Below are 57671 nucleotides of genomic sequence, written 5' to 3'. Positions count from 1 at the left end.
CTTGCATGGGTTACATCAATAGCCACGGCTAGATCTGGATTAAGCGTATAAGCACTGGTAAGCGCTCCTCGAACTCCAACTTCTTCTTGCGCAGTTGCTACTGCGATCACATCATGCGCATGGTGTAATCGAGAAAGTTCCTCTAGGCAAACCATCATTACAACGACACCAGCTCGATCGTCCAACGATTTTCCTGCCAGGACGTTATTAAGCAAAGAATGGGTTTCGCGTCGTAGGGTGATAGTATCGCCGACTTGAATGAGCTCCTTGATTTTAGTAGGAGAAAGTCCAACATCAAGAGCCATTTCTTCCATTTTAACGGCTTTTTCCGTGTCGCTAATTTGAAGAAGGTGGGGGGGCATGGTGCCAATAATACCAGGAATGGTTTGGTGTCCATGAACGAGTACTTCTTGAGACAAGAGGGTCCTCTGATCGACCCCACCAATTGAAGCTATACTTATGAAACCACGGGGATCAATCTTTTTTACGATAAGGCCGATTTCATCCATATGAGCAGCTAACATGACTTTGGCACGTCGTCCGTTGCCTTTTTTTAGGGCGTAAACATTGCCAAATGTATCGCTATGCACTTCAGCTGCTAAAGTCTTAAATCGTTCCATAACCAAAGAAGCGATAGGCGCTTCATAGCCCGAAACTCCTGAACTACTCGATAAAAGACTTAGGAATTCAGTCGCGCTTTGCATTTGCGCGTTGATCAAACGATTCACCTTCTCTCAGAAATTATTTCAGTTATAAGGCTTTATTATTATTCTCGTTTTACAAAAATAATCCTTCTCCCTCGACAAATTGAACGATTTAAACGTTATTTACCTGAAGTTTCATAATAAGATGTTTTTTGCTGGTACTATTAGCAAATTTTATTACAAAAAAGAGGTTATAAGATTTCCATGTAGAAATACAAGGTTTAAAGGGATTCGAGAGGGAAACGGAGTGACATTAAAATCATGGACAAAGAGATTGGAACAACAAAATCGGTCATTAACTATGGAATACGAATTAAATTACAGTTAGGCTTTTTGGCTGTTTTGTTACTTACTCTGCTGGTAGGGGGCGTGGGTTATTACGGTGTTTATCAGATCAATCGAGGAGCAGAGGATTTAGGTGGGCATTGGTTGAAAGGAACAAGTTCCTTGGCACAAGTGGTTGAGGATACAGAAGACACTCGGCGCACTCTTTTGTTAGGATTTACAATGCGGGCTGATGCGAGAGTTTTTCAGGACGATAAAGCTCAATTCCTAAATTTTAAAACCAAATGGGAGAATGATTTTACCACATATGAACAATACGTAACAACTTCGGAGGGGAAAGCAAGAAATCAAGCAATGCGGCAATCATTTAATGCCTATATGGCGGATGCTGACCAAATTTGGAAGTTGGTGGAGGTTGGTAAGGATGTTGAGGCCCGTCCTATACTAACGGATAAGAGCAAAGCAAGTTTTGAACTCCTCCTAAAAAATATGGAAGATCAGATGGCTTTTATGGCTACTGGAGGGGCCCAAGCTGTTGCAAATGCGGATGCCAAAAAGAGTTCTGTTATAAGACTTCTTATTATTTTCGTAGCAATTGCCTTGATCGGGGGAACGGTTTTGGCCATTATGCTGGCGCGACATATTAGTCGTCCTCTATCTGCAGTCACGAAGGTCGCACAAGCCGTGGCTGATGGAGACTTGAACGTGGAAATGCCTGAAATCAGAAATAGAGATGAAATCGGTGTTCTATCCCGAGCTGTTGGTGAGATGGTGCATTCGCTAAGAGAAGTTATTGGAGAAGTTCTAACACAGTCTGAAAGTGTGGCGGCAACTAGTCAAGAATTATCAGCTGCAGCGGAGGAAGCGACTGCTGCAAGTGAACAGGTTTCTGACACTCTAGCTCAACTCGCGTCGGGGGCGACAAACCAGGCGACATCAGTGAAGGATACTGGTGTTGTCATCGAGCAGTTGTCAGCTAGTGCCCAACAGGTAGCCGCGAATGCGGAAATCGCTAGCCAAAGTAGTGGAAAGGCAGCACAGGCTGCTGAATTAGGGGCTCTTCAGGCGGAAAATGCTGTGCAGAAAATAGAGCATATCCGAGAAGTATCGACGCAAACAGGTGAAGCAGTATTTAAGCTGGGAGATCAATCCCAGCAGATCGGACAAATCGTCGATGTCATTAAGGGAATTGCCGAACAGACTAACTTACTAGCTTTAAATGCGGCCATTGAGGCTGCACGTGCTGGTGAACAAGGGCGAGGCTTTGCTGTTGTCGCTGAAGAGGTACGGAAATTAGCGGAACAATCATCGACATCCGCAACTCAGATAGCCATATTAATTGGAAATATTCAACGAGAGACGGAACGTGCCGTCAATATGATGGAAAAAGGTAAGGGAGAAGTGGACGCGGGAGTCGAAGCGGTTAATTTAGCGGGGAATTCCTTCCGTACCATTGTTGAAGAGATCAACACAGTTGTTGAACAGATTCGGCAGGTAACAGCCGCGTCACAGCAAATGGCCAGCGGGACCACTCAAACCGTTACAGCAGTGGAAAGTATAGGCGTAATTGCTGAGCAAAGTGCAGCCAGTGCAGAAGAGGTTTCCGCCGCTTCTGAGGAACAAGCTGCTACTATGGTATCAGTAAGTCAATCCGCTGAAAGCTTAGCTAAGCTCGGGGAAAGCCTAATGAGTGCTGTTGCTAAATTTAAGATTTAGGCGTTCATAGCTATCATGCTATCAATGGACTTCGGCGTCAATACAATCTAGGGACAAGTCCTGTTTGTCGTGATTAAACGCTTCATTGCCTGAATTCGCTCAATATCGCTTATAAATCAATCAATAAAAATCAAGTAGAAAAAAGCACCTGTTTTACTAGGTGCTTTTTTCTACTATCTGTTAGTATTTTTTTCTTCAGATCCTCAAAACGTTCCAAACCCCATCTACCAGGCCCAGTGAAAGTTTCTTAGATTAGATATTGCGGAGAATTTGCGTCAATGAGCGCAGACGCCTAGGTGTTAAGAAACGCAATAACGAACATGCACGGAACAGGATGTTCCTAGTGTTGTATGCGTACTTCCTCCTCCGATGAATGCAGCATGAGAGTCCATGTGCTTCCGCGAATGCGGTGCTATGCCAAATCAAAAAGCTCTCTCAGTTCTTTTTCGGATAATTTAGAAAGCATAGTTTCTCCCGGTTGAATTACGGAATCAATTAACGTTTTTTTCTTAGTTTGTAAAGCGTTAATTTTTTCTTCGACGGTTCCCTGGGTAATAAGTTTGATCACCTGAACTGCGTTTTCTTGACCGATGCGGTGAGCCCTATCAGTTGCTTGGTCTTCCACTGCGGGGTTCCACCAGGGATCGTAGTGAATGACCATGTCGGCGCCGGTGAGATTTAAGCCAGTGCCGCCAGCTTTTAAAGAGATAAGGAAGACTTTACCTTGGCCTGAGTTGAAGGAATTGGCCATTTTTACGCGTTCTGCCGCTTTGGTCGAACCCGAAAGATAGAAGTGTTCAATGCCTTCCGAGGCTAGATGACTTTGGATGATATCGAGCATTGTCGTGAATTGGGAGAAAATAAGGATACGGTGGCCACTGCCTAGAGCATCGGCTAATAGTTCCTGTAATAACAGCATTTTGCCGCTATCTCCGCTATAATTCTCTAAAAACATAGCTGGATGACAGCAAATTTGCCTCAGCCTAGTTAAAGCTGCCAATATCTTCATTTGGCTTTTGCTAAAACCCACGGCGGCAATTTCTTGGGCTATTTGCCCTTTTGCTTCGTGTAAATAGGCTAAGTATAACTTTTTTTGTTCTTCTGTTAAAGGAGCATTAAGCTGGGTTTCGATCTTGTCGGGCAGTTCCTTGAGGACATCTTTCTTAAGCCTTCGCATAATAAAGGGGTTGGCATGACGGCTTAGTTCTTCCAGTGATTTGGAGTCCGCATCCTTGATGATTGGCAGTTCGTATTTCTTGCGGAACTCCTGGTGGGAGAGAAGATAGCCAGGCATGATGAAATTAAAGAGGGACCAAAGTTCCGAAAGTGAGTTCTCAATGGGCGTGCCCGTTAGTGCAAAATAACCTTTGGCCCGAATCTTCTGGACGGACTTGGCGTTAAGGGTTTGGGGGTTTTTGGTGTGCTGTGCCTCATCTAGAAAACAATAGGAAAAGTCAAATTCGGTGAATTTCTCAATATCTCGCCGTAATACGGGGTAAGAGGTAACCACAAGATCCCATTGGTTAATATCGATCAATAGAGCCTCCCGTTCCTGGGGAGTGCCTTCGACGACCAACACTTGCAAGGTTGGGGTGAACTTCTTCGCTTCCTCTTGCCAGTTGTAGATCAACGATGTGGGGGCGATGACCAATGCGGGGTGGGTAGCTGTCGGCTTTTCTGACAAAATGAAGGAGAGGACCTGTAATGTCTTACCAAGCCCCATGTCATCGGCTAAGATACCGCCAAGTCCATACGAGGCCAGAGTTTTTAACCATTTAAAGCCGGTTTTCTGGTAATCTCGCAAGATATGCTGAAGCTCTCCTGGAATTTCAAACTCCCCGTCCTGAGGCTCTAGGATGCTTTGAACCAATTGCTTGAACGCTTTGTTGCGTTGCACTCCTGGCAGGTTGGCCTGGCGTAAGAAACTGTCGATATACAGGGCTCTATACTTCGGCAGACTGAGGAGTTTGTTGTTGAGATCATCGGCGCTCAGGTCCAAGTTTTCAATGAGTTGAGAGACGGCATCTAACTCGGGCTGGTTCAAATCAAGAAAGGAGCCGTCTCGAAGGCGATGATATTTTTTCTTTAAATGAAGAGAATGAAAAATGTCCGTTAATTCGTCATGAGCAATCTCGGTGTATTGGAATGATATTTCTAAGATATCCAGAGTTTCATTCAGACGAACCTGGCCTGAGAATGTGGTAGAGGTTCGAATTTTAAGTTTAAATTGATCGGAATAGTATAATTCGGCAAGGTCTCGAAGTTTAGGAAGCCAGTTCACCGTGAATTCAAAGATTTTATCATCCTCTTCAAGGTGGATTTTACCCTTAGAGACAATAAAATCGGCTTGTTCAAGAATGTTCAGGATTTGTCGTTCTTGCTCTACAGATCGGATAAGGATAACTTCATTGGAAGCTGACTCATTGCTGGTTTCACGGGAAGAGGCAAACGGGTTGATGGTGGTCGCGCCATAGTGAAAAGCCACGCGAGCAGTGATACCCATATCGTCCAAATCGTGCGCACGATCAAAATAAATTTTGGCCTCTAGAGTTTCCTGGTTAAATTTCTCTCCGAGTGTGGGCTCAATAGTCACTTGTCCCAGTTTCCAGATTAGAGGCAGGGCCTCTGAGGCAAAAAACTCTTTCTGTGCGGCAGGGATCAATAGATTAGTCATAGATCCTTTGCGAAGCGCAGTTAGAATTGGAGGAAGAAGGTCTTTTTGTGTTGTAGAAGCAAGGTAGATGTTCTGCCGGTATGCGTAATAGCTTCCATCGGGGGTTAGTTGGAGGGGCACTTCTTCATTGCCTAGGGCCAAGGTTAGATCCTGACCTTGGGCTTGAAGTGAGAATTCCATAGGCATCCCTTGCCGAATAATCTGGGAGGTTTGCGGATTAGCAGAACCGATGTTCCATAGAAACGGCTTATCCCCTAAAGCGTCCAGAAACTTTTTTAAATAATAGCCACTCAAGGGTACAGACTTTTGACTTAGTAGGGTCGTGGAATAAAAAGGGCCTTGCATTTCGGTTAAGGCTGTATGTTGCTCAAACATTTCTTGCAGCATGGAGATCAGGGCTTGATCTTCCTCTTTAAAGGCCTGGCGTGACGGTTCAAGTGTGAACTGCTTGCCGAATTCTAGGGATCGCCCTGTTTTTAAAGAAGTAAGTAATTGGCCAATGTCTTTGACGACATAGAGGCGCTGTAGACCCAGTTTAAGTTGCAAGTGGGCAGAAAGACGATGTCCGGGCATGATTAGCAGCTCTACATTTAGGTTCAGCTCGTCTTGGGGGGAGTCTGTATGATGATTGGCAAAGACAGCCAGAAGGTCTTCGACAACGCGGTTCTGGACCACGGGGTTAGGCCAGGCTAATGGCAACTTTTGCTGAGCTGCTTTTAACACGGCAATGACATGTTTGCAGGCACCAGGATAGTCTGCAAAGCCCAGGCAATTGCAGCGGTATGAGCGTATAGAGGTATCTTTATCAAATGATACCTGCACGGTATAATGTAATCCGACAACCACAGAAGCGTTGACCATACTTTTCTCAGAAGAGAAAACGAAATTGCTGACCCTATTGTCCATGTAATAAGAAACGCCCTTTTTGTAGACGTGGTCATTATCAGCTAGATCTAGAATTTGTTTCTCAGTAATGTTAAAGCGAGGCATGAAGAAAGACTCCTTTGCAGGTATTAGTCTTTAGAATAGTTTGAGGTTATCAGTTAAGAATATCATAATTGTCACCCGCTAGTCTAATTAATCCCGCTAAAAACTCGAAATCATCTGAAGGTCAAAGGTGTCGGATCTTTATGCATCTAAGATTTCTATAGAGGTGTCACTCATTTAATGAGTAAACACTATCATAATTAATTTAATTACTCATTTATCTTTAGGGAATATTTTGGTATAATGCATATATCTTATCTCTAAATTAATGGATCACTAAACATGTAAATGAGGGATTATTTAATGTCTGATCAAATACCTATTTTTCAACACTTCGGGTTAGGGGGAGAACGATTGTATGGGGAATTAACAGACAAACAATGGAAAATACTAAAAGCTGCACTTACAGTATTCACAGAAAAAGGATACAGTGCATCCACTACCAGCGAGATCGCTCGTGTAGCTGGAGTTGCGGAAGGTACCATCTTTCGACACTTTAAAACAAAGAAGGAAATTTTGTTGGCAACGTTAATTCCCCTGGTGCAAAATTTTATTGGTCCAGGAGTAGATAATTCTCTGCACGATCTCCTGTTGCAATATGATCATTTACCCATGGAAGATGTGCTCCTACTCATACTTGAAGATCGTCAAAAACATGTCACGGCCTTATGGCCCTTACTTCGTATTGTAATCATTGAAGCAAATTTTCATCCTGAACTGAAGGATGCCTTGATTAATGATGTGGTAGGGCGCGTTCAGGAATCATTTTTAGCTTTTTTACAGCAGCGTCAATTCAAAGGGGAATTGAGAGACGACCTGGATGCCTGGACAATGATGCGTAGCATCGTCGGAGCAGTTGTGATTTATCTTGTATCCCGTTCGCTGTTTCCAGAACGTGAACAGGGAAAAGACAATCGGCAGGAACTTAGAGCCATTGTGGACATTTTTCTGCGGGGAACCCAAATACAGTCGTAGGTCATGAAGAGGAGAAGGGGGAGAAACATGAGAAAGAAAATCACGATTGTTGTCATTGCTCTAGTCCTCATTACCCTGTCGATCTGGGGTAACAGATATTTTAACCACTCTACGGAGACTAATACGTATTCTGGGACGATTGAAGGTACGGAACTTCCTGTGCAGCCAGAGTTGGGCGGCAGAATCGTCGAACTGCTGGTGCATGAAGGTCAGCTCATTAAAGCGGGCGATATTATTGCCAAATTGGATGACAGTCAGGCTAAAATATCTTTGGATACTGCGAAGAGCCAGCAGGCACAGGCGCAAGCTAAACTCAATGACCTCTTGGGAGGAGCGCGGGCGGAAGAAATTCGACGGCTTAAGGAAATGCTGACAGTTGCTAGTGCTAATGCAGCGGCTTTAGCCCCGAATCTTCAGTTCGAAGAGAATAATCTCACCAATGATCAAAAACTCTACGCGGCTGGTTCCATAAGTAAGCAAATTGTGGATGCTCAGCAAAACAAACTTGACACACTCAAAGCTCAGTATGAGGGTGCACAAGCAAATGTTAGTGCTGCTCAGGCTAGTCTAGACCAAGCGCAAGCTGGTAACACACAACCTGCGATTCAGGCCCAGAAAGCGGCTGTTGATATTACAGCCCAATCCGTTAAAGCTGCAGAGCTGAGTATAAACAAACTAACTATTAAGAGTCCGTCAAGCGGTCAAGTTCTTTACAAGCATGTCGAGTTAGGTCAGGTTGTCAATCCTGGTACAACGTTGGTGACGATGCTTGATCCGTTGGATTTGTGGATTAAAATATATGTCCCTGAAGCAAAGCTTAGCCAGGTAAAAGTGGGAGAAGAAGCTTCGATCGCTGTGGATTCTTACCCTGGAAAAACGTTCAAAGGACAAATTCAATATATAAGTAACCAGGCAGAATTCACTCCTAAGAACGTACAGACGAAAGAGGAACGAACAACCACCGTCTATGCCGTTAAACTTAGTATTACCGAAGGTAAAGATCAGTTGAAAGCGGGTATGCCTGCAGATGTGACCCTGCGATAGAGGAGTGAGGCAAATGGATATGGCCATTGATTGCCAGAGTTTGGTTAAACGGTTTGGTACTTATACAGCGGTTCGGGGAGTAACCTTTCAACTTCCTACCGGAGCGATTATGGGTTTTGTTGGGCCGAATGGCGCTGGAAAAACAACCATTATCCGCATGGTTTGTGGAGTCCTGGTGCCAACGGAGGGGCAGGCTACAGTGCTTGGCTACGACGTTAGAACTCAGCCTGAAGAAATCAAACAGCGTATCGGTTATATGTCTCAAAAATTTAGCCTCTATGATGATCTAACCGTAAGCGAGAATCTTGATTTCTATGCTGGGGTATACAATCTACGTGGAAAAATGGCCCGTGCTCAGAAAGAACGGGTGATTGAACGGATCGGCTTGGCCGAGCGAACGTCACAAATGGTCTCTTCTCTTTCGGGTGGTTGGAAGCAAAGAGTGGCTTTGGCGTGTGCTTTACTGCATAATCCGCAACTACTCATTTTGGATGAACCGACGGCTGGAGTGGATCCAGTCTCTCGACGGATTTTTTGGGACTTGATTCATCAACTTGCCAAAGAGGGGATGACGATTCTGGTCAGCACTCACTATATGGATGAAGCTGCCAGTTGTGATTACTTGGGTTTTGTCTTTTATGGAAGGTTGATCGCGTTTGGATCGCCGGAAGATATGAAGAAAAGAGGATCGAGAGATAATTTAGATGATCTTTTCATTTATTACGTTGAACACGAAGCCTCGGAAGACCCTCGCAACCTTGCGATTAATAAAGGAGGACGGGGGTAATGCAACGATTTTCTTGGGTGCGTTTCATAGCGGTCTTGAAGAAAGAATTCATCCATATCCTCCGAGATCGAGCCAGTTTGGTCATGGCCATTGCCATGCCGCTCGGGATGCTCCTCTTGTTCGGCTATGCGGTAAACACGGATGTGGAGCACCTTCCTACGGTGGTTTGGGACCAATCCCAAACAGCTGATAGTAGGGATCTTATTGCTTCCGTTCGTAACACTCAATACATGAATCCGGATACGTTTGTTCATGGTTATAAGGAGATAGAAGGTAACCTGGATAGTGGCAAAGCACGGGCAGCACTCATTATTCCTCCGAATTTTGGAAGGAAACTACAGGGCAAAGAACAGGCAACTATTCAGGTTTTGGTTGATGGCTCGGATCCTACCGTAGCCCGGGCAGTCATGTCCGCAGTTCAAATGCTTGGACTGAATAAATCGTTGCAGCTCCAGAGTGAACGCTTTATTGCCTCAGGCACTGCCGAAAATACGGGCCTGCCGCTCAATATGGAGACTAGAGTCTGGTACAACCCGGATATGAAATCAAAGGTCTTTAACATTCCAGCCTTAATCGGTCTCATCCTGCAAAATGTAATTGCGATGTTGACCTCATTTGCCATTGTGAGGGAAAAGGAACGCGGCACTATGGAACAATTGATCGTGACCCCGATTCGTTCCCTTGAATTACTTCTGGGTAAGCTCCTTCCTTTCGTGTTTATCGGATTTGTTTCCCTGTCCCTGATTCTGGCGACAGGAATTTTCTGGTTCGGTGTAGTGCCGATCGGTAGCATACCGCTCCTTATCTTGCTGTCTAGTATTTTCCTATTCACCATCTTGGCAATCGGTCTCTTAATCTCTAGCGTCGCCAAGACTCAGCTACAGGCGATGCAAATGACGTTCATCTTGATCTTACCCTCCATCCTTTTGTCGGGATTTATCTTTCCTCGGGAAACCATGCCTAAGTTGTTACAAATTATGGGCGGGTTATTACCTCTTACCTACTTTTTAGAAATCGTGCGAGGGATTTTCCTCAAAGGCGTGGGAATCGAGTATCTTTGGCAGGACACATTAACGTTATGCGCTTTTGCTATTATTTTGTTGGCAATCGCATCAAAGAAATTTAAGAAGAATTTGGATTAAGCGTGGGTCTAAAAGTCAAGCAATTATTAATAATTGTATAGACACAGGACGGCAGGAAATAGTGATACAGGTGTAGAAGTTTACGGCAGAAAGAACAAATTCATGAATCGTTCTTAATCGAAAAATGAAAAAGACTGTTCGAAAGCTGGAATATATGTCGACACACCTTCTTTTTGTATGGAAATAAATAGTAATTTTTGGTATGATATACCTACCTTGTTAATAAGACTGACAAGACTATTAAGCTTAGGGGGGATGTTATGTGCTTATTACCTGTGACAATAACATGCAAATGGGTTATATCTACTTAATGCCTGATGAAACAACTTCAGAGTATACCCTCGAGAAAAGTGATATTGGGCTTTATTATGATGTAGACAGCCTCAGCATCCCACGAATTAAATGGCTGGGCATGGGCCAAAGTTTGAATCAAATGCGTTTGGCGACTAAGACGTACAGAGAGGCTGTCAATAACCTGTTCCATTGTGAATATTGGAATGACCTCGATAGTGAAGGGTATATGATTGGGATCGAGCTGTATTTGACGGAAGACATCCTCTTGCCTTTAGTTGCACACCAAGCCTTTAAGCTTTATGATATACGTTGGCGTAACCTCGATTTTAGAGTGCTCACTTTGGATGCCTATCATGATGTTCTGAATAAGAACAATGTAATATATCCTTTATCCACCGAAAAGGACGCATTTGTAATAGTTGCCATCGATCCGGTATCTAACGTAGGTAAAATTATGGCATTAATCTCAGCTAGGGATGATTTATACCCGATAGACTATCTACGGAAACCACTGTTTATGCTAGCTAATTCAAGTCGCTTTTTTAATTAAAACTAAATGTTCATGAATCAACCCCATATCACGTTTTAGTGTTATGGGGTTGATTCATGAACTATTTCTCTGGTTCAATTTTGAGAGATGAAAATGTTTTCCGGGCTAGAGCAATTTCCTCTCGTAGTTCTTTGATTCTTTCTAAAACGATCGATTGCAGTTCATCTAATTCTTGAGGTGGCATTTTTTGGAGAAGGATATAAAGTTCATCAGGCTCTAGCTCTAGAAATTCTTCAATATTCAAAGATTATTCCTCCTTATTACAATTGATTTTTTGTATCCTCGTCAACTGGGTTAAACAATCAGTACGGTACCCCTGTCCACATAATCAACATATGTTCCAAATTAATCCCGGGTTCCTATCCATTGGAAATGAAGTAAACAAGAGGGCTTAAAGCAGACGTCTTTAAGCCCTCTTGTCTTTATACACGAGACAAACGTATCTGATTCTGGTACAATCAAATTACGTTTGTTATGAAGGAATTCGCTGAACTTTGCCGAATGAAGGGTGTAGGGGGAGAATTGAAAGAAGAGAGGTACAGATTGTATTATGCTTACTGTGGAAAAAATCGGTGGAACGTCAATGTCCCAATTTCAGAATGTACTTAACGACATCATAGGCCATCCAGGTTCTAAAGGGTTTCGGTATGGAAGAGTATTTGTTGTCTCTGCTTATGCTGGAGTAACTAATATGCTTCTTGAAGATAAAAAGACAAAGGCTCCGGGTATTTACCAGTGCTTCATCCAGGGTGAAGATTATGAGCCATCCATGGATGAACTGTTGAGCAAGGCACTACAGATTAACGAGTCGTTTACTGATCTTGGTCTAGATACTAAAGTGTGTCGTGAATTCTTAGAAGAACGAGTTAGGCAAACGAAAGCTTATCTAAATAGCATGGAAGACATCATTGCGTCTGGATATGTCGGACGAGACAGTATTTTCTCTGCCGCCAGGGAGCTGCTCGCATCGATTGGAGAAGCTCATTCCGCCTTTAACTCAGTCAATATATTGCGTAATAACGGTATTCTCGCCGAGTTAGTTGACTTGACGGGTTTCCGTGATTCTAAGCAACTCTCAATTAGTGATCGTATTGAGAAATCATTTAAGAACGTAAATCCTCAGGAAGCAATCATCGTGGCTACGGGCTATACGAAAGGGATCGAGGGAATCATGCGAGAATATGAAAGAGGATACTCGGAGATAACCTTTTCCAAAATCGCAACCCATCTTCAAGCAGATGAAGCAATTATACACAAAGAATATCATTTATCCTCAGCCGATCCCAAAATTGTAGGTGTCGACAAAGCGATACCCGTGGGCAGGACAAATTACGATGTAGCAGATCAACTTGCGGATATCGGAATGGAGGCTATTCATCCTAATGCATCGAAACCATTAGAAATGGCTGGAATAAATCTTCGTATAAAGAATACCTTTGAACCTAATCATCCTGGGACTGTAATCTCAAATGATTATATTGGCCCACAGGCTAAGATAGAAATAATCGCAGGCTCTGATAAAATTGCGGTTTTAGAAATTCATGACACTTCGATGGTTGGTGAACCAGGCTTTGATCTAGAAATTATGAAGAAGTTTAGAACCTATAATATTAGCTATATTATGAAAACCACCAATGCAAATAGCATATCCTTAGTAATATGGCAGTCTGACCTTAATGATCTCTTGGTGTCTGAACTTGAAACGGAATATCGAACGGTGACCGTTCAAGAGGCAGCGATCGTTTGTGTGATTGGATCCAATATAGCGATGCCAAGGATTCTAGCAAGAGCAGCGAATGCTTTGGCGAAAAACAACATCAATATCAAGTGCGTATCACAGTCACTTCGCCAGGTCAATATGCAATTTGTGATAGATCGCGAAAAATACACTAAGGCTATTATTTCTTTAAATGAAGATTTATGTCTTGTTGAAAGTCATAATTAGCAACTCTTGTATGACAAGGTATTAAACTCTTGCTACTTTGCCAGGAGAGGAGTAAATTATGTCAGTAGAAAAGGTTAAAGAGTTTTTGAAGCAAAACAACAAAGAGGTTGAGATATTAACTTTTAAGGATACAAGTACAGTAGCCAAAGCTGCAGAGTCGTTAGGAGTAACCCCTGGGGAAATTGCCAAATCCTTGTTGTTTAAAGTGAACGATCGCTTTGTCATGATCCTTACAGCTGGAGATAAGAGAATAGATAATCGGAAATTCAAGGATATCTTTAATACTAAAGCAAAGATGCCTGAAGCAGATGAAGTTGTCGCTGTTACTGGACATCCTGTGGGCGGGGTATGTCCCTTTGGATTACTACAATCCTTACCTATTTATCTGGATTATTCGTTACAAGCTCATACTCGTATTTTTCCTGCTGCTGGTGCATCCAATACTGCTATCAAGTTAAGCGTGGAGGAATTGGAAGAACTAACAGACGGACAGTGGATCGACGTAATTCAAGCATAAATGGCTGTTAACAGCTTTGGCTAAAACTATTCTACGGGAGAACCTACTGGGTTCTCCTTTAAGTTTGACCATTTCCATAATAGGCATTATTATTACACATAGTAAAGAAAGAAGCATCAACGGAAGGAACGAAACTATGCACTCCATTTCACGTAAAAGAGAACAAGGTTTAGGACATTACTTAATCAATAAATATTGGGTCATCGCTATCGCACTGTTTTGCGCGGTTCTTTGGGGAAGTGCCTTCCCAGTTTTGAAAGTAAGCTACGCTGAACTCGGCATAGCCTCGGATGATCGTTATGCGATTATTGTACTCGCAGGGATACGCTTCTTCTTGGCTTCTTTAATCATTTTTTGTTTAATTGTCGTAGGAATTCGTCAATCACCAAAAGTTAAAAGCCAAATGTTACCTCACTTGTTTCTGTTGGGGCTATTACAAATCAGTTTGCAGTATTTCTTTTTCTATAATGGTTTGGCACATACCTCTGGAATGAAGGGTGCCATCTTATCTTCGGCAGGTACCTTTTTTGTGGTTGTATTAGCACATTTTGTTTATGTCGATGATCGCTTGGATTGGCGTAAGCTCTTTGGACTTGTCGCAGGCTTTGCAGGAATTATCATGATCAATGCTGGAGCGCGTTTCACTCTTGACTTCTCTTGGCGGGGAGAAGGTTTTATGATCTTATCGGGTTTAGTGAGTGCCATAGGAACCATTTTTGCAAAACGCCTTTCTAACGTGGTTCATCCTTTTGTTCTGACGGCGTGGCAAATGCTATTGGGGTCCCTACTTCTTATTGCGGTTGGCCTTCCAGGTTTAACACCACACGCCATGGTCTTTACGAACAAAGCGTTACTTCTCCTATTTTATTCGGCGTTTCTCTCAGCAACCGCCTTTTCTCTCTGGTATGCTATTCTAAAATACAATAAGGCAGGAGAAATTAGCGTCTACAAATTTATGACACCCGTTTCTGGAGCTATGTTGTCTGCTTTGTTCATTCCAGGCGAACGATTGACACTTAATATGTTTATGGCTTTAGCGTTAGTTGCTCTTGGGGTAATCATCGTGAATTACAAAACAAGGGTCCCCAAAGAGGAGCTTTAGCCATGGGCATTTGACAAAAGGCACTTCCTGTGCCGTGGCCTGCATTCATTTTATTCAAATTTGCTAAAGTACTCTAGCAATAGTTGCGTTTGGCTGTGAAATCAAGAAAGCAAAAGATAGGAAGTATGATATGGGAAAGACATTAGTATTGACCGAAAAACCGTCGGTGGGTCGTGAAGTTGCGAAGATTCTCAATTGTCATCAAAAGGGCAATGGGTGTTTCGTTGGCTCTAACTACGTTGTGGCTTGGGCACTAGGTCATTTGGTGACGCTTGCGGACCCAGAGTTGTATGATGATAAGTATAAAACTTGGAAGCTGGAAGATTTACCGATGCTTCCTGCTCAGATGGACTTAGTAGTCATGAAAGAAACCTCGAAGCAATTTGGAGTAGTCAAAAGTCTTATGAAAAGTCCCGAGATTGTCGATCTGATTATTGCGACCGACGCTGGGCGGGAAGGCGAACTTGTCGCACGATGGATTATGAAAAAAGCGGGTTGGCGAAAACCCGTTAAGCGATTGTGGATTTCCTCATTAACAGAACGGGCAATCAAGGAAGGGTTTAACAATTTAAAGCCTGGCAGGGATTATGAAGCTTTGTATGCTGCAGCAGAATGTCGAGCAGAAGCAGACTGGTTAGTCGGGTTGAATGTGACCAGAGCCTTAACGTGCAAATATAATGCTCAACTTTCGGCGGGGAGAGTGCAAACCCCCACTCTGGCTATGGTTGTGGAACGAGAAAATGAGATTAAGCAGTTTGTTCCCAAGGACTATTGGTCAATCAACGTCTTAGCAAACGGATTGACACTCCACTGGCAAGATAAAAGTGGACAAACTAGAATTTTTGTTAAAAACAAAGCAGACGAACTGGTGGCTAAAGTGACAGGACAAACGGGGGAAGTCTTGGAAGTCGAAAAAGAATCAAAGAAAGAACTCCCACCACTGGCTTACGATTTGACCGAGCTACAACGCGATGCCAACCGAAAATATGGATTCTCCGCCAAAACGACGTCTTCGGTCATGCAACAGCTTTACGAAAATCACAAGTTGGTAACTTATCCAAGAACAGATTCACGTCATATTAGCGAAGATATCGTTCCGACCTTGCCGGAACGTTTAAAAAGTGTTGCTCTCGGACCTTATGTCGATTTGGCACGTAGTATCTTGAGGAATAAACTCATTATCACAAAACGGTTTGTTGATAGTTCCAAAGTTTCAGATCATCATGCCATTATCCCAACAGAACAACCTCCCACTTTGTCCAGGCTTAGCTCAGAGGAATTGAAAATTTATGATTTGATCGTTAAGCGGTTTCTTGCCGTCCTTTCCCCAGCATTTGAGTATGAGCAAACGATGGTTAAGGTCCTTATCAAAGGAGAAATCTTCACGGCTAAAGGTAAAGTGGTGAAGCTTAAAGGATGGCGCAAGGTCTACGAAGGACAGGGTAACCTAGGCGATGAGGCAGAGGATAGGGAAGTAGAGCAGACTCTCCCGGAACTTCGTAAGAACGAGATTCTTCGAAACCTATCTGTTAAGTTAGGCATGGGCAAAACCAAACCACCTTCAAGGCATACTGAGGCCACGTTGTTGTCCGCTATGGAACACCCCGGAAAGTTAATCGAAGACCAGAAACTTCGGGAAGCGATGGATCAAAGTCATGGACTGGGAACCCCGGCAACACGTGCGGAAATTATTGAGAAACTTTTTAATTCCTTCTATATGAATCGACAAGGCAAAGAAATCATCCCTACGTCTAAGGGGATTCAGCTCATTGGTTTAGTCCCTCCTGAACTTAAATCACCAGAACTCACCGCTAAGTGGGAGCAACAATTGACGGAGATTAGTAAAGGTCGGGCAAACAGTCAAGCGTTTTTGATGAGTATGAGACGGTACGCCACCCAACTTGTGTCTACGGTGGTTGGCAGTGCTCAAACCTTCAAACATGATAACATGACGAGAACAAAGTGTCCTGAATGTGGCAAGTTTTTGCTGCAAGTCAAAGGTAAAAAAGGAGAAATGTATGTCTGCCAGGACCGGGAATGTGGGTATCGAAAGGGTATTTCGCAAACGTCAAACGCGCGGTGTCCTGAATGCCATAAAAAGATGGAGCTTAAGGGTGATGGGGAAAATAAACTGTTCACTTGTGTCTGCGGGCATCGAGAGAAACTATCCACATTTACGAAACGCAGGGAAAGCGAAAAGGGAACTATTAATAAGAAGGAAGTAGGATCGTTTCTTAGAAATCAAAATGATGCAGTGCTGATGAATACGGCCTTGGCGGATGCGTTGGCAAAATTAAAGAAATAGGACTCTACTCTCTTCTGAAAAACTCTGAAAAATATAGGAATACTTTATACATGTAATTGTACTGGTACAGCTATTAATATTTATGTTAAAATACATTTATATGTGTAAAAAAATGAGGAGGAAGAGAGATGTTTCACAGAAAGAGTAAAGCCATTGTCGCCCTAAGTTTTCTGATGGTCGCGCTACTCGTAGTGAGCGGCTGTGCTGGAAGCAAGAGTCAAACAGGAAACAGTACAACTCCCGCGGACAGTAAAGAACCCATTAAAATTGGTTTCCTGGGCGCTAAGACTGGGGATGTTGCGATGTACGGACTCAACACTTTAAAGGGTCTGAACATGGCCATTGAGGAACTCAACAAAAATGGTGGGGTTCTTGGACGCCAGGTGAAACTAGTGGAAGAGGACAATGCAGGGCAGAAGGATCAGGCAATCAACATCACGAACAAAATGATTAGTCAAGATAAGGTTGTAGCGATTATTGGAGATCCAACCACTGGAATTACCCGTGTGGCGGGTCAAATCGCCAATAGCAAAAAGACAGTGATCCTTTCAGCAGGTGCTACAGGGACTAATGTGGTGGAAATAGGACCTTATATTTTCAGAGATACTCTGTTGGATACCATTGCAGCTCCAGCAACAATGAAGTACATTATTCAGGACAAAGGCTGGAAAAATGTTGCCCTGATTACTTCCAAGAACAATGATTACAGTGTCGCTCTGACTAAAATTTTTACCGATGCAATTAAGGCCAATGGTGGTAACATTGCAATTGAAGAATTCATCCAGGACAAAGACACAGACTTCAGCGGTCAGATTACTAAGATTAAAGCTGTAAATCCCGATGTTATCGTATTCTCTGGTTATTATACTGAGGGGGCCTTGCTCATGAAGAAAGCCCGCGAAGTGGGAATCAAGGCGATAATGGTCGGAGGAGATGGCCTACAAGGGGACGATTTAATGAAAATCGGTGGACAAGCAGTGGAAGGCTCTATCTCCTATGCTGGGTTCTCTCCTGAACAGCCAACCGCGAATACCGAGAAATTCATTAACGCTTTTAAAGCAAGCTACAAGAATGAAGTACCTGATCTATTTTCAGCCCAAGGCTATGACGCCTTGATGCTGATTGCTCAAGCGATCAAGGATGCAAATAGTGCAGATCCAGAAAAGTTTAAGGATTCTTTGGCTAAGACCAAAAATTACGAGGGTGTATCAGGCACCATCACGTTCCAGGCTTCTCGTGAACCGATTAAAAGCCCAGTGTATTTACTTGAAGTCAAAGGTGGCAAATTCTCGCTTTTGAAAAAGGTCCCTGTAGAAGTTAAGTAATCCGTCATAGAGGCTTCTGAGTTCTATTATCCTAAATCAGTAGCAGCACTGGCCTCCGTGACTAGTGCTGCTACTAAAGCATTCAAAGTAATTCTAGGTCATTACAATTTTACTTTGCTGAGTTTTAAGGAGGGGGCCAATATGAACAATTTAATGCAGCAACTGATCAACGGGCTCGCCCTTGGCAGCATTTATGCACTTATAGCCTTAGGATATACCATGGTATATGGTATTATTGGCATGATCAATTTCGCTTATGGGGAAATATATATGTTTGGCGCGTTTGCAGGCCTTGTTCTTGCATCCTATAATTCTGTCAATGTTTACATGGCATTGTTAGGCGCGATGCTTCTTACCATGGTGCTTGGAGTGATTATTGAGCGTGTTGCCTACAAACCGTTGCGTCGCTCATCCCGCCTTTCTGCACTGATTAGTGCGATTGGGGTTTCTATCTTTTTGTCTTCTTTAATGGTTCGACTTAAGGGACCCAATACGAGAGGTTTTCCCAAACTCTTCGAAAACAAAATTTTTGTAGTGGGTAGTTTTCAGATTACAATTTATCAGATTGTCATCATTGGAGTTGCCGCCCTCTTGATGCTCGGCCTACAACTTTTTGTAGCCTATACTAAAACCGGCCGGGCTATGCGCGCTACTTCTCAGGACCAGGATGCGGCAAGCCTTATGGGAGTCAATATCGACAGAGTGGTTGCTATTACCTTCGCTATAGGTTCCGGCTTAGCTGGAGCCGCTGGTGTATTATCTGGCATTTATTTTAACGCGGTTCAGCCTTACATGGGACTCATGGCCGGTCTCAAAGCGTTTGCGGCAGCAGTGCTCGGGGGAATTGGAAGTATTCCCGGTGCCATGATTGGCGGAATGGTAATTGGTTTGACTGAAATACTGGGTGTAACGGTTAATTTATCTGAGTACAAGGATGCCTTTGCCTTTGCCATCCTTATAGTAGTGCTCTTGTTCAAACCCTCGGGAATCCTTGGGCGCAAAGCAAATAAGAAGGTGTAAGGAGAGGAATAGCCATGAAGAGATTATTCAATAATTGGTTCGCTCAGGCTCTGCTGTTCCTCATGGCACTCGGCTTGACTGCGTTCATATCGGAAATTATCAATAATGTCTCATCCCCGTATCTTTTGAACATAGGTTTGTTCATAGGGATTAATCTGATCATGGCTCTAGGTTTGAACCTTATTACAGGGGTTACTGGCCAACTATCTTTAGGTCATGCAGCGTTTATGAGTATCGGAGCTTATTCCTCGGCAATTGCTACAGTAAACTATCACGTGCCCTTTTTACTAGGGGTGTTAATTGGTGGAGTTATTGCGGGTCTATTTGGACTAATCATTGGATTTCCAACTTTACGTCTTACCGGGGATTATCTGGCCATTGCCACGCTTGGTTTTGCCGAAATTGTTCGGGTCCAATTTACTAATATGAAAATAACGAATGGCGCCATAGGTTTCTTGGGGATTAATGGATCTACGACATTTCCGATCGTTATGACGATTGCGGTTCTGACAATATTTGCGATGGTATGGTTGGAAGATTCCCGGAATGGAAGGGCAATGCTTGCGGTTCGAGAAGATGAGGTTGCTTCCTCAGCAATAGGAATTAACACCACTCTTTACAAAATTCAGGCCTTTGCAATAGGTGCTTTTTGTGCTGGGGTGGGTGGAGCGCTGTTTGCGCATACCACCACCTTTATTCAACCAACGGATTTTGGCTTTCTTAAGTCGGTCGATATTTTAAGTATTGTCGTTCTCGGTGGGTTGGGGAGCATTCCAGGAACCATCATTGGCGCGATAGTCCTTACTGCAGCTCCTGAAGCCCTGCGATCCCTATCCAATTACAGGATGATGGTTTACGGTTTACTGCTTGTTGTAATCATGATCTTTCGTCCTTATGGTTTAATGGGCGGAGTAAACTTGAAGCAAGCCGTTCGACGGGCAATGATGTTGCCTAGGAAAAAACAGACCGGACGGGGGGAATAAGGGTGAGCTTATTAACACTAGACGATGTGACTATTCGCTTCGGCGGTCTAACTGCGGTGGATACCTTAAATCTGGAAATAAATCAGGGGGAAATCCTAGCGCTTATTGGACCTAATGGAGCGGGTAAAAGTACGGTCTTTAACCTGATTACGGGTATTTACAAACCAACCCAGGGTGCGATTTCGTTTGCTGGAAAACCATTAGGTAGCATTCCTACCCACAAAATTGCGGAAATGGGGATTACCAGGACGTTCCAAACCATTCGTTTGTTTAATGAACTCTCAGTCTTGGACAATGTGAAGATCGGCGCGCATTGCCTAGGGAAAGCCGGGTTACTTCAAGCCTTCACTCGCTTGCCGGGTATGAAAAAAGAAGAGGCAGATTTAACAGAAAAGTCCATGGAAGCCTTAAGATTTTTAGACTTGAAAGCAAAATGGGAAGAAAAGGCGAGAAATCTTTCTTATGGGGAACAGCGGCGTTTGGAAATCGCGAGAGCCTTAGTGTCTACGCCCAAGATACTTCTTTTAGACGAGCCTGCCGCAGGGATGAATCCTCAGGAAAAAGTGGTATTAATGCAAATGATCCGCAGGATCCGTGATACAGGAGTCACGGTATTCCTGGTGGAACACGATATGAAATTGGTTATGGGTATTTCTGAAAGAATTGCCGTGCTCGATTATGGCAAAAAGATTGCTGAAGGGACACCGATAGAGGTGCGTGGTAACAAAGCCGTTGTCGAAGCATACTTGGGCTCCGGTCAATTTAAAAGTAGAATCCGGCGCTAGGAAGGAGACCAAGACATGTTGAAGTTAGAAAATGTCGATGTAAGCTATGGCTCAATTAAGGCCTTGCACGGGATTTCCTTGGAAGTGAAGACAGGGGAGATCGTCGCCTTAATCGGTGCAAATGGAGCAGGAAAAAGCACCACCCTTCGTACAATTTCAGGGCTTTTAAAACCGTCCAACAAAGATAGTAAGGTAACGTTTAAAGATAAATATATTCACGGTATCCAAGCGGGGAGCAAAAAATTCGAAGGCATGCTCCCACACAAAATTGTCGAGATGGGTTTATCCCATGTACCAGAGGGGCGCCATGTGTTTCCTGAGATGTCTGTTTATGAGAACCTTCTAATGGGAGCGCATATCCGAAAGGGCAAACTAGGCCAGGAGGACTTCGATCGAGTGTTCCATCATTTTCCCAGACTGAAGGAGAGAATCAAGCAGATGGCAGGGACCTTGTCTGGTGGGGAACAGCAAATGTTGGCCATGGGGAGGGCTTTAATGGCTCGCCCTGACCTTCTTATTCTGGATGAACCTAGCATGGGCTTGGCTCCGATGCTCGTGGAGGAGATCTTTCACATCATTGAAGATATTAATGTGTCTGGAACGACGATTCTACTGGTAGAGCAGAATGCTCATTTAGCCTTGGAAATTTCCAACCGAGCCTATGTCTTAGAGACTGGGGCAATCGTTCTGGAAGGACTCGCACAAGAATTAGCTCAAAATGAAGCGATCCGAAAATCCTATCTCGGAGAATAGCTTTTTTAGACAATGAGTATTTGCCCCCCTGCGTTTATGCAAGGGGGTTTTTTCACAGTGCCTAGCCGTAAAAAAATCACCTATTGTAGTTACAATAGGTGAAAATATGAGGAGGTATATTGAACTCTGCCTAGGAAATTCAATATACAAGAATAAATGCTCTTGAATGTTTGGGCAATACACGTGATTCGTTGAAGGTGGACATGCGTTAAAAGGTGAAATCATATTCAGAATATTGCAATAGTTGTGCCAGAATTAGAACAGTTCTTGTTGCTGGGCTAAATTGGCATTTTTGATCAGATATTTTTGTAAACTTTGGCTCCAGTACAGGATGGAAATGGGTCAAGAAGTTATCGGTAGGGTATTTTTGTTCCAAGTGTACAGCGGATTTATATTTTTTCTCGACGAAATTGAAGCGAAAAGTGTCCATTGTGTTGCCAACTGTCCGTCATTCAGGACAATAACAAACACTAAAACTCTAATTATACTGAAATAGTTTGTCAAAGATACTTAGCGCTTTTGTAATTAAAAGACCTAAGTATCTTTCTATTATGAATAGTTTGAAAGTGAAAGGAATTAGAAGTGTATGGAGAGAATAATACCAGAGGAGCCCTTTGTTGAAGGGGAGCGCAGAAAAATTATCATTTGTATTAACAGTACGAGGGTGAGGTGAGCTTGGATGCTGATGAATGAAATGATGACCAGGGATGTTCCTTTTCTTCACGCTGAAGATCAACTTATCCAGGGAGTAGTACTTTTACGCCAGGCCAAAATGGATGCCTTGCCTGTGGTGGATGAAGATGGTTTTCTGATCGGAATCTTGACCAAAGTTAATGTATTGGATGCATTTTTGGCTGGGGCTGAAGCGTCAGAACCACTCCTGAGACATATCAATCGCCAAGTAGTAACAGTGGAAATAGATACCCACTACAGGGATGTAGAACAACGTGCGAGGCTGTGCTCGGTGGGAATGGGCGTGGTAGTAGACAAAGTTGGGAAAGTGCTTGGACTTTTTACCAAGGAAGATATGATCATGGCTTTGTTCCGCAAAGCGGAACAATTAGCGGTCGAACTCAACGCCGTATATCAGGCTATGCCGAATGGAATCATTGTTGTGGATCGAAATAACTGCATTCAGCAAATCAATCCTGCGGGTGAGAAAATTCTCGATCTAAAGCAAAAGACGATTATAGGATGCTTATTTGGAAGCGTGTTTCCAACCATAGATTTAAACGCAGTACTCAAACGGTCACAGCATATGGTTGGGGTGCAAATGCAAATGCAAATAAACCAGGTGACGGTACTCTGTAATATCAATCCAGTGGGAGAAACGAAGGGAGCCGTAATTGTCTTTCAGGCTTTGACTGATTTTCACCAGGTAGCATTGGAGCTTGATGCTACCAAACGTTTGTACGAGACATTACAAACTGTCATTAACAATGCCTATGAAGTGATCCTTGTCGTGGACGACCAGAGCAAAATTACTCTCGTCAATGAGGCAGCATGCCTGTTATTTGGCAAAAGGGAGAAGGAGCTTCTGCACCGGCCTGTGGATCAGATAATCGAGGACACTCGCCTTCCTAGGACCTTGAAGACTGGAATGGCAGAAACTAATGAAATTCAGGTCATTAACGGTAGGGTTTGCATCGTTTCCCGCTTGCCTATCGTGCGCAAGGGAAAGATTATCGGGGCGGTGAAAAAGATCGTTTATCAGAAATTGGAAGAGACGAAAGAGGTATCTGAAAGGTTGGCTCAGATGGATAGTGACTATGAATTTTACAAGGAAAAAGTAGGAACTAGCCGAATAGCGGTCACTTTCAACCAGATAGTTACAGTAAGTCCAGATATGCGACGTTTAAAGCAAGAAGCTGAGATGGCCGCACGGGGGAGTTCTTCGATCATGTTGACGGGGGAGAGTGGCACGGGCAAAGAACTTTTTGCGGAGGCTATTCATCAGGCGAGCCCTCGACGAAAAGGTCCCTATATCAAGGTTAACTGCGCAGCAGTTCCAGAAAACCTTCTGGAATCGGAATTTTTTGGATATGCAAGCGGGGCCTTTACTGGTGCACAAAAAGGAGGTAGAGCTGGTAAATTTACTGTTGCAGATGAGGGAACACTTTTTCTGGATGAAATAGGAGATATGTCCATGAATTTGCAGAGTAAGCTCCTAAGAGTGATCGAGGAGAGGAGTTTTGAGCCAGTAGGGAGTAACGAGTCTGTAAAAGTCGATGTGCGAATCATTGCCGCCACTAACAAAGAACTTATTCAAAAGGTGGAGAACGGTGAATTCCGAAGTGACCTTTATTACCGTCTAAATGTGATCAATTTACACCTTATCCCTCTGCGCGATCGATCGGAAGACATTATACCCCTCATTCAAGTCTTTCTAGAACGGCTTAATCTGGATTTTGGCAAACAGATTAGTGGCGTTTCTATTGAAGTGCAAAAGATCCTCTTCGATCACAGTTGGCCGGGGAATGTACGAGAATTAAAAAATGTGATTGAACGGGCAGTGAATTTTGCATCTGGGAAAATGCTAGAGCTGGAGGATTTGCCCTTTTACCTTAGGGAGGATAAGATGGAAGTTGCGTTATCATCGACGAAGGGATGGAACCTGGAGAATGCTCATGATCATTTGGACCGCGAAACAATGGAAAAGGCTTTGATCAAGATGAACGGCAATAAATCGGAGGTTGCCCGACTCTTAGGGATTTCTCGTTCCTGGCTCTATGAAAAAATGCGACGATATGATCTTAAGTAATTTCTAAACAGTGAGTATTGGTATTTCCTTTACTGAAATAGCACTACTTCTTAAATTGTATTTCGCAATTTGAACATAAGTGGAGGGTATCATTAAGGTGTACTGATCAAAGATGCAGGTTTAATCGGAACATTTTACGAAGGAGGAATCGCATGAAAAAGAAACTTGCCGCAGGTATGCTAAGTGCCGTTTTGTTGGTCGGGGGAGTAACGGCAGCTTTTGGCGCCACAGACTCAGCAAAGCTCGATGAGATCAAGACCTTAACCCAGCAGATGTTTTTGGAATTCACAAGCAAATTGTAGACAAGGAAGTAGAGGCTGGACTTATAACCCAACAACAGGCGGACAAGATGAAGAACGCAATTGATCAGCGCCAGCAATCCAGCGATTAAGCTCCTGCAAACGGTCAGGTTTTCGGTATGGGTAAAGCCAAAGCTAAAGAGATGTTTGGTGGTTCAGAGATTGAAAAAGGTCAGCTCATGACTGACGAACAGATCAAGACTTGGAGCGATGCAGCCCAAGCTCAGTTAAAAGTTCAGCAAGAAGCGATGAAGGCGGGTACCTTTGTACCGGGTATGGGCGGCATGCGTGGTGGCCACGGAGGCCATGTTTGGCGTGGATCTGCAGCACCGTCGACCTCGACCACACCTACAGCAAGTAACTCCACAGTAAATTAATCATCCCCGAAGAATCTAGTATACTTAAACAAGGTCAGGCAAAGGGCCCAAGAAAGAATTTTCTTGGGCCCTTTGCCTGACCTCGGATTCGAACGCGAAGTTCTTGGTATTCTATAAGAATACCAAGATAAAGAAGAAACCTCCATTGACCATTAGGCCAATGGAGGTTTCTGTGATTAACGATTTACCAATTGTTGCGTGAACGTGGTTGGTAGCACTCGCGACAATAAACAGGCTTGTCACCCGATGGTTGGAAAGGAACGGTTGTTTCTTTCCCGCAAGTAGCGCAGATTGCAGGGAACATTTCACGTTGTTGACGCGAATATCCGCCACCATCATTGTTTCTGTTTTGTGCTTTCTTTGCTGCACGGCACTCTGGGCAACGACCAGGCTCATTGGTGAATCCTTTTTCTGCGTAGAACTCTTGTTCAGAAGCAGAAAATTCGAAATCTCGGCCACAGTCTTTGCAATTTAAAATCTTGTCATTGAACATTTAAAAAAAACCTCCACTATTGTTTGTATTACCCGCTACATGGTAAGTTCATCAGCCTCTTCCCAGAGCCGTAGGCAATAGAGAAGGTTTGCGTAAATCCATTAATATTAACGAGCTTCCATTAGTATAACCAAAAAATAGATATATGTCAAATATTTATCATCAAATACAAAATTTCTTTTCATAGTAGGCGTATATTTTTCAAATGAAACACAATGATTCTCACAGTCCGGTAAATTAATTTAACTATACATCGTTTCTAACAATGCTTTTACATCCTCATTTTCTAAATATTCATCGAATGTCATTCGCCGATCGAGTAATCCTTTGGGGGTGAATTCAATGATTCGGTTAGCAATGGTTTGGACAAACTGGTGGTCCTGGGATACAAACAAAATATTTCCATCAAGGTTTGTCAGAGAATTATTGAGAGCGGTGATTGATTCCATATCAAGGTGATTAGTGGGTTCATCTAACAATTGTACGTTTGCACCGCTGAGCATCATCCTGGAAAGCATGCAGCGCACCTTTTCTCCCCCAGATAGAACGCTTGCTTGTTTCAAGGATTCGTCCCCAGAGAAAAGCATTCTTCCTAGAAATCCTCGAACGAAGGATTCATCAGGGTCTTTAGAAAATTGTCGTAGCCAGTCCACAAGATTTAGATCAGTTTCGAAGTAGGAGGAGTTATCTAAGGGGAGATAGGCTTGTGTGGTAGTAATTCCCCAGTTAAATTCTCCGCTATCGGGAACAATTTCCCCCATGAGAACTTTAAATAAGGTTGTCTTAGCATTACCATTTGGACCAACAAACGCAATTTTATCTCCTTTATTAACGATAAACGAAATGTTATCGAGCACCTTTTCACCTGAAACAGTGACGGTTAAGTCCTTTACACTCAGAATATTGTTGCCAGCTTCTCTATCTGGAGTGAAAGCAATATAAGGATACTTACGAGAGGATGGTTTTATATCTTCTAGGGTCAACTTATCGAGTTGTTTCTTGCGGGAAGTCGCTTGCTTGGCTTTAGACGCGTTAGAGCTGAACCGTTGGATGAACTTCTGTAGTTCCTCGATTTTATCTTCTTTTTTCTTATTAGATTCTCTCATTAACCTTAGAGCCAGTTGACTCGATTCATACCAAAAATCATAATTACCGACGTAAAGTTGGATCTTACCAAAATCGATATCAGCAATATGGGTGCACACTTTGTTTAAAAAATGCCGGTCATGGGAGACGACAATGACGGTATTTTCATAATTATATAGGAAGTTTTCCAACCAAGCGATCGAATGTAAATCTAGATGATTGGTTGGTTCGTCGAGTAGCAGGATATTTGGATTACCAAATAGGGCTTGAGCGAGTAACACGCGTACTTTTTCGTTTCCACTTAGGTCCTTCATTCTGCTACTCTGAAGATCTTTGCCAATCCCTAAACCCATTAATAATTCAGAAGCTTCAGCCTCAGCTTGCCAACCGTTGAGTTCAGCAAAATCGCCTTCTAAGATGGACGCCTTGATTCCGTCCTCTTCAGAAAAGTCCGGTTTTGCATAGAGTGCATCTTTTTCTTCCATTATTTCAAATAGTCTCGAGTGCCCCATCATAACTGTTTTGAGTACTTCAGACTCTTCAAATTCAAAGTGATCTTGTTTTAAAACGCCAATTCGTTCACCAGGTGTTAGGATGACATCCCCACTGGCAGAGTCTATTTCACCAGAAAGTATTTTCAAAAACGTTGATTTTCCTGCACCATTGGCCCCAATTAATCCGTAACAGTTTCCCGGAAGGAATTTCACATTGACATCTTCAAATAAGGCTCGCTTACCGAATCTTAAGGTTACCCCACTGGTACTAATCATTCAAATCGTTCCTTTATCATAAATTTATTTAAACTCAAGTATATATTATACCATTTTATTACCAGAAGGTATAGATAATTGGATGTAGGTGATGCGACAATGAAGTAATTTCTTGAAATAGGGCAGGAAAATTGGTTTCTTTCACATTTCCTACTCTCAATGAACATTAAGAAAACCTTATTTTTTATTCTACAATTTTCCTTCCTTAAGGAGATTGAACCCCGTTACCCTTATTGTTAATATTAAGTAACAAGCAGCACATATTTAACACTTTCTGTTTGTGAATTTTTTAAAAAGGAGCGGTGTCATGTTTAAAACAATCAATCCACTAATCAAACGCTTCGTCGGTATCGCACTATGTTTCGTACTTCTAACCATCAGCTCACCGGCTTCCGCTTTCGCAAGCACCACGTTTAATCTAAACCGTTCGGTCAGCGGTTGGATTCCCTATTGGGACCAAGCCCAGGCATTAAGCGTTGTGCAAAATAATCTTGATACATTTAATGAAATGACTCCTTTCTGGTATGACGTTACAAGCACAGGAACTCTTACAGCCCTAACCAATTCTGAAAATAGTACTTTGATTTCTTTTGCTCAAACTAACGGAAGAACTTTAACTCCGCTTATCAGCAACGAATATAACGGCACTACAGTATCAACCATTATCAACAGTCCCGCTGTTGTCCAATCTCATATCACTAACATTGTGAATAAAGTGGTTTCCATGGGTTACTCTGGGATTGAAATTGACTACGAAAACATCTCATCAACAGATCACTCCGCATTTACTTCATTTGTGCAGAATTTAGGAACTCAACTTCACGCTAACGGCAAAACTCTTATGCTTTGTGTTCCCGCTAAGACAATATCGACATCTTATACGGCATACGATTACGTTGCTCTGGGACAAGCCGTAGATAAAATGAGAATTATGGCTTACGATTATTCTTGGTCTGGTTCTATTGCAGGCTCAATTGCTCCTTACAGTTGGGTAAATAACGTTCTGCTCTATGCAATCACGGCTATCCCACCAAGTAAAATTGAACTCGGCGTACCTGACTACGGTTATGATTGGGTAGGTACATCTGGCAAGGGTGTGACCTACAGTCAAGCGATCAACACCGCAAACACTTACGGCGCACAAATTACAGACGACGCGCAAAATGGGCCTCATTATTCCTATACTGTAAACGGTATCAGCCACACCGTTTGGTTTGAAGACTCTACATCTGTAAATACATTATTAGACCTTGTTAATAAATATAATATTAACGGCATTTCAATTTGGCGGCTCGGTGGTGAAGACAGCAATATTTATCCCGCAATCCGCACTAAGTTCGCATTAGCCGTTACCACGCCTTCACCTGCGCCAGTTGTAGATTTGACTTCGCCAACAGTGAGCTTATCTTATACCATCGATAAAAAGGGCAGCACTATGAAGGCAAGTGCCCAAGATAATGTTGGAGTGACTAAGGTCCAATTCTATTATGATAGTAAACTTGTAGGTACAGATACCTCTTCACCCTATTCGGTGTATTATCAAGTTAAAAAAACGAACCAAACTCATACCATGAGCGCCATTGCTTATGATGCAGCAGGAAATTCATCAACTAGTCAGGTGTCAGTTAGATACTAAGCAGTTCCAAAATCGAAGGTTAAATAAAGACCAGTCAAGCTGAAAGGCTTAGACTAATAAAATGAGAATCAGATAATTCTCTGGTTCTCATTTTTAAATGAGAGTTAACTACATAATAATTCGTGACCACCGTTAAAGACCTTCTGTTTTCAGTGTGATTTCGCTCTTTGACTCCAAAAACTGAACCCTTAGTCTTTAAGGTAAGGGGTTCCATTTTGGAGTTGAAAATCAAAAATAGCATAGGTTTCAGCACGAAATCAGCAGATTTTTAACATCTGCTGATTTTGCTTTATCCCGCCTGTAGCAAGGAGGCATTTTAAAAATAGCATAAAATTAGCAGTTTTTTAGCACTTCCTTAGCAAAAGAAATAATTATTTCTTTTGCTAAAATAACGCTGAACATCTGTTATTTCGCCTGCTAATAAAGTGCTGAAATTTTACTGAAAAGAGGTTAATCCAAGAAAGTTATCAACCCTCGAATGAGGCTCGGAATCGATGATAAGGTTTATGATTGGAATGATATTCTTTATCTCAAGTAGATGAGGTATAATATGGTTATTGCGTTATTGTAGAATAGACGAACTTAAGTATATTATGTTAGAGGAGTCGATGAAATGATTGGAGCTCTTGTAGCGATTGCTATATGTGTTGCAGTTGCGTTTTACGTAGCTTTGAAGAAAAGGAATAAATGACAGAGGAACGCTTCACCCGCTTCAGCAGGCGAACATTGTTTATACTCAGATGAAAGAAGCGAGAAACCAGAGGACGGATTATAATCAAATTATTAGGCTCTGGTATCTGTCATCCTTCTGTAGATAATAAGCATAATCTACAGTAAACTTAATGCACAATATTCTTATTAAGCGACATAAGGGGTTTAACCCACTCGAAATGTAAATAGCCACGATTTGTTAACACAAAATCGTGGCTATTTTTCTGCTAAAATCTTGCGATTTTATATGCGAATAATATGCTGAAAATTTGCTATTTCCCCTGCGAATTTACGTTTTCAACTCCAAAATGGAACCCCTTAGTCTTTAAGGCAGAGGGTTCAGTTTAATGTCGCTTGCAGTATGCTGATGTTAGGGGAGTGAGTATGTTTTTAGATTTTCAAACGTCTAGAAGTTCGAGAGAGCGTGGTCGATTATAAAGGCAAATTAATGAACTGAGCTATCTTCTGCTTCCCCCAAAACACTTCTCATAATCAGAATTCCAGCCATAGTTCTGGGGAATCCTGCACTGGGAGCTACTAGAAGAATGGCGTGTTCGATTTCCTCCTGAGTACAACCACATTTTAAGGCTTTTAATATGTGCGTTCTTAAAGCTCTCGGGTATTGGCACTCAGTAGACAGTGCTACTTTGATCAACCAGCAGGTCTTTTCATCCAAAGGGCCACCATCCTTATGGACTAACTGGCCGTATTTTTCGTAGGCGTCATAAATATTCCCATGGTGTTCTGTAAAATACTTTAAGTTAATTTCAGTACTGTCAAGATTATCAAAATAATCATCCATTCGAGTAAGCTCCTTTTTACATATTGCACTTTATACATTATTCTCCAATTGATAGGCTGTTATTCAGCCCAGCTAACCAAACGTAAAAATTAAAATTAGGGAATTCATCATAAAATATTGAAATCCAGAAGTTTCAAATCTAACTAAAGTTTGGGGTATAATGATAGGAAGCGTGAACAACACAGTCATATCATTAAATGAAGGAGTAGAGATGAAAGTACTAAAAACTGAAGTTGAACTAAAAAGAGGGGGAACAAGTTGAGTAGGGTGAGTTCATTTCAACCCATTGTAGATGAACGTTCACGTGTTTTAATCCTGGGGTCAATGCCGGGGATAGAATCCCTGAGATTACAACAATATTATGCGAATCCCAGAAATCAATTCTGGAAGTTAATTTATTCCCTATTTGACTTGGAACCCTGCGAGGCATACGAAGAGCGGGTGTCATTTATCAAAGGTAAGCAAATTGCCCTATGGGATGTTATCGAAAATTGCTATAGAGAAGGTAGTCTGGATTCAAACATTCGGGAAGAGAAAGTAAATGACTTTAGTGGTCTGTTTAAGGCCTATCCCGGCATAAAAATAGTTATGTTTAATGGTGGTAAAGCGTACGAAACCTACAAAAAACGGATCGGATTTGGAGCAATACCGAATTTAACGTTTCAGAGGCTTACATCTTCTAGTCCTGCCAATACCAAAAGATATGTAGAAAAGCTCAGGGAGTGGGGTGTTATCGGAGATTTCTTAGATAGGGTCGCTGACTGTTAAACTAAATGGTCGCTGGATTACTTTGGATGAAGGATGAAGGATGAAGGATGGAGGAAAGAGATGAAAGATAAGAAAGATAAGAAAGTTAAGGGAAGCACAAAAAATACTAGGAATAAAATCTTTAAGCCCATAAATATGTTTAAATTAGTCATTGTTGTCGCGGTAGTGATCTTGTCATCGTTTGTTCTTTTTGGTAGCACCACGGGTTTACAAAAGATTCAATTAAACTTGGCTAACCAAATGTTACTAAGTATACTGCTGACTGCTAATGGCATTCAAGGCTTAAAAAATAGCCATAAGCAAAAAAGAGTTATGGCGTATTCATCTCTTGTTGTCGCCGTATTTATACTAGGGTTAACGATTATTACCTTATTGCAAATCTCGAATTTTTCGTGAAAGTAAAGTACAAGAAAACGGAAGAGGCACGCCTCTTCCGTTTGACTATTAAATTCAAATACTTAATATAGAGATACTATTGCTCGCCTGTCATTACAGGAGCCTCAACCGTAACATTTACGGTCTTGAGTGAGCGAAAGCAGCAGAATTATCTTATTGGTTTTTTAAGTGGTCATGTCCCTCGATCCAATCGACAAATTGTTTTGCGGTTCTGGCTGAACGGCCGTTATAACTGAGTGCCCATTGAAGGGCCTTTTTTTGCAGTCTTTCTTGATCAATCTTTAAATTTCTTCTAGCCGCAATCCCTTGGACTATTGCTAGATACTTCTTCTGATCCGGTGAAGAAAACACGATATTTAGGCCGAATCGATCGGCAAGTGAAAGTTTTTCCTGCATGGTGTCCCCAGCGTGCACTTCCTCATCGTGGTTGTTAGACTGCAAGCCAGCTCTCTCATTAAAATATTCCTTGACCAAGTGCCTTCGGTTTGAGGTGGCATAAATTAGAATGTTGGGTGTTTTACTTTCGAGGCCACCCTCAAGTACTGCTTTTAGCGAAGTATAGTTCTCTTCATTATCACCAAAGACTAGGTCATCAATGAAGATAACAAATTTTTGTGTCCTATCTTTCAACTGCCTAATTATCAGCGGGAAATCAGCAAGATAGGCCTTTGGTACCTCCAACATGCGCAACCCTTGCGTATGATATTCAGTGAGTATGGCCTTGACCGTCGATGATTTTCCGGTACCCCGATCTCCATAAAGAAGCACATTGTTAGCAGGAAAGCCCTTCAAAAACTGAAGCGTATTTTCAAGCACTCTTGAACGTTCGTTTTGGTAATCTATAAGTTCGTCTAAGGTGATCGGATCAGGACTATCGATTCCTTTAAGGTAGCCATGCCCATCAGACCGCTCCCAAACAAAGGCTCTATAGCGTGCAAATAGGCCGCAACCGTAGCTTTGGTGGAAATCCTTAAGCTGATCTATGCAGAAATCCCAGCGGTTAGTCAAAAAGTTTTTCTTTAATTGTTTTATATGATCTAGACCGCTAGTAGATTGGCCGTCCAAAACCCAATTAGGAAGTCCTTCGATGATGGCATCAAAGCTTGTGTCCTTAAATTTATACAACTCAGTAATCTCTGTTTTAACCATCGTTGGATTGAGTTGTGAGACGATCTGTAGACACCTAAGATCGTTTGAAACAGAGTTCTCAAAGATTGTATCAGAGTCGTTAATCTTTAAAGTTTGCATCTTGAAAGAAAAAGGATTTTCATCAAAGATTAGCTTGTCCACGATATAGTCAGTTAAAGAAATAGTACCGCTTTTTGCCAGCTCAAAGTAGAAATCATTATAGGAATTGATAACCCTTCTGAACTCGCCGTCTCTATTCTTAACACTTTTATGATCTAGACAAATAAGTAAATCTCTTAACCGACTCAACACCCGGTCCTCCAGAAGGCCTCTATAAATAGAAAGAGAATCTAGTGCCAGAAGAGTGGTCGTAAGTTGGCTATGGTTGCTATGTTTCACAATAATCCCTCCAAAAAGTATCGCCGAATCAATAATCCTCTCAGAAGTATAGCATCCGAGAAATCTTTAGGAAAGATTAAAGCCTAAGAAAACGTATGGCGCGACCTCGGTTGAGCTAGAGTTCCATGATATGGTAAACGGTGATTCGGTAGTGTATAATACGCATAGATAATATCTGTGGTCGTTTCACGTGCTCATCGGAAATAGTAAATACTCGGCCTGAGTATTTTTGGGGGACAAAACATTTGAAAGAGTCAAGAGAACAGTATGAAAAACGAAAGTCGTATTATGCGCGGCGGCTAGAGAAAATCACCAAAACGATTAACCGATTAAGTAATGTAAGACTCGTTACGTTCCTTGCTGGCTGTGGGCTGGCAGTATTTTTATACATGTCTGAAAGATCTACATTGGGTTTGGGTATGGTTATCTTTACGTTGGTTCTTTTTGCTGCCTTAGTCCTTTGGCACCAGAAATTAAGAACTAAGCAAAACTATCTTCGGGTACTTTGTGAAAACCATGATCAAGCCTTGAAGCGTTTAGCGGGAGAATGGAAATCTTTCACGGATAATGGAGAAGACTTTAAAAACCCTGCTCACCCTTATTCAGACGATCTTGACCTTTTTGGTTATGGATCACTTTTTCAATGGATAAATAGCGCCAAGACCTTTAGGGGAAGGGAGAAGTTGAAAGAAACTTTGACCGAGCCCCCAGACGGGATGGAAAGGATACAAAAAAAGCAGGAAGCTATCCAGGAACTTTCAAGAAATCTGGCTTGGCGACAGCGTCTTTTAGCAGAGGCTAGAATGACGAAGCGACCACTGAATTCTCCGAAGCACATTGTTGAGTGGGCGAAGACCTATGACCCAACCTACCTGCGATTGGGAGTGATGATCTCTGCTCGCGCGCTCCCGATCGTCACGAGTACATTTTTGCTTTTTTACCTTCTGACAGCGAGAATTTCCATAATGTTTCCACTGATGGGTCTCCTAATTCAGACGGTTATTGTTTTTGTTGGAAAGCAAAGAGGCAAAGCACTTAATGCCGTTTATACGTACAAAGAAAGTATTAGAGTCTATGAGAAAATGCTTGAACGGTTTGAAAAACGAACCTTTCAATCGGATTACCTACAAGCGCTCAAAAAAGGCTTATATGACCGTGATGGCAAAACAGCATTTGAACAGATTAGAAAGTTATCGTGTTTAGCTGAACTTATAGCCAACAGAGGGAATGCGATGTTTCTGATAATTAATATTCTCACCCTTTGGGATATCCAGTGCATGATCGCTTTGGAATCCTGGAAGGAAAAGTCGGGACGTTCTCTTGGCCGCTGGGTGGACACCATCGCCGAACTTGAAGCCTTAAGCAGTCTGGCAATTATTCACATGGATCACCCAACCTGGGGGTTTCCAGAGATCACTTCGGAAAGTTCAGGAATTGGGGCAGTCAAGATGGGGCACCCGCTCCTAGGGAATTCGGTTTGCAATGATTTAGCCATGGAGAAGGACTCCGGAATATTATTAATTACGGGTTCGAACATGTCTGGAAAAAGCACATTGTTACGGACAGTGGGAATTAATCTTGTTCTGGCGTATGTTGGGGCTCCCGTGTGTGCTCAGCGTTTTAACTGTTCGATGTTGCGAATTTATACCTGTATGCGTGTGAGTGATAACCTCGGAGAAAATATCTCTTCCTTCTATGCAGAATTACTGCGAATTAAACAGATCGTTAGCGCGTCCAAAACAGAAAGCAAGATCTTCTTCCTGCTAGATGAGATTTTTAAAGGGACGAATTCACAAGACCGTCATGCTGGGGCCAAAGTCTTGATTCGGCAACTAAGCAAGGTTGGGGCCATGGGCATGGTATCAACACATGATTTAGAACTAGGGGACCTGGAGCGTGAAAGTAACCGGAGAATCCGCAACTATCATTTCAGGGAGTTTTATAGAAATGACGAAATTCATTTTGACTATAAACTTCGGCCTGGGATTTCAACGACTCGTAATGCAATGTATCTGATCAAAATGGCGGGTATTGATGTGGATGAATGAGCAACTTCAAATGGGCTGAGGAGAGGTTAGTAGAATTGATCGATGACGAACGATGGAAATAGGATGGTGTCTTAGTTAGGCACCATCCTCCGCGTTTTAAGGGTCCTCGTAAATTGATTTGATTCAATAATTTAAGCTATTTCTTTGAAATGGCAACACGCCAGACATCCGGTCCTTCTTCAAGGTAGTCCCAAGTAAAGAGCCCGGCATGTTCTGCAGAAAAAAGATGATAGAGTGGTTTTGGGTCATGATCGTTAATGAGTTCCATTTTTTCACCAGGTTTAAGGTTATTCCACGTTCCGAAAATGGCGGGTTGCTTATCCTTGGGGGCGTACTTGCGCACATCGACTTGGGCTGTAAACTGAGTCATTTTAAGTACCTCCTTGTATTTAAAGTTTCACCAATTCAGGATAGTTTGTCACTATTTCCCTGACATTATTTTGATCATCGAAAGGATTTATTTAAATATACCGTAAAAAATGAAATGCGGCTGTGATTTTAATCATGGTTTTTTAATGAAATGTAGATGACATAATTTGTGTCATCTACATTTCATTTTAATTGCGGCATGTAGTGTAACATAGGGTAGTTATAATAAAATTCAAAGATCCGGAAAAACAAAGTTTCATAATTACATGAAAGGGGTGCTTGTTAAGGTTTCTCATTAACTTATGGGATTTAATATTGGGGTAGAAATTTAGGTCTAATTTATTGAATGTTAAGAGTTATAGAAAAGTATCGTTGGAATATATAGCTTATTGGGGTTGTGGAGGATTGCAAAATGTCTAAGCAGGCTAAACGTTCCATGTCCATTAAAACTCGAATTACACTTATTGCGGGTATGGTGATTATTGTCGTGGTAGCGGCCTTATCTGGAGCAAGCCTATGGAACGCAGAGAAATTTGTCAACACGAGTGAACTTCAAACGGAAAAACTTGTGGAACAGGGAATCAAGGATGAATTCGCTAATCGTCTTGTTCAGGCAAGGTCTTCTGTACTATCCATGACGATGAACCCGGATGTGGCTAAGGCCTTAGCAGAACGAGATCGGGCTACCGTGGCACGTCTTGTACAGCCCGTTTTTAACGAGATAAAGAAAGAAGGCTTTAGCCAACTTCAGTTTCATCTTTCACCAGCGATCTCATTTTACAGAGCTCATTCGCCTAATAAATTTGGGGATGACCTTTCAAAAATCCGGCCTACTGTGGTGACGGCGAATAAAGAAAATAAGATCGTGGAAGGACTGGAAGAAGGGGTTGAAGGATACGGATTTCGAGTTGTAGTGCCAGTCAAGTATCAAGATCAGTGGGTTGGTAGTGCAGAATATGGAATGGACTTTGGTGAAGATTTTTTAAAGGTTTTACAGAAGAAAAATCCCGGAGATTACTATATCTATCTACTTAATCCATCTGCTTCAATGATCAAAAATGTGAAAGAGAATGGTGGGTTACTAGCTGGTACTGGTAAAGATAATTTTGCCGTGCCTGAAAGCACGTTGAAAGTACTAGCCAATGGACAAGCCCAATTTACGGTGAGTGGAGATGGCAGTTCAAATGTTTTACTCATTCCCTTTAAAGACTACCGTGGTGAAGTGAAAGGCTATATTAAGACTATAATCTCGCGGGAAAGGGTAGTACAGGAGCTAAACGCCTTAAAACGTTGGGTCTTGCTTGTTGGATTATTGGTTCTTGTGTTTGGTGTCGTTGCAGGATATTTTGTTTCCTTAACTCTTACCCGCCCGCTGACTCAGTTAACCGAAGATGCGGGGGTCCTTGCGACGGGTAATTTAAAAATTAACATTAAAACGAATTGGTATGGAGAGTTAGGAACTTTAGCGCTTGCTATGAAAAAGATGCTGGAAAACACCAAGGATATTTGTTCTTCAATTAATCAAGCAGTGGGGCAGGTGGAGAGTTCTGCGAAGGAAATTTCGGCGGCTGTCGATTTAACGTCCAAAGGGACAGACCAAGTGGCCGAAAGTGTTAACCAGGTGGCTACTGGTGCTCAAACAATTGCCTATCGTACGAGTGAGATGAATTTGCAAAGTGAAGGTATCAATATAAGCGTCCAAAATTTAGCACGACATATCAAGCACATAGCTAGCAGCACCTCTGACGTTGGTGCGCGGACAGTCAATGGGGAAGAAATAATGAAGAATTTGGCGGAGAAAATGCGGATTTTTGTGGTCAAAGTAGAGGAAATTCAGACTGGAAGTCAAATTCTAAAAGATCAAACGGGACAAATCCGTGGGATTACTCAGATCATTACTGGGATTTCCGACCAGACGAATCTCCTTGCCCTTAATGCAGCGATAGAGGCGGCTCGTGCGGGGGAAGTTGGGCGAGGATTTGCTGCCGTGGCCGAAGACGTTCGCAAGTTAGCTGAAGGATCCAGGAAAAGTGCCTCGCAGATCGCGGAGTTGATCGACCAAGTGGCTTTAAATGTAGAAAACTCAGCCCAAGTTTCGGAAGAAGCGGTCGATTTGATCAAAGAACAGTCGGGCATCGGGAATCTGGCATTGGGGCAATTTATGGAGATATCTCATGGGACACAGGCTGTTGCTCATCTGCTGGCGTCGATGGAGGGAGAGGTTAGTGAAATTGTCCAAATGGGGCAGGCAATAACTAGGTCAGTCGCTGAAATTTCGGGTATGTGTCAAGAAGATGCGGCTGCCGCACAGGAAATTGCCGCCTCGACAGAGGAAATGAGTGCAACGGTCAGTACGATTCGCGAAAGTACTCAGCAACTGATTCTATTGATGGAGGAATTGAAGACTCAAAGTATGCGGTTCGTGATTTGAAGTCGTGATTCTAATCAGGTATAATTGCGATATAAACTAATCTTATACCCTCAATGGGATAGTTTGAGGAGGAAAATTATGCAATCTGTAACAGTTAGACAAATTTTCAGAGAGACAGACCGGTTTCTCAATCAAAAAGTAGAAATCTCTGGATGGGTTCGTACAGTTCGCTCATCCAAAGCGTTTGGCTTTATTGAAGTCAATGACGGTAGTTTTTTCGAAAACATTCAAATAGTTTTTGAAGAGAGTCTTGCGAATTTCTCGGAGATTGGAAAGCTCACAATCAGTTCTGGACTACGAATACAGGGCGAGCTTGTATCCACTCCTGGGGCGAAGCAACCGTTCGAATTGAAAGCGGAACATATCGAGGTTCTCTCACTATCTGCGGCCGATTATCCACTTCAGAAGAAACGACATACGTTTGAGTATTTACGAACGATTGCACATTTGCGCCCTAGAACAAATACCTTCGCAGCCGTTTTCCGAGTGCGTTCTGTAGTTGCCTATGCCATTCATAAGTTTTTTCAAGAAAAAGGGTACGTCTATGTGCATACACCAATTATCACAGGGAGTGACGCTGAGGGTGCAGGAGAGATGTTTAGGGTGACCGCCCTGGATATGGCTAAACCTCCTCATGACGAAACGGGCAGTATTGATTTTTCTAAAGACTTCTTTGGACGAGTTGCGAGCTTAACGGTCAGTGGCCAGCTCAATGTTGAAACGTACTGCATGGCTTTTCGTAATGTCTATACGTTTGGACCAACATTTCGAGCGGAAAATTCGAATACGGCGAGACATGCAGCTGAGTTTTGGATGATTGAGCCGGAGATCGCTTTTGCCGATCTTCTAGACGACATGAACTTGGCCGAAGAAATGATGAAATTCATCATTCAATATGCCCTTGACAATGCACCTGAGGAAATGGCGTTTTTTAATAGCTTTGTCGATAAGACGTTGTTTGATCGACTGGAAAATATCCTGAACTCTGATTTTGGGCATATTACTTACACTGAAGCCGTAGAAATGCTGGAGAAGGAAAATGCTAATTTTGAATATCCAGTGCATTGGGGTACAGATCTTCAAACCGAGCATGAACGCTATCTGACAGAAAAGATTTTCAAAAAACCTGTCTTCGTCTCAGATTATCCGAAAGGAATTAAGGCGTTCTATATGCGGCTTAACGAGGACAACAAGACTGTTGCTGCTATGGATCTGCTCGTTCCCGGGGTTGGAGAGATTATTGGGGGAAGCCAACGGGAAGAACGTCTTGATGTACTGCAAAGTCGTATGGAGGAATCTGGTCTGAACGCAGAAGACTACGGGTGGTATCTTGACCTTCGAAGGTATGGTGGTGTGAAACATGCCGGGTATGGACTTGGTTTTGAACGTGTTATTATGTATTTGACGGGAATGTCAAATATCCGTGATGTGATCTCTTTCCCCAGAACCGCCAATAGTTGTGAGTTTTAGTTAAAGCAGATTTCTAACTGAATCATAGGTAAGTGGTCTAATTACAGAATGTTTAGGTGAGAATCGGCGGGGTTCTTAAATGAGCAGATTTACCAGGTACATCTGCTCATTACTTATTGATGAGAAATGGAAATTACCCACATAAGATGGGGCGAAAATGGCCTTGTTTTTTGAATTTCAAAAGAATTTCTCAGGAGACTAAGACTTAAGGGTGGTCGATTAAATAAAAGCCACCGCGAAGCGGTTAGGCCAACAAAGTATTTGATAAGGTTAATGGAGAATAGGATGTCTCCATTAACCTTATTTATATTGCTTAGGCGTTATTGTTAAGGTAGATCTTGCCATTTGAGTTCCGATTTTCACTCCAACTGTCATTATTCAGGTAGTTATTACATATTTCTGTGCCTGTTTTTCTCCTTCGATTCAATTTTAGAAGAGGAGACCTAGTGTGACTCAGATTATTTATAAAAATACTGTTATAATACTTCATAATGAGGGTTGTCCTATTGCGGTCACCATGTTTAGGTATAGGTATTAATTATTGTGATATCTTAATCACAAAGGCGACCGTGTGCAAAAGTAGGACGTACTGTATGTTATAATATGTACAAGAAGTGAGGTGAAGTGGTTTAATGTATCGGTTGGACGATTTGAATCCAATACAGCGTGAGGCTGCTGAGCATAAAGAAGGGCCGCTTCTAATTCTTGCAGGTGCGGGGTCTGGGAAGACACGAGTGCTCACCTATAGAATTGCCCATTTAATTGCTCAGGGAATAGAACCCAGTGAGATTTTAGCGATCACATTTACGAATAAAGCGGCGAAAGAGATGCGGGAACGAGTGGCAACCTTACTTGGCAGTGAGGGGTATGGACTATGGGTCACTACATTTCACTCAGCCTGCGTCCGTATACTGAGGCGTGAAATTGATAATTTGCCAGGCTATACGAAGAACTTCGTCATTTATGATACAGGGGATCAACAGTCATTACTCAAAGCATGCTTAAAAGAACACAATTATGATGAAAAAAAATTCCCAGTGCGCAGTGTGGCAGCCGTCATTAGTGACGCCAAGAACAAACTTCAAGATCCTGAAGAGTTTTCCTATAAGGCATCGGATTATTTTCAGCAAAAAGTTGTTGATATTTATCGTTCTTATCAGAAACGACTTAAGAGTAACAATGCCCTTGATTTTGATGATATTATCATGCTCACAGTTCAGCTCTTTCAGCAAAGTGACCAAGTCTATCGGTACTATCAAGATAAATTCCGCTATATTATGGTGGATGAGTACCAAGATACGAACCATGCTCAGTATATGTTGGTGAAACTCCTAGCTAGTAAATATCGAAATCTCTGCGTCGTTGGAGATGATGACCAGTCAGTCTATGGATGGCGCGGGGCGGATATCCAAAATATCCTCGACTTTGAGCGGGATTATCCTGAAGCTAAGGTTATCAAACTCGAACAAAATTACCGTTCTACTCAAAAGATCCTTAATGCCGCTAATGCAGTAGTCAGAAATAACGAATCGCGTAAAGAGAAGTCGCTCTGGACAGAAAACTCGGAGGGGCAGTCAGTCATCTGTTATGTAGGGGCTGATGAGCGAGATGAGGCTGGCTATGTCGTCGAACGAATTCAACGTTTGCACGAGCTAGAAGGACGCCCCTTTAATGATTTTGCCATCCTTTATCGGACAAATGCACAGTCGAGGGCTCTCGAGGAGCGTCTCATGAAAGCAGCTACGCCGTATCGCGTTTTTTCAGGGCTGAAATTTTATCAGCGCTTGGAAATCAAAGACATCTTAGCCTATTTAAGAGTCTTATATAATCCTTCTGATCAAGTGAGCTTTGCCCGTGTGCTTAATGTGCCCAAACGCGCCCTTGGGGACAGCACCCTGGAGAAAATTTTAGAATATGCAAATGAACAAGGTATGCCGGTGTTGGACGCCATTCTTGAGGCTGAATATATTCCGGAATTGTCGACACGAGCTAAGAAACCATTAATAGGCTTTGCCCACATGATGCAGGGTTTGGTGGGTTATGCACGAGAGGCAAATGTATCTGATCTGGTGGAAGAGATTTTGAACAAAACTGGGTACAAAGCAATTCTTCAGGCGGAAAATACACCTGAAGCGGAGACTCGACTGGAAAACCTGTTGGAGTTTCTATCCGTAACTGCTGAGTACGATGCCAAAGCGGCTCAAGCTGCTCAAAATGCGTCAAACGATGGGGCTGAAGCGGATGAGATTGTCCCGGGATTAAGCGGATTCTTAGAACAGGTTTCCTTGGTCGCCGATATTGATGAATTGGACCAAGCGGAAGAAGCCGTGGCTTTAATGACGATGCATAGCGCGAAGGGCTTAGAATTCCCGGTCGTTTTTGTGGTAGGTATGGAAGATGGGATTTTTCCCAGTAGCCGTTCATTCATGGAGCCGATTGTTTTAGAGGAAGAACGCCGGCTTTGTTATGTCGCGATTACTCGGGCGAGGGAGAAGCTTTACCTGTGTAATACGGAAATGCGGATGCTTTATGGCAAGACGCAATACAATCAGCCTTCTCGCTTTTTAAAAGAGATTCCGTCGGAATTAATGACGGATATCGATCCACTTGATCCGCCAAAACGTCGTCCTAATACTTCGCCCAAACCGATCCGACAGAGGAATACCACGTCAGATCGTTCGATTCCCTTGGGTGCTGGTTCTTGGGAAAAAGGTTTTGGAAGTACTCTTGTTAGTAAAGGGGGTGAGGCACATCAACTAGGAGAAAAGGTTGAACATGCGACGTTTGGTCGAGGGGTTATTGTCTCCGTTAGAGGAGAAGGAGATCTTGCAGAACTGACGATTGTTTTTGATGGCGGAATTGGAATTAAAAAACTCCTGGCTGAATATGCCAAGCTAACGAAATTGTAATTTTATTAGTTTCACGTACAGTTTAAAAATTGAGGAAGAGAAAGGTTTAGGTGTTGATTATGTCAGATAAAATTTATGTTGTTGGTCACAAAAGCCCAGATACAGATTCAGTTTGCTCAGCGATTGCTTTAGCTCGTTTAAAAGAACTTACGGGGACGGCCAATGTAGTTCCTTGTTCCGCTGGAAAACTCAATAAAGAGACTGAGTATGTACTCAACTACTATGGAGTTGCTATTCCTGAAGTGTTGGAGTCCGTTGAAGCTAAACAAAAATTGATTCTCGTCGACCACAATGAATATGGCCAAGCAGTTGCTGGTGCAGATCAAGCTCAGCTCGTACAAATTGTAGACCACCACAAAGTGGGCGGATTTCAAACATCTGAACCCCTTTATGTTCGTATTGAGCCTGTTGGTTCCACATGTACCATTGTAGCCCAAGCTTACAAAGAAAGCGGATTAGTTCCGGAAAAAGCTATGGCCGGAATTTTACTCGCTGCGATTCTTTCCGATACAGTCATCTTCAAATCCCCAACCTGCACAGAGTTGGATAAAACGATCGCTGCTGAACTTGCAGCAATTGCTGGAGTAGATCCAAAGACCTTTGGAATCGACATGTTCAAAGCATCTTCCAACATTGCAGATCGTACTCCTCAAAGCATGATTGAAGAAGACCTCAAAGCCTTCACCATGGGACCTCATAAAATCGGTGTTGGACAAGTAAGCTTGATGGGTATGGATGGTTTTGAAGACGTTCGGGCAAACTTAACAGCAGCGATTGAGGCACATCGTGTGGACCAAGGAATGCGTTATCTTTGCTTGATGATCACCGACATTTTAACAGACACCACAGAACTGATCGTTAAAGGGGATAACCCAGAGGAAGTGGCTAAAGCCTTCGGCAAAGAAATTGTCAATGGAAGCGTTGATCTACCAGGCGTTCTTTCCCGTAAAAAGCAAGTCGTACCACAAATGACGACATATTTCCAAGCTTAATTTTTCGTACCTAGTCATGAACTACGAGTTAATAAGTAGTATCGAGGGAATCATAGTATTGATAATTCAATGACTTTGAAGTCTGAGCACTTGTTAATGGATAAATCTCATGAGCTTAGGAGAGACGGAGATCGGAGGGATTTCAGTGCAGGATGAATTAGAGCGTATTGCAACGCTCCGGAAGGAACTAGAAGACGCTAATAAGCAGTATTATGGGCTTGACCAGCCACGCATCACGGATACGGAATACGATGCTTTAATGCGTGAGCTTCTGGACTTGGAAGCCAAGCATCCAAACTGGGTTACTCCGGATTCTCCGACTCAACGCGTTGGGGGAGAGGTAGCCAAAGAGTACACGAAAGTACGGCATTTGGAACCTCTCCTTAGTTTGGATAATGCGTTTGACCCGAGCGACTTACGAGAGTTTGATCGACGTGTACGTCAGATTGCCCCCTTAGTAGATTATGTTGTTGAACTTAAAATTGATGGTTTAACAGTCGCCCTAACCTACGAGGATGGGCTTATGGTTCGTGGAGCAACCCGGGGAGATGGTGTAGTGGGAGAAGATATCACTGCCAATGTCAGAACGGTGGGGTCAATTCCTCTGCGCTTGAACAAGGCGGTTCCGAAGTTTAGTGTGCGGGGAGAAGGGTATATGCCCAAAGCTTCCTTTGCCCGTTTGAATCAAGAACGTGAAGAAGAAGGGCAATCCACGTTTGCCAATCCCCGTAATGCAGCAGCTGGGTCATTACGTCAGCTCAATTCACGAATCACGGCCGAGCGCAAACTCGACTACTTTGCCTATCAAGTTTTATCAGCGAAAGAATTGGGATTACATAACCAAACAGAAGTCCTTACTTACTTACAAAAGCAGGGGTTTGTCGTAAACCCAGAGTATAAGGTGTTTAGCGATATTGAAGAGGTTATTATTTATTGTGAAGCAATGGCCTCAGAGCGTCATCATTTTCTGTATGATATTGATGGTCTAGTGATTAAAGTGAATGAATTTGACCTTCAACAGGAACTCGGCTTTACCGCCAAAAGTCCCCGCTGGGCGATTTCTTATAAATTCCCGGCGGAGCAGGTTGAAACGGTTGTTGAAGATATTGTCATCCGAGTGGGGCGTACAGGTGTTTTGACGCCTACCGCTGTCCTGAAAGCAGTTTCCGTGGCAGGATCCACTGTAAGTCGTGCCACACTCCATAATCTGGATAACATCAGGGAGAAGGATATCCGTATCGGAGATCATGTGCTCCTACATAAGGCTGGGGATGTGATTCCGGAGGTTGTCCGAGTCTTACTCGAAAAGCGCATCGGCGAGGAAAAACTTTTTGAAATGCCGGATCTTTGTCCAGAATGCGGGAGTCCGGTTTCGCGCGAAGAAGGGGAAGCCGCCTATCGCTGTCAAAGTATCATTTGCCCTGCCCAACAACGTGAGGGGATTATCCATTTCGTCTCTCGGGACGCTATGGCGATTGACGGATTAGGACCTGCGGTTGTTCAACAACTTCTTGATGTGGGCCTAATCAACGATGCTGCCGACCTTTATTCTTTGACGTTCGATGATTTAACCCCTGTCGAACGGATGGGTAAAAAATCAGCGGAGAATTTGCTGAAGGCAATCCAAGATAGCAAAGAGCGAGGGCTGGCTCCGTTGATTTTCGCCTTAGGAATCCGTCATACTGGAGAAAAAGCGGGAAAAATTTTGGCTCAGACGTTTGGTTCAATGGAAGAACTCCAAGAGGCAAACCTTGAGGATTTGCAAGCAATTCCGGATGTTGGACCCGCGATGGCGGAAAGTCTTGTCCAATTTTTCAGGCTGGAAAGTACCGAGCGCTTCCTAGTAAAGTTGTGTGAAGCGGGTGTGAACATGACAGCGGAAAAATCTTCAAAGCCGCAAATTTTCGCAGGAAAAAGCATCGTCGTAACAGGTTCCCTAGAGCGCTGGGAGCGGCGAGAGATCGAAACACTCATCGAGGAGTATGGTGGGAAAGCGGCAAGCAGTGTCAGCAAGAAGACGGCTTTCGTAGTTGCTGGAGAGAAAGCCGGATCAAAGCTGGCGAAAGCGCAGGGTCTGGGAGTTCCTATTTTGACGGAAGAGGAATTTGAACAGTTGATTAAGTCTTAATTACTTAAAAAAGCCGGTTTCTCCATTATGTAGAGAAACCGGCTTTTCAGTAATTAAGTTCTGTTTTAAGGCTGCTGGGCTTGCAATTTGATTAGCTCATCCAACCTCTGTAATAGTCCATTATCAAGTGCAATTTTAAGCTTAAAAAAGCCGTAAAGTACTTACCCAGCCTGCACTGCTCTTTTTCGTAAAATATTGCCCCGTTCTCCCAGATTTGTTATGATAGAGGATAAAGCAACAAACTATCCAAAGGAAGGTGAATAAGTTGACAATTTCACGTGAAGACGTTGAATACGTGGCGGCCTTGGCGCGTCTTGAGTTAACCGAACAGGAAACTCAAGAGTATACAGAGCAACTTAACTCCATTTTAGGCTATGCGGCCATGTTGGAGAAATTAGACACGGACGATGTGGCGCCTACAGCTCATGCCGTTCCCCTACATAATGTATTGCGCGAGGACCAAGTTGGGCCTTCGATCAATCAGGAAAAAGCACTGCGCAATGCACCAGATGCCGATGAAGGCTTTTTCAGGGTGCCGAAAATAAGTCTGACTTAGAAAGGAGACTAATGCGACAATGGGTACAGAAAAATCGGTCAGTGAGCTACATGAACTGCTGGTTCACAAAGACTTAAGCTCCACAGAGTTGACGAGAGCTTACATAGAACGAATTCACTCAGTTGATCCGGAGTTACAAGCGTATTTAACAGTCTTAGAGGATCAGGCTTTAACCCAAGCGGCCGAGGTTGACTATAAAATTGCTCAGGGTGAAGTAGTAGGAGCCTTAGAGGGAATTCCAATGGCCTTGAAGGATAACATGTGCACCGAAGGGATCCGCACAAGCTGCGCTTCAAAGATGTTGGAAAACTTTGTTCCTCCATATAATGCCACAGTTACAGACCGTTTACGGGCTGCAGGTACGATTCTACTCGGTAAATTAAATATGGATGAGTTTGCTATGGGTTCCTCAACCGAGAATTCCTATTTTGCAAAGACTAGAAATCCTTGGGACTTGGAGTGTGTCCCAGGAGGGTCTTCCGGAGGTTCAGCTGTAGCGGTAGCAGCGGACGAAGCAGCATTTACCTTGGGCTCAGACACGGGGGGATCCATTCGTCAACCAGCCGCTTTCTGTGGAGTGGTGGGAATGAAGCCAACTTACGGCGCAGTCTCCCGGTTTGGACTTGTCGCTTTTGCGTCTTCGCTGGATCAAATTGGTCCATTGACCAAGACCGTGAGGGACAATGCCTTGGTGATGAATGCTATTGCCGGATATGATCCCTTGGACTCAACGTCAGTTCCGTCTGAGAAGTCGGATTACACTAAGTTTCTTGTCAATAACATCAAAGGCTTAAAGATTGGGATACCCCGTGAGTATTTTGGAGAAGGGATTGATCCCGACGTTGCGAGTGTGATTCAAGCGGGTATTCAGACGTTGATCGATCTAGGTGCAGAAGTAGGGGAATGTTCTTTACCCCATACGGAGTATGCTATACCTGCTTATTATCTAATTGCGACGGCTGAAGCCAGTTCGAACCTTGCTCGTTACGATGGCGTGCGCTATGGATATCGGGCAGAGGCCGCCGATGTGTTAGGTATGTTCAAAACAACTCGGGCGGAGGGATTTGGGCAAGAAGTGAAGCGAAGGATTATGCTCGGAACCTACGCCTTAAGTTCGGGGTATTATGATGCTTATTATTTAAAAGCACAAAAAGTCAGAACTCTTATTAAGCAGGATTTTGAGAAGGCATTTGAAAAGTTTGATGTTTTGCTCTCCCCGACGGCCCCGACTTCAGCGTTTAAATTTGGGGAAAAATCAGCGAACCCTCTGGCCATGTACCTATCAGATATCACGACCGTCCCAATTAATTTAGCGGGTATTCCAGCTATTTCTATTCCAGCTGGATTTGTTAAGGGTTTGCCAATCGGAATGCAGTTAATGGGTAAAGCGTTTGATGAAGGGACATTGTATCGAACAGCTTATACATTCGAGCAAAATACAAATTATCACACGTTAAAACCGAATCTTTCAGGGGAGGTGCTTGCGCGTGGTAGTCGCTGATAAATACGAAATGGTTTGTGGTTTGGAAGTTCACGTTGAACTCCAAACTAAGACGAAGATTTTCTGTGGATGTACCACAGAGTTTGGGGGAGAACAGAACACGCATGTTTGCCCGGTATGTCTAGGTATGCCTGGGACTCTCCCGGTTCTTAACCGCGAAGTTGTCAATTATGCTATAAAAGCGGGCTTAGCGTTGAACTGTGAGATTGCTGAGTTTTCCAAGTTTGACCGTAAAAATTACTTTTACCCCGACTTAACTAAAAACTACCAAACTTCTCAATTTGATTTGCCTATCTGTGGTAAGGGTGGTTTGGAGATTGAGGTGGACGGGGAGAAGAAGTGGATCGGGATCACTCGGGCTCACATGGAAGAAGATGCTGGAAAGCTCGTGCATAGTGGAGAGACCATCACAACCTCGAACGAGTCTTCTGTAGACTATAACCGCGCAGGGGTGCCATTACTAGAAATCGTTTCAGAACCTGATCTGCGTTCAATTTCCGAAGTTCTCGCTTATCTCGAGCAATTAGTTCAGATTCTAGAGTACACGGAAGTTTCAGACTGTCGGTTGGAACAAGGCTCGGTGCGATTTGATGTCAATGTTTCGCTTCGACCGATCGGAGCGACAACGCTGGGAACCCGAACAGAAACAAAAAACTTAAATTCCTTTAGCTCAGTTCGTAGGTGTATGGAGTATGAAGTAGCGCGGCAAGCACGAGTACTAAATGCAGGAGAAAGCGTAGTACAGGAGACACGCACTTGGGATGAGGGCAAGGGGATAACGCTAACTCTTCGCTCCAAAGAAGAAGCGCATGATTATCGGTATTTTCCAGAGCCAGACCTGGCCCCTTTGGTGATTGATAGAGAATGGGTGGAGAAAATTCGTAAAACTCTCCCCGAGCTTCCTTCGGCGCGTCGTGTCCGGCTACAGGCCCTTGGGCTGTCAGCATATGATGCTTCTGTTATCACGCAAGGAAAAGCCATGGCGAATTTCTTCGATGAGGCATTATCTTACTATGGAGACGCCAAGACGTTGGCAAACTGGGTCATGGGGGAAGTCACACGTCTAATTAATACAAATCAGTCTAGTATGGATGATTCTCCAATTTCGGCCAAACAATTGGCGGAGCTCCTCGATCTCATAGATAAAGGAACCATCAGTGGCAAGATTGCCAAAAGTGTGCTGGAAGAAATGTATAGCACGGGTAAAGAGGCTAAGCTCATTGTGAAGGAAAAGGGACTTTCTCAGATAAGCGATGAAGGCGCACTTCAAGGGATAATTGACGGCGTAATTTCCGCTAATTCTCAATCCGTGGAGGACTACCGAGCGGGGAAAGATCGAGCTATTGGGTTCCTTGTCGGGCAGATCATGAAAGCTACCAAGGGACAGGCGAATCCGGGTCTAGTCAATCAGTTACTAAAGGAAAAATTGTCGTAATTTTTTAAAGTCTCTCTGAAAGGGGAGGCTCCCTTTTATTCTTTGTTTACTCGAGATAACGAGGGTTTTGCCTAATAAGTATACAGTATAAGGTAATTGGCATCCTTCTAACTTAAGGTGGATTGTGCTACTATAGAAAGTAATTGTAAGTCAAATCTATATAATAAATTTCGAGTCAAAGAAGAGGGGTGTGTCTGATTGAGACATTTAACAATTGTGGATACCACGTTACGCGACGGAGAACAAACGGCGGGGGTTGTTTTCTCGAATCAAGAAAAAATGCGCATTGCTCGTTTGCTTGATGAGCTTGGCGTTCAACAAATTGAAGCTGGCGTTGCTGTCATGGGTGGAGATGAACAAAAGGCCATCAGTGATATTGTGAAATTGGATTTAAAAGCGAGTATTATGGGTTGGAATCGAGCGGTAATCTCGGATATTGAATCGTCCTTAGCTTGCGGTGTGGATGCGGTAGCAATTTCTATTTCTACTTCAGATATTCATATAGAGCATAAACTTATGACCACTCGTGAGGATGTTTTAGAGCGGATGATTAAGGCAACCGCCTTTGCAAAACGCGAAGGAATGTATATTTCCGTCAATGCAGAAGATGCTTCCCGATCCGACATGGATTTCCTTGTGCAATTTGCGAAAGAAGCTAAAAAAGCGGGTGCGGATCGTTTGCGATATTGTGATACCGTAGGCATCTTGGATCCTTTCACAACGTATGATCGTATTAAAATGCTGATTGAAAAAACGAATATAGACGTTGAAATGCATACGCATGATGATTTTGGCATGGCAACGGCCAATGCGCTAGCTGGAGTAAAGGCTGGTGCATCCCATGTGGGAGTCACGGTGAATGGCTTGGGAGAACGAGCTGGTAATGCAGCATTAGAAGAGGTCGTCATGGCCTTAAAACACTTACTTGATACAGATTTGAGCTTTGCCACGGAGCGCTTTGTTGAGGTTTCTGAATATGTTGCACGGGCCTCAGGTCGTATGCTCCCCCCCTGGAAATCGATTGTGGGAAGTAATATGTTTGCGCATGAATCCGGGATTCACGCTGATGGAGCCTTGAAAAATCCTAAAACATATGAAGCATTCAGCCCTGAGGATGTAGGGCTCGAACGCCAGATTGTGATTGGAAAACACTCGGGGACGGCCTCTATCAAAGCAAAGTTTCTCCTAGAATATGGCAAAGAGATGACAAACGAGGACGCCGAGGAAATGTTGGCACGGGTAAGAGCATTGGCTGTCGATATGAAGCGTTCACTCTTTGACAAGGAACTGGTTTACATTTATGGAGATATGTTAAAGCAACGGAGCTTGTAAAAAACCAAGAAACTTAAAAGGCGGCAATGAGCTGCCTTTTTCTATGAAAAGGAGCACAAATTCAATGTCTATTAAGATAACCTTGATTCCGGGGGATGGAATCGGCCCAGAAGTTAGTAGGGCTACCCAGAAAGTCATTACAGCTAGTCGAGCCCCGATAGAGTGGGAAGTGGTTGAAGCAGGGGAAGCCTGTATTGCTCGGGATGGAACTCCTTTGCCGGAGTATGTTCTAGAAACCATTCGTCGGAATAAGGTGGCACTTAAAGGACCCATCACGACCCCGGTTGGGAAGGGTTTTCGCAGTGTCAATGTTTCATTGCGCCAGCAATTACAACTTTATGCAAATGTACGGCATTTGCGAAACCTGCCGAACGTTGAATCCCGCTATCAAGGTGTAGATATAGTAGTTGTTCGGGAGAATACGGAGGATCTCTATGCCGGAGTCGAGCACATGGTCGGGCATGATGCAGCTGAAAGCATCAAGGTTATTACTCGCGAAGCATCGGAGCGCATAGGGCGCTATGCCTTTGATCTGGCCCGTCGGGAGGGGCGTAAGAGGGTTACGATTGTTCATAAAGCTAATATTATGAAATTGAGTGACGGTCTTTTCTTGGAAAGTGTGCGATCCGTGGCACGAGATTATCCGGAAATTAAGTGCGACGATCTGATTGTCGATGCTCTTTGTATGAATTTGGTTCAAGTCCCGGAGCAATTTGATGTATTAGTTTTACCTAATCTTTATGGGGATATTGTTTCGGACCTTGTCGCTGGCTTGGTAGGTGGCTTGGGCGTGGCCCCAGGGGCAAATATCGGGGAAATGGGTGCTGTGTTTGAGGCTGTCCATGGTAGTGCTCCGCAGATCGCAGGCAAGAATCTCGCAAATCCACTAGCGATGATTCTCTCTGGCGTAGAAATGCTTAAATATTTGGGATTTCTGGAAGAAGCCAAGCGGGTTGAGAAAGGCATCGAGCAAGTACTGGGTCAAAGAGATTATATAACCCCGGATTTGGGTGGGAAGGCCGGTACTCAAGAGATGGCTTCTGCTATCATAGAAGCGATGATCTAATAATGCGCCAACCTTATCCTCAAATAATAGTCAAAAGATTATAACCACGTATGATCTCCTAAAATAGAGGGGTGTGCTTTAAGCACACCCCTCTATTTTAGCTGATATTTTCTCACTTAAAGTTCCTATGGATTAAAATAAATACAATGAAGGTTAGAAATATTCATAGAATTACCGTCATAGATCGTTTGAGGTATTTAGCGTGTCTACATTTTGGGACATGTATCCGTTTGTCGACACCTACGAAAGCTGGATATTGCAAGTGGTTTTGAGTTATCTAGTTCCGAATGTAGACTTTTGTAGACAGTGATAGAAGCGGCATTGTTTAGGAATTTGATGAGGCAAGAGTCCTTGAACCCTAATATATAAGCAATCTGAAGATTGAAAACTAGGAAAAGATCCATTGGCACATAAATTGCAAGACAATTCAGTCAGATTAGTTGGCGGCTAATTATTAGGTAAGTTATCTCTGAACAGCAAAAGGGGGGTTGAAGCTTAACGACAAAATAGATCAGAAAGGGTTGGAGAAGAAAGAACTCTTCATTTTGAATAATATAAATAATTTTAAAAATAAATTTCAGTTTTATTTAATAAAACATAGTTTTAAATTTTAAAAATTTAATTGTATCTGCTTTAGATACAATTATGGAGAAGTAACAAGGGGGATGTATAAATGTTGAAGGATGAGTATCTTAAAAAGTGTGTTACTGCCGATGAAGCTGTAAAAGTTGTTCGTAGTGATGATTGGGTTGAGTTTGCTTGGGCCGCAAGTATGCCCGCTTTATTAGATCAAGCTTTGGCACGGCGTAAAGACGAACTTCATAATGTGAATTTGCGCGGAGGCGTGATTTTGACACCTATAGCTTGCATGGAAGCTGATACAACTGGAGAACATTTTATTTGGAATAGCTGGCATATGGGCGGACGTGAAAGAAAAATGGCCCAAGCCGGTTTGGCTTATTATATTCCCCTTAAATATTCTGAACTACCTCGTTACTTACGTGAGGACCTACAAACAGATGTTGTGGCTATTCAGGTTGCCCCTATGGACGAACATGGATTTTTTAGCTTTGGGGCTACGGTTTCTCACTATGCAGCAGCAATCGAGAAGGCGCGTGCCGTCATAGTTGAGGTTAATGACGATATGCCGAGAGTCCACGGGGGCTATGACCATACAGTCCATATTTCAAAAGTAGATTATGTTGTTGAAGCAGGGCACAAAGGTCTTCCACAATTACCTTCGGCATCTGCTTCTGAAATCGACAAACAAATTGCCTCCTATGTCTTACCTGAAATTAAGGATGGGGCATGTATTCAGTTGGGAATTGGCGGAATGCCAAATGCCCTAGGACAGATGATTGCTACATCGGATCTAAAGGATCTGGGGATTCATACCGAGATGCTGGTTGACGGATTTGTGGATATGGTAGAAGCAGGTAAAGTAACTGGGATGAACAAACAATTAGATAGGGGTAGGATCGTTTTTGCCTTTGCAGCAGGAACCCAAAAGTTGTATGATTTCATGCGGGATAACCCGTCATTGGCAGGGTACCCAGTGGATTACACCAATCATCCGTTTATTGCTTCTCAAAATAACCAATTGATTTCCATCAACAGTGCTTTGGAAATTGATTTGACAGGTCAGGTATGTTCTGAGTCGGCAGGAACGAGTATGATTAGTGGTGCAGGAGGGCAGCTTGACTTTGTGGAAGCCTCTTATAATTCAAAGGGTGGAAAAAGCTTTATCTGCTTACCCTCCACCTATAAGGATAAACAAGGGCAACTTCATTCCCGCATTAAAGGTATTATGACGCATGGCGCAGCAATTACAGACACACGACCAACCGTTCAGTTTGTAGTTACTGAGTTTGGTAAGGTTAATCTTAAAGGCTTGTCTACTTGGCAACGTGCAGAAGCCTTGATTTCAATTGCTCACCCTGATTTCAGGGAAGAATTAATCGAAGAGGCCAAGAAACAGAAGATTTGGCGTCGTAAGGCATAATAGATTCATGACTAGATAGGTTTGATCTCAATACTTACTCCAGTACGAGTGAGGTAAGAAGGGTGTCTCTAAATTTAGAGCCCCTTCTTTTGCATTTTGTAGACAATGGTTGATTTAACGGTTAGAATTGGAAACGGAAGGAAATTAAATAAATACTGAGGATGTATGAGATGGCTAAGAAAAAGGTTGGTCTTCTTATTCCGCCAAGACGACCTGTTTGGAACATTTGGCAAGGCCTGTTATTGATTGCACTAGTGACGTTAATCGAATTTCCGCTCGGATGGTTGGAAACTCCGAAAGACTTGGATTCTGTGCGTGGGATTCTCTATTTTTTCGGAGTTGGATTAGGGGATGCACTGATCTACTTTGGTTTAATATGGATATTTCTACGCCTTATTCATCGACCATTTTCCGACCTGGGATTTGTCAAGCCGCCTAAGCGCTATGTTATGTTGGGGTTTGTAACAGGAGTCTTATTATTTGTGGGTGTTGGCTTTTTAGGAAATTTATTAACTCGTTTACTAGGAACTCCTGCCCCACAGAGTTTTGCGCTAGCAGTAAAAGGGGTAAACTATACTTGGGAATTTGGTTTTCTTACGGTATTAGGGGGAGTCATTGCCCCGATTAAGGAAGAGATGCTTTTTCGTGGTTTAATTTACCCTCCTCTTCGTCAAGCCTTTGGCAGGGGAAGAGGAATGTTGCTGACAGGTGTTTTTTTTGCAACGCTTCATTTTGATATAGTTCGCTTCTTACCATTATTTATTGGGGGAGTCATACTTTCGTGGCTGTATGAGCGTTCGTCAACGATTTGGCCAGCAATTATTGCCCATGGAACTTGGAATGGTTTAATGGCCATTGCGTTATGGATACAGCGGTACTAAAAATGAGTAAAAGGTAATTGGTGCTAATGAAGGAGTTTTATTATGAACGATAAAAAGTTAGAACTTGAATGTCTTCGGCTTATCTCAGATGGTTCAGGGATAGGGTATATAAATGGCATCGCGACGTTTGTCACGGGTCTTTTGCCAGGAGAAACAGGTGTAGTTGCTGTCTATGAAGCAAAAAAGAAGTGGCAACGGGCGCGACTTCAGAGTATTATCAAGAGTTCCCCAGAACGTATTATCCCCCCTTGCACCGTTTTTTCAGGGTGTGGAGGTTGCCAATTACAACATATGACTTATGAAGAAACTCTTATTTGGAAGCAACGCTGGGTTGAAGATGCCCTCTCGAGAATCGGAAAGCTAAAGGTAACTGTCAAACCAACGATTGGAATGGAGCATCCTTGGCGCTATCGCAATAAGGCACGGTTGCATCGCGAGTCGACAGGGAAATTAGGGTATTTCAAAGAAAGATCTAAGACTCTTATCCACTTTGAAGATTGCCTTCTCATAAGTGAACGCATGAATCGCTGGATTCGATTAACTGAGGAGTTTTTAACGAAGGGTTACCCCGAGATACACACTTTGACCTTTCGTGAAAACGATAAGGGCGAAGGGCTCTTATTGCTCGAGGGGGTTCCGACCAAGGCTCTTTCCGAAGAGGAGAATCCAGATCTTTTTGAGGCTCTCTCCAGAGAAGGACTACGATCAGTTTGGGGAAGTGATTCTGAAGGAAATTTAGTCCTAATATGGGGAGAAGAAATGTTTAATCAAACTATTCTCGATATGCCCTTCGATGTATCACCTTTGTCGTTTTTGCAAGTGAATTCAAAGCAAACGGATGTCCTCTATGCACATGTTTTGGCTGAAGCTGCTCTGACCAGAGCAGAAACTGTTTGGGATCTTTACTCGGGTATTGGGACGCTAACTTTGGCGTTAGCACGTGAAGCCAAAAAGGTAACAGGTATCGAAGAAAATCCGTATGCAGTCGAGGATGCTATTCAAAACGCAGCCAAAAACAATGCGATCGGCCATGTCGAATTCCTGAAGGGGAAAGTCGAGTCGCGAATGATGAAGATAGAGGAACAGCCAGATGTGGTGGTTTTGGATCCCCCGAGAGCGGGAATGCATCCTGAGGTTGTGAAGCGCTTGCTGGAGCTGAAGCCCCAGCGCATAATCTATGTGTCATGTGATCCGGGAACCTTGGGTAGAGATCTCAGATTGCTCTCACAAGGGGGATACAGGGTTGAAAGTGTGCAGCCTGTGGATATGTTTCCCTGGACACAGCACGTTGAGACGGTAGTATGTCTCAACAGAAAACACAGCTAGGATGGTCTTGTGGTACTGGTTTCAGAGTTCAGGGGGATTGTGTGAGAAACATATTATAGTAGCTTAGATTTGATAGTTTTGAGGTGGGTAGGTTCAAGGGAACATATTCGATATGTAAATGTTTCAAATGTCGTTGGTGATTTAATTCAAACTGCATAAAAGACCAGGTGAATCATAATTTGATCCACCTGGTCTTTTATACAGAACGCCTTTTCCGCATTAGACAAACCCAGGCTCTAGGAGGGTTCGGGCGGTCTGATTCAAAATGACTTGAAACGAGCGAAAGAATTTCGAAGTAGGGTTCCACTGAGTTAACAATATCTCTGGCAGTACGCTGCGGTGGACCAGGATGATCACGTTGTTCATCAGCATTTCCAACAATACTCAGCCATAGACCGTCTTGTTCTAAATGGGCTGATACATTTTCAGCAAATATTTTTCGTTCTTGATCCAAATTAAATACATGAAAACAACCTCTATCAAACACAAAGTCAAATGGTGCGCCTTCAATTTTGTTGTTAAGAAAGTTAATCTCAATAAAAGTACAATTCACATTGGTTTTTGAAGCTTTCTCTAAAGCTTTCTGTGTTGCAATCTCTGAAGCATCAATACCAATAACATTAAAGTTTTTTTGGGCAAGCCATATGGAGTTATTGCCAGTTCCGCATCCGATTTCCAATACATTACAGGGTTTTATGTCCATTGTTGTTACAGTCTGAATAAGGTTGAAATCAGGTTTGCCAATATCCCAAGGAGTATTTCCTGCTTTATATCTTTCCTTAAATTGTTCTTCAATCATCTTGCTTTTACCTCCTACAGCATACAATGTGCTCTTCAGCAGTGCGCAACTTTCAGTGCAACTTCTGGAACAAATTGTAAGCATTTCTTCTATTCATTATTATATATTATTTTAAGTTCTGAGCAATTCCAAAACGAATAAAAATTTCAATTGATTCACTGTCTTGGCTCCGATCTTCTCACCAAGTGTCGCTGAATAGCTTTTGACCAGAAAACCTTCAAGTTATAATTGGGCGGTAATACGGCGTGATCGGTACATGTTGCTTGTTCTCAGTTGTAAAATACGGAAAATTTGGGTTGCTCTAATTGTGATGGAACGACGTGTGAAGGGACCTTTCATGCGCGTTTGGAACGCAAGAAAAGGCTATGATAACATCCGAGTCTTATCTGTAGTTGTAATGGGGTTGTAATTGTTTTCATTACCGTTGGGATTTTTACGCTAGGACTAAAGAGGGGATGAAAGAAATGTGTTGAAGCAAAGGTTTGATGAAATTGTGGAATTGATTACAGCAGGGATTCACTATTGGAAGAGTTTAATGAAGAATTATTTAATGCGTTGGTTGAGAAGATAGAAATTCTCACATCAATGCATTTTGTTTTTGAGTTGAAGAGCGGGATGAGGGTGGAGGAAATAGTGGAGTAATAAACAATTTGTGGTGTGCACCCCGTCAATAGGACAATGAAAAAATAGAACGAAGTTTGCCGAATTGCTACCCGTCTAAAAAGCGGGTAGCAATTCTTTATGCGGCCTTTACGTACTGCATATAGAACTCCATCGGCGTCATAATATACAAGCGGCGCTGTAAACGCCGATAATTATAATAGAAGATGTAATCAGAAATGGCTTGAACAAGGTGCTCCCGGCTGGTGAATTTGTACCCGTAATACTTCTCGCGTTTCAGGATACC

General features: G+C 42.9%; 46 protein-coding genes (1 of these 46 running past the window's edge). 37 read left to right on the top strand and 9 right to left on the bottom strand.

Going from position 1 to position 57671, the window contains the following annotated elements:
* On the bottom strand, window positions 1–719 hold the 5' portion of the coding sequence (locus E4K68_RS05000; RefSeq protein ID WP_135377753.1) for a M42 family metallopeptidase. The gene continues 346 nt to the left of window position 1, outside the view; the window shows 719 of its 1065 coding nt (coding positions 1–719); the start codon lies at window positions 717–719; its stop codon lies beyond the left edge, outside the window.
* Window positions 720–965: 246 nt separating this feature from the next.
* Here E4K68_RS05000 and E4K68_RS04995 point away from each other — a divergent pair, with 246 nt between their 5' ends.
* Entirely contained in the window at window positions 966–2705 is a 1740-nt protein-coding gene (locus E4K68_RS04995; protein WP_135377751.1) for a HAMP domain-containing methyl-accepting chemotaxis protein, read from the top strand.
* 412 nt (window positions 2706–3117) lie between these two features.
* On the opposite strand, the gene E4K68_RS04990 is transcribed toward E4K68_RS04995, so the two are convergent.
* On the bottom strand, window positions 3118–6369 hold the full coding sequence (locus E4K68_RS04990; RefSeq protein ID WP_135377749.1) for a DEAD/DEAH box helicase: 3252 nt from the start codon (window positions 6367–6369) through the stop codon (window positions 3118–3120).
* Between the two features lie 300 nt (window positions 6370–6669).
* On the opposite strand from E4K68_RS04990, the gene E4K68_RS04985 reads away from it, so the two are divergent.
* From E4K68_RS04985 to E4K68_RS04965, 5 genes are all read left to right on the top strand, one after another.
* Window positions 6670–7341, top strand: a complete 672-nt coding sequence (locus E4K68_RS04985; RefSeq protein ID WP_135377747.1) for a TetR/AcrR family transcriptional regulator — start codon at window positions 6670–6672, stop codon at window positions 7339–7341.
* Between the two features lie 27 nt (window positions 7342–7368).
* Window positions 7369–8385 carry an efflux RND transporter periplasmic adaptor subunit gene (locus E4K68_RS04980; protein WP_135377745.1) on the top strand — a complete coding sequence of 339 codons (1017 nt, stop codon included), beginning with the start codon at window positions 7369–7371 and terminating at the stop codon, window positions 8383–8385.
* A gap of 13 nt (window positions 8386–8398) precedes the next feature.
* The gene (locus E4K68_RS04975; RefSeq protein ID WP_135377743.1) at window positions 8399–9172 is read left to right on the top strand and encodes an ABC transporter ATP-binding protein; all 774 of its coding nucleotides are present in this window, start codon (window positions 8399–8401) and stop codon (window positions 9170–9172) included.
* Entirely contained in the window at window positions 9172–10314 is a 1143-nt protein-coding gene (locus tag E4K68_RS04970; protein WP_135377741.1) for an ABC transporter permease, read from the top strand. The genes E4K68_RS04975 and E4K68_RS04970 overlap by 1 nt, the downstream gene beginning before the upstream one ends.
* A 262-nt stretch (window positions 10315–10576) precedes the next feature.
* Window positions 10577–11158: a hypothetical protein gene (locus E4K68_RS04965; protein WP_135377739.1), complete on the top strand. Its 582-nt coding sequence runs from the start codon at window positions 10577–10579 to the stop codon at window positions 11156–11158.
* A 61-nt stretch (window positions 11159–11219) separates the two neighbouring features.
* On the opposite strand, the gene E4K68_RS04960 is transcribed toward E4K68_RS04965, so the two are convergent.
* Window positions 11220–11402 (bottom strand): hypothetical protein, encoded by a 183-nt coding sequence (locus E4K68_RS04960; protein ID WP_135377737.1) that lies wholly within the window; start codon window positions 11400–11402, stop codon window positions 11220–11222.
* 306 nt (window positions 11403–11708) lie between these two features.
* On the opposite strand from E4K68_RS04960, the gene E4K68_RS04955 reads away from it, so the two are divergent.
* The 13 genes from E4K68_RS04955 to E4K68_RS21595 all read left to right on the top strand — a co-directional run bounded on the left by E4K68_RS04955 (window position 11709) and on the right by E4K68_RS21595 (window position 25330).
* A complete protein-coding gene (locus E4K68_RS04955) occupies window positions 11709–13103 on the top strand; it encodes an aspartate kinase (RefSeq protein WP_135377736.1) in 1395 nt (464 codons plus the stop codon).
* Between the two features lie 58 nt (window positions 13104–13161).
* A complete protein-coding gene (locus E4K68_RS04950) occupies window positions 13162–13620 on the top strand; it encodes a YbaK/EbsC family protein (RefSeq protein WP_135377734.1) in 459 nt (152 codons plus the stop codon).
* Between the two features lie 136 nt (window positions 13621–13756).
* Window positions 13757–14722, top strand: coding sequence for a DMT family transporter (locus E4K68_RS04945; RefSeq protein ID WP_135377733.1), 966 nt, complete (start codon window positions 13757–13759; stop codon window positions 14720–14722).
* 130 nt (window positions 14723–14852) lie between these two features.
* Window positions 14853–17027 carry a DNA topoisomerase III gene (locus tag E4K68_RS04940; RefSeq protein ID WP_135377731.1) on the top strand — a complete coding sequence of 725 codons (2175 nt, stop codon included), beginning with the start codon at window positions 14853–14855 and terminating at the stop codon, window positions 17025–17027.
* A 128-nt stretch (window positions 17028–17155) separates the two neighbouring features.
* A complete protein-coding gene (locus E4K68_RS04935) occupies window positions 17156–18352 on the top strand; it encodes an ABC transporter substrate-binding protein (RefSeq protein WP_135377729.1) in 1197 nt (398 codons plus the stop codon).
* Between the two features lie 141 nt (window positions 18353–18493).
* Complete coding sequence (locus E4K68_RS04930; protein ID WP_135377727.1) at window positions 18494–19372, top strand: branched-chain amino acid ABC transporter permease; 879 nt, start codon at window positions 18494–18496, stop codon at window positions 19370–19372.
* A 14-nt stretch (window positions 19373–19386) separates the two neighbouring features.
* Window positions 19387–20355, top strand: a complete 969-nt coding sequence (locus E4K68_RS04925) for a branched-chain amino acid ABC transporter permease (RefSeq protein ID WP_135377725.1) — start codon at window positions 19387–19389, stop codon at window positions 20353–20355.
* A 2-nt stretch (window positions 20356–20357) separates the two neighbouring features.
* Window positions 20358–21140, top strand: a complete 783-nt coding sequence (locus E4K68_RS04920; RefSeq protein ID WP_135377723.1) for an ABC transporter ATP-binding protein — start codon at window positions 20358–20360, stop codon at window positions 21138–21140.
* A gap of 15 nt (window positions 21141–21155) precedes the next feature.
* Window positions 21156–21893, top strand: a complete 738-nt coding sequence (locus E4K68_RS04915; RefSeq protein WP_135377721.1) for an ABC transporter ATP-binding protein — start codon at window positions 21156–21158, stop codon at window positions 21891–21893.
* Between the two features lie 679 nt (window positions 21894–22572).
* Complete coding sequence (locus tag E4K68_RS04910; RefSeq protein ID WP_135377719.1) at window positions 22573–24654, top strand: sigma 54-interacting transcriptional regulator; 2082 nt, start codon at window positions 22573–22575, stop codon at window positions 24652–24654.
* A 152-nt stretch (window positions 24655–24806) separates the two neighbouring features.
* Window positions 24807–24956 carry a hypothetical protein gene (locus E4K68_RS21605; RefSeq protein WP_348982835.1) on the top strand — a complete coding sequence of 50 codons (150 nt, stop codon included), beginning with the start codon at window positions 24807–24809 and terminating at the stop codon, window positions 24954–24956.
* A complete protein-coding gene (locus E4K68_RS21600) occupies window positions 24938–25045 on the top strand; it encodes a DUF2680 domain-containing protein (RefSeq protein WP_348982840.1) in 108 nt (35 codons plus the stop codon). The genes E4K68_RS21605 and E4K68_RS21600 overlap by 19 nt, the downstream gene beginning before the upstream one ends.
* Window positions 25046–25132: 87 nt before the next feature.
* Window positions 25133–25330 carry a hypothetical protein gene (locus tag E4K68_RS21595; RefSeq protein ID WP_348982834.1) on the top strand — a complete coding sequence of 66 codons (198 nt, stop codon included), beginning with the start codon at window positions 25133–25135 and terminating at the stop codon, window positions 25328–25330.
* Window positions 25331–25514: 184 nt separating this feature from the next.
* Here the strand turns inward: E4K68_RS21595 and E4K68_RS04900 are convergent, their stop codons facing one another.
* Complete coding sequence (locus E4K68_RS04900) at window positions 25515–25823, bottom strand: zinc-ribbon domain containing protein (protein ID WP_135377717.1); 309 nt, start codon at window positions 25821–25823, stop codon at window positions 25515–25517.
* A gap of 242 nt (window positions 25824–26065) precedes the next feature.
* Window positions 26066–27679: an ATP-binding cassette domain-containing protein gene (locus E4K68_RS04895; protein WP_135377715.1), complete on the bottom strand. Its 1614-nt coding sequence runs from the start codon at window positions 27677–27679 to the stop codon at window positions 26066–26068.
* Between the two features lie 307 nt (window positions 27680–27986).
* Here E4K68_RS04895 and E4K68_RS04890 point away from each other — a divergent pair, with 307 nt between their 5' ends.
* Window positions 27987–29315, top strand: coding sequence for a glycosyl hydrolase family 18 protein (locus tag E4K68_RS04890; protein ID WP_135377713.1), 1329 nt, complete (start codon window positions 27987–27989; stop codon window positions 29313–29315).
* Window positions 29316–30471: 1156 nt separating this feature from the next.
* Here the strand turns inward: E4K68_RS04890 and E4K68_RS04885 are convergent.
* A complete protein-coding gene (locus E4K68_RS04885) occupies window positions 30472–30828 on the bottom strand; it encodes a carboxymuconolactone decarboxylase family protein (RefSeq protein ID WP_135377711.1) in 357 nt (118 codons plus the stop codon).
* Between the two features lie 267 nt (window positions 30829–31095).
* Between E4K68_RS04885 and E4K68_RS04880 the strand changes: the two genes are divergently transcribed.
* A complete protein-coding gene (locus E4K68_RS04880) occupies window positions 31096–31596 on the top strand; it encodes a DNA-deoxyinosine glycosylase (protein WP_243450280.1) in 501 nt (166 codons plus the stop codon).
* Between the two features lie 60 nt (window positions 31597–31656).
* The gene (locus E4K68_RS04875) at window positions 31657–31992 is read left to right on the top strand and encodes a hypothetical protein (protein ID WP_135377707.1); all 336 of its coding nucleotides are present in this window, start codon (window positions 31657–31659) and stop codon (window positions 31990–31992) included.
* 153 nt (window positions 31993–32145) lie between these two features.
* Here E4K68_RS04875 and E4K68_RS04870 read toward each other — a convergent pair whose 3' ends face one another.
* Window positions 32146–33519, bottom strand: coding sequence for an ATP-binding protein (locus E4K68_RS04870; protein ID WP_135377705.1), 1374 nt, complete (start codon window positions 33517–33519; stop codon window positions 32146–32148).
* Between the two features lie 245 nt (window positions 33520–33764).
* Between E4K68_RS04870 and E4K68_RS04865 the strand changes: the two genes are divergently transcribed.
* On the top strand, window positions 33765–35567 hold the full coding sequence (locus E4K68_RS04865) for a MutS family DNA mismatch repair protein (RefSeq protein WP_135377703.1): 1803 nt from the start codon (window positions 33765–33767) through the stop codon (window positions 35565–35567).
* A 136-nt stretch (window positions 35568–35703) separates the two neighbouring features.
* Here E4K68_RS04865 and E4K68_RS04860 read toward each other — a convergent pair whose 3' ends face one another.
* Entirely contained in the window at window positions 35704–35937 is a 234-nt protein-coding gene (locus tag E4K68_RS04860) for a DUF2249 domain-containing protein (RefSeq protein WP_135377701.1), read from the bottom strand.
* A 411-nt stretch (window positions 35938–36348) separates the two neighbouring features.
* Between E4K68_RS04860 and E4K68_RS04855 the strand changes: the two genes are divergently transcribed.
* The 13 genes from E4K68_RS04855 to rlmD all read left to right on the top strand — a co-directional run bounded on the left by E4K68_RS04855 (window position 36349) and on the right by rlmD (window position 55965).
* Window positions 36349–38367: a methyl-accepting chemotaxis protein gene (locus E4K68_RS04855; protein ID WP_135377699.1), complete on the top strand. Its 2019-nt coding sequence runs from the start codon at window positions 36349–36351 to the stop codon at window positions 38365–38367.
* 78 nt (window positions 38368–38445) lie between these two features.
* Entirely contained in the window at window positions 38446–39837 is a 1392-nt protein-coding gene (asnS, locus tag E4K68_RS04850) for an asparagine--tRNA ligase (RefSeq protein ID WP_135377697.1), read from the top strand.
* 632 nt (window positions 39838–40469) lie between these two features.
* A complete protein-coding gene (gene pcrA / locus E4K68_RS04845; RefSeq protein WP_135377695.1) occupies window positions 40470–42746 on the top strand; it encodes a DNA helicase PcrA in 2277 nt (758 codons plus the stop codon).
* Between the two features lie 59 nt (window positions 42747–42805).
* Window positions 42806–43738, top strand: a complete 933-nt coding sequence (locus E4K68_RS04840; RefSeq protein WP_135377693.1) for a putative manganese-dependent inorganic diphosphatase — start codon at window positions 42806–42808, stop codon at window positions 43736–43738.
* A 145-nt stretch (window positions 43739–43883) separates the two neighbouring features.
* Window positions 43884–45866, top strand: coding sequence for an NAD-dependent DNA ligase LigA (gene ligA / locus E4K68_RS04835; RefSeq protein WP_135378118.1), 1983 nt, complete (start codon window positions 43884–43886; stop codon window positions 45864–45866).
* Between the two features lie 265 nt (window positions 45867–46131).
* Window positions 46132–46422: an Asp-tRNA(Asn)/Glu-tRNA(Gln) amidotransferase subunit GatC gene (gene gatC / locus E4K68_RS04830; protein ID WP_135377691.1), complete on the top strand. Its 291-nt coding sequence runs from the start codon at window positions 46132–46134 to the stop codon at window positions 46420–46422.
* A gap of 19 nt (window positions 46423–46441) precedes the next feature.
* Complete coding sequence (gene gatA / locus E4K68_RS04825) at window positions 46442–47923, top strand: Asp-tRNA(Asn)/Glu-tRNA(Gln) amidotransferase subunit GatA (protein WP_135377689.1); 1482 nt, start codon at window positions 46442–46444, stop codon at window positions 47921–47923.
* A complete protein-coding gene (gene gatB, locus E4K68_RS04820; protein ID WP_135377687.1) occupies window positions 47910–49358 on the top strand; it encodes an Asp-tRNA(Asn)/Glu-tRNA(Gln) amidotransferase subunit GatB in 1449 nt (482 codons plus the stop codon). The genes gatA and gatB overlap by 14 nt, the downstream gene beginning before the upstream one ends.
* A gap of 198 nt (window positions 49359–49556) precedes the next feature.
* Window positions 49557–50690, top strand: coding sequence for a homocitrate synthase (nifV, locus tag E4K68_RS04815; protein ID WP_135377685.1), 1134 nt, complete (start codon window positions 49557–49559; stop codon window positions 50688–50690).
* Between the two features lie 64 nt (window positions 50691–50754).
* Entirely contained in the window at window positions 50755–51756 is a 1002-nt protein-coding gene (locus tag E4K68_RS04810) for an isocitrate/isopropylmalate dehydrogenase family protein (protein ID WP_135377683.1), read from the top strand.
* Between the two features lie 673 nt (window positions 51757–52429).
* On the top strand, window positions 52430–53758 hold the full coding sequence (locus E4K68_RS04805) for an acetyl-CoA hydrolase/transferase C-terminal domain-containing protein (protein WP_135377681.1): 1329 nt from the start codon (window positions 52430–52432) through the stop codon (window positions 53756–53758).
* Window positions 53759–53928: 170 nt separating this feature from the next.
* Window positions 53929–54639 carry a type II CAAX endopeptidase family protein gene (locus E4K68_RS04800; protein WP_135377680.1) on the top strand — a complete coding sequence of 237 codons (711 nt, stop codon included), beginning with the start codon at window positions 53929–53931 and terminating at the stop codon, window positions 54637–54639.
* Window positions 54640–54681: 42 nt separating this feature from the next.
* Complete coding sequence (gene rlmD / locus E4K68_RS04795; protein ID WP_135377678.1) at window positions 54682–55965, top strand: 23S rRNA (uracil(1939)-C(5))-methyltransferase RlmD; 1284 nt, start codon at window positions 54682–54684, stop codon at window positions 55963–55965.
* A 196-nt stretch (window positions 55966–56161) separates the two neighbouring features.
* Here the strand turns inward: rlmD and E4K68_RS04790 are convergent, their stop codons facing one another.
* Window positions 56162–56764, bottom strand: a complete 603-nt coding sequence (locus E4K68_RS04790) for a class I SAM-dependent methyltransferase (protein ID WP_135377676.1) — start codon at window positions 56762–56764, stop codon at window positions 56162–56164.
* Window positions 56765–57286: 522 nt separating this feature from the next.
* On the opposite strand from E4K68_RS04790, the gene E4K68_RS04785 reads away from it, so the two are divergent.
* The gene (locus E4K68_RS04785) at window positions 57287–57406 is read left to right on the top strand and encodes a recombinase (RefSeq protein WP_243450266.1); all 120 of its coding nucleotides are present in this window, start codon (window positions 57287–57289) and stop codon (window positions 57404–57406) included.
* The last annotated feature ends 265 nt before the right edge of the window (window positions 57407–57671 follow it).

Origin of the sequence: Desulfosporosinus sp. Sb-LF (assembly GCF_004766055.1) — a bacterium.
Classification (GTDB): Bacteria; Bacillota; Desulfitobacteriia; order Desulfitobacteriales; family Desulfitobacteriaceae; genus Desulfosporosinus.
This window is presented reverse-complemented; position numbering and strand designations above follow the sequence as displayed.

Bases quoted from the DNA above. Each gene is read 5' to 3' on its own strand.
- E4K68_RS04995 (WP_135377751.1), top strand. From the start codon at position 966: ATGGACAAAGAGATTGGAACAACAAAATCGGTCATTAACTATGGAATA.
- E4K68_RS04990 (WP_135377749.1), bottom strand. From the start codon at position 6,369: ATGCCTCGCTTTAACATTACTGAGAAACAAATTCTAGATCTAGCTGAT.
- E4K68_RS04985 (WP_135377747.1), top strand. From the start codon at position 6,670: ATGTCTGATCAAATACCTATTTTTCAACACTTCGGGTTAGGGGGAGAA.
- E4K68_RS04980 (WP_135377745.1), top strand. From the start codon at position 7,369: ATGAGAAAGAAAATCACGATTGTTGTCATTGCTCTAGTCCTCATTACC.
- E4K68_RS04975 (WP_135377743.1), top strand. From the start codon at position 8,399: ATGGATATGGCCATTGATTGCCAGAGTTTGGTTAAACGGTTTGGTACT.
- E4K68_RS04970 (WP_135377741.1), top strand. From the start codon at position 9,172: ATGCAACGATTTTCTTGGGTGCGTTTCATAGCGGTCTTGAAGAAAGAA.
- E4K68_RS04955 (WP_135377736.1), top strand. From the start codon at position 11,709: ATGCTTACTGTGGAAAAAATCGGTGGAACGTCAATGTCCCAATTTCAG.
- E4K68_RS04950 (WP_135377734.1), top strand. From the start codon at position 13,162: ATGTCAGTAGAAAAGGTTAAAGAGTTTTTGAAGCAAAACAACAAAGAG.
- E4K68_RS04945 (WP_135377733.1), top strand. From the start codon at position 13,757: ATGCACTCCATTTCACGTAAAAGAGAACAAGGTTTAGGACATTACTTA.
- E4K68_RS04940 (WP_135377731.1), top strand. From the start codon at position 14,853: ATGGGAAAGACATTAGTATTGACCGAAAAACCGTCGGTGGGTCGTGAA.
- E4K68_RS04935 (WP_135377729.1), top strand. From the start codon at position 17,156: ATGTTTCACAGAAAGAGTAAAGCCATTGTCGCCCTAAGTTTTCTGATG.
- E4K68_RS04930 (WP_135377727.1), top strand. From the start codon at position 18,494: ATGAACAATTTAATGCAGCAACTGATCAACGGGCTCGCCCTTGGCAGC.
- E4K68_RS04925 (WP_135377725.1), top strand. From the start codon at position 19,387: ATGAAGAGATTATTCAATAATTGGTTCGCTCAGGCTCTGCTGTTCCTC.
- E4K68_RS04915 (WP_135377721.1), top strand. From the start codon at position 21,156: ATGTTGAAGTTAGAAAATGTCGATGTAAGCTATGGCTCAATTAAGGCC.
- E4K68_RS04910 (WP_135377719.1), top strand. From the start codon at position 22,573: ATGCTGATGAATGAAATGATGACCAGGGATGTTCCTTTTCTTCACGCT.
- E4K68_RS21605 (WP_348982835.1), top strand. From the start codon at position 24,807: ATGAAAAAGAAACTTGCCGCAGGTATGCTAAGTGCCGTTTTGTTGGTC.
- E4K68_RS21595 (WP_348982834.1), top strand. From the start codon at position 25,133: ATGACTGACGAACAGATCAAGACTTGGAGCGATGCAGCCCAAGCTCAG.
- E4K68_RS04900 (WP_135377717.1), bottom strand. From the start codon at position 25,823: ATGTTCAATGACAAGATTTTAAATTGCAAAGACTGTGGCCGAGATTTC.
- E4K68_RS04895 (WP_135377715.1), bottom strand. From the start codon at position 27,679: ATGATTAGTACCAGTGGGGTAACCTTAAGATTCGGTAAGCGAGCCTTA.
- E4K68_RS04890 (WP_135377713.1), top strand. From the start codon at position 27,987: ATGTTTAAAACAATCAATCCACTAATCAAACGCTTCGTCGGTATCGCA.
- E4K68_RS04885 (WP_135377711.1), bottom strand. From the start codon at position 30,828: ATGGATGATTATTTTGATAATCTTGACAGTACTGAAATTAACTTAAAG.
- E4K68_RS04875 (WP_135377707.1), top strand. From the start codon at position 31,657: ATGAAAGATAAGAAAGATAAGAAAGTTAAGGGAAGCACAAAAAATACT.
- E4K68_RS04860 (WP_135377701.1), bottom strand. From the start codon at position 35,937: ATGACTCAGTTTACAGCCCAAGTCGATGTGCGCAAGTACGCCCCCAAG.
- E4K68_RS04855 (WP_135377699.1), top strand. From the start codon at position 36,349: ATGTCTAAGCAGGCTAAACGTTCCATGTCCATTAAAACTCGAATTACA.
- asnS (WP_135377697.1), top strand. From the start codon at position 38,446: ATGCAATCTGTAACAGTTAGACAAATTTTCAGAGAGACAGACCGGTTT.
- pcrA (WP_135377695.1), top strand. From the start codon at position 40,470: ATGTATCGGTTGGACGATTTGAATCCAATACAGCGTGAGGCTGCTGAG.
- E4K68_RS04840 (WP_135377693.1), top strand. From the start codon at position 42,806: ATGTCAGATAAAATTTATGTTGTTGGTCACAAAAGCCCAGATACAGAT.
- gatA (WP_135377689.1), top strand. From the start codon at position 46,442: ATGGGTACAGAAAAATCGGTCAGTGAGCTACATGAACTGCTGGTTCAC.
- E4K68_RS04810 (WP_135377683.1), top strand. From the start codon at position 50,755: ATGTCTATTAAGATAACCTTGATTCCGGGGGATGGAATCGGCCCAGAA.
- E4K68_RS04805 (WP_135377681.1), top strand. From the start codon at position 52,430: ATGTTGAAGGATGAGTATCTTAAAAAGTGTGTTACTGCCGATGAAGCT.
- E4K68_RS04800 (WP_135377680.1), top strand. From the start codon at position 53,929: ATGGCTAAGAAAAAGGTTGGTCTTCTTATTCCGCCAAGACGACCTGTT.
- rlmD (WP_135377678.1), top strand. From the start codon at position 54,682: ATGAACGATAAAAAGTTAGAACTTGAATGTCTTCGGCTTATCTCAGAT.
- E4K68_RS04790 (WP_135377676.1), bottom strand. From the start codon at position 56,764: ATGATTGAAGAACAATTTAAGGAAAGATATAAAGCAGGAAATACTCCT.